We start from the raw sequence: 57,671 nt of genomic DNA, 5'->3' as shown, positions 1-57,671 counted from the left end.
GCATTAATAATGCCTCCGTAATTCTTATTGATTTTACTACTATGGAAGTGCTTGCAAGTATTGGCTCCGGAGAGTTTTTTAATAACGATATTTGCGGACAGATTAATGGCACCAAAAGTCGAAGATCTCCAGGCTCAGCTTTAAAAGCGTTTGTCTATGCACTTAGTTTTGATCAATCACTAATACATCCGTTAGCTTTACTAAAGGATACACCTACTTACTAATGATCATTATAAACCGGAAAATTTTGATAGCAGATTTACAGGCGGGTTAAGTGCTAGATAATCGTTAATAAAGAGCCGTAACGTACCTGTAATATTTCTAGCGTCTAAGTTAAAAAACCCGAATTTTTATGAGTTCTTACAACAAGCAAAAATTAGCGGCTTACGAAAACTTGAAAATTATGGCTTATCTATAGTACTCGGCACAGCAGAAATTACTCTTGAAGAGTTAACTACTCTTTATGCTATGCTTGCTAATTTCGGTACTTATAAACCGCTTAAGAAAAACTTGATGTCATACCGTGGCGGGACCACGGGATGACACGGACACCGTACTACTATCCCCCGAGGCAAGTTATCTAACACTTGATATTTAAAAGATACGACCCGTCCTATTACCTATAATAATACAAAGCATAACTTACCGATTTATTGGAAAACAGATACTTCCAGCTCATTTAGAGATGCACTTAGCGTCGGCATATTCGGGAAATACGTACTTGCCGTTTGGGTTGGGGATTTCAAAGGGCAAACTCACGGAACATTTACGGGTAATATCTCTGCAGCCCCTTTATTCTTTAATATTATCGAATCAATAGCCCATCCAAATAAAGATGAGGATTTAATCCTTTCAAAAATTAATGAACTAAATATTACTAAAGTAAAAGTTTGTGCAGATACGGGAGATATCGATAACGATATGTGTCCGGTTAAAGCAGAAGCCTTATTCATTAAAGGCAAATCACCGATAAAACAATCAGGCATTTATAGAAAAATGTTGATAGATTTAAAAACCAGTATGCCTGCTTGCAACTTTATTAAAGGACAAACAGAATATAAAACAGTAAATTTATGGCCGACAGATATGCTTTCGGTTTATCAAAAAGCTGGAATACATATATTACCGAAACCGATACCTACAAACCATTGCAATAGGTTGATAAATTGGCATCATCAAAAACCTAAAATTATATACCCGTTAAAAAATTCCGTACATTCAATTAAAAATAGTGATAATATTACTTTTAGTGCGATTAGCGATAATAAAACCAATAACATTTTTTGGTTTGTGGAGAATGAATTAATAGCAACCGCAAAACCAAACGAAGCAGTAATATGGCAAGCAAAAGCCGGTGAATTTATTATTAGAGCTATCAGTGATAGTGGCGAAAGCGACAGTATAAAAATTTATATTAAAGAATAAATTATTGGTTACATATGAAATTTAAAATTACTACAGAAGTTGATATTAACTCTTTAACAGACGAAGAAACCGCTCTTGATTCTTTAAAAGCAAATATTCTAAATGCATTGACTGAAGTTAATTATTCACTAATACAAGCAGTAAAAACACCAGAAAATACAGTAATAATAGGGTTGCCTCATAGCGGAAAAGCACATTTTTAAATGCTCTTGAAAACAACATTGAGATTATCGAAAACGGTAAAGAATTTACATTTGATAAATTATTTGATTTTGAAACAACGCCGGAAATTAAGCATACATATAAATCGGCTGTATATTACCCAAAAAAATTTGAAATTGCAGGAAAAGTATTTTGGGAATACTCTAACAGGGTACCTGATACAGTTCAAGAGTTAATCAATGTATTTTTCATTAAAAAGCTAGTTCAAATGACCGATAAATTAAAATTTATCATAGTAGCAAAAGAAGAGCCCATAAAATCCCCTAGTATCTTTAACAGGATTATAGAAGACTTTAAAAAGTTTTTCCCTTTAGAAGAATACAAAAAATTAAAAGGAAATGTTATATGCGTAATAACCCAACATAATGAAAATAATCATGAAAACATTATACCAATGTTACAAAATAGCATTGCTAGTAACAAGGATATATTAGAATCCTCTAATATAAAATTTTTCTGTAAACCTACTTCTCAAAATGAGGAAATAAAGCTCACTCTAGAGCTAAAAAACTTAGAAGAAAGAGCCGGTGTACAAAATCTAGGGATAAAGAATCTAAGTTCATTGCTAAAAGAACAAGACAGTCTTATAGAAAATTTATATATACAGATGCATGTAGAATGTATAATTAATACTATCCAATCAATTTTCAGAGATTTTAATATATCTACATCTCTTAACTGTGTAAAATTTTCAGATAATAATAACTATGATGATTATGTTAAACCATATTTACCAAGTTCTTCAATACAATATCCGGCTCTAAAAAAAATTCCTTCTTGTTTTGAAGGATTAGCACAATTATCGGAATTGCAAGCTATCATATCAAATAAACAAGCTAATAACCTTATAGAGGCAATATTTCAAATTTTAGACTCTATTGAGAAATTTACAGATAATAAGCCGGTTATTCAAGCTTACCGATATGTATTAAATCTACAAATTAAAGAATTATCATTATTTGAAGAAATGTTACCTACAACATGGTCTCAATCCAATGATTGCTATAGTTCCTTAATTGAAATATGTGATTTATTCATAAAAAATAACTATCTATCTTCTATAAAAAATATAGAACCTAAAAACGATCAACCGGTGCAATATTATGAAGAAGCATAGAGTGGTTAAATAAGTACCCTGACAAGGCGGAAGTAATTAAAACTATAGCTAGCTGCTACTCCAAAATAGGCGATATATTGAGCGAAGAAGAAGATTATAAGGGAGCTTTAGCTAATTATAATGCAACTCTAACATGTAATGAAGAACTTAAAGAAATGTACAATAAAATCGGTGATATGCTATTTATACTTAGGACGTCTATCATATTTTATAGAAAGAATAATAAATTAGACTCTATATTAAAATGTTATGACAGCCTCATAAATAAGGCTGAAAAGCCTATAAAATATGATTTATATTAGACCAAGGAAACGAACTTCGCTTTCAAAAACAACAGGAAGCAGATGCTGCGGAATCCTATTTTAAAGCAGCTGGTGTTGTACGTGATCCTCAAAAACAACAAAATGTAATGCTTATGGCATATAATACTTTCTTAGGAAACCCAAATAATAACGCAATTCAACAAACAGATATTTCAGCACAACAAAGAAAGGAGTATTTTAAGGATATAATCGGCGATATTATTGATCTACATTCTTAATAGATCATTTATGCTTACTTTAGCTCTAGTAGTTTTATCGACTTGTTTTACGATAACTACGCAATAAAGTCCAGGCTTGCCGGCTTCCTTAGCAGGTAATACTCCTGGAACTACAACGGAATAAGCCGGAATTCTGCCGTAAATAATTTCACCTGTATCTCTATATACTATTTTTGTAGAGCTACCGATAAACACCCCCATACTAATTACTGCTCCTTCCTCTACTATTACACCTTCTGCTATTTCCGATCTTGCACCGATAAAACAATTATCTTCAATAATAACGGGCTTTGCTTGCAGCGGTTCAAGTACCCCGCCTATTCCCGTGCCGCCTGAAATATGGCAATTCTTACCGATTTGAGCACATGAGCCAATAGTAGCCCATGTATCAATCATTGTTCCCTCATCTATATAAGCACCTATATTAATGAAAGAAGGCATAATTACAACATTTTTAGCTATATAAGTACCGGTTCTAACAACAGCTCCGGGAACTTTGCGTATAGCAGCTTCTTTGAATGTATTTTTATCGATATCTGCAGAAAATTTAGGGGCAACCTTATCATACCAACTATTATAATTGTTATTATAAAGCTGCGATTCCGTAGTGATAAAATATAGCAATATAGCTTTCTTTACCCATTCATTAACTTGCCAATTATTTTCTTGCTTTTCACAAACACGAATTGTACCTTGATTTAAGACTTCTATAATATCATTAAGAGTCTTCTTTAATGTTATAAGCTTTGAAGAATCTTGAAGAAGTTTGTCCTTAATGTGCCAAGCTTCTTCAATTTCTTTAATAAGATAGGACATATCTTTTAACTGTTTTATTGCCAAAAATAATAAATGAGATTATCATGAAGTCAAACATTATAATTATAATTAACTATGTATATTACTTGCCCAAATTGCCAAACAAGATTTATTGTTACAAGCAATCAAATAGGTATTAACGGACGACGAGTAAAATGTTCCAAATGTAGCCATTTGTGGTATCAAAAATTAGACTATAACACTAGTAAATTAAATGACTTTAAAGATAAAGTAAACACGGAAATTATTAAAACTCCTATTAAAAATCATTATAATGCTAATGTGCCGGTTATTTTACCGTATATTTCTCCTAAGAAAAAATATAATATATTTCCAATATTATGGACTAGCTTTATAATTTTTTGTTTAGTGATATTACTAATAGATAGTTTTAAATTCTTAGGTAAATATGATCAATTAAAGATAGAGGAAATTAATTTAGGAAAATCTCGTCATATAGGCGGTATGAAGATATTTTATAAATTATCTAATCAGTCTGATTATTTAATTTCTGATCCTATAATCAAAGTTAGAGTAATGGATACTAATGATCAAGCTTTAGATGAATATGTATCAATTACAAAACTACAAACAAAAATCCCTGCAAAACAAGCAATATATCTAGAAATGAATATTGAAGGGATCCCTGTTACGGCAAAATATATTGATATTGTTATAGGTAATAGATTAGGGCTTTTATTTAAGTGAAGACGGTTCGTGGATCGATTTATCCGTCATTGCGAGGAAATTACGTAAGTAATTGTACGTACGCAATCTCAGGAGTGTGTTATTATTTCATGAGATTGCCACGCAGCCTACGGCTGCTCGCAATGACGACTCAGTATCCACGCCCCCCCGTCTTTTCTCATGAATGATATACAAAAAAATAAAAATACCCATAAGCCGAAACTTATGGGTATTACTAAAGATATAATAATTTTTATTATCGTGTATTAGGAAACACCACAACTTGAGCTATTAGTATCACTTGATACCATATTAACAATATCTGGAGCTTTAAATAATATAATGATTGCAGTAACTACCACTAAAGCTATTTCCCACTGCAATTTTCCTCTTAATGTTTGAATTCCCAGAACAATTATACCGACAACAGCTATACCTTTTGCAGTATTGCCTCTGAATACTTTAATTAACTTACATAATGCATCACCCACAGGATCGTCGACATTATTACCTAAACTATCAAAAGCTACCATAATAATAGCCACACTTAGAATAGTAAATAATATGCGTAATGATAGATTATAATCGATTAATTCTTCGTTTAATTTACGAATAGGAAAGTTCATATGTTTTACCTCAATAAAATAATTAGCAAAAAAATAATGTATAATTTATTTATATATAAATCAACTCCTAAATATATGCAATTTTAATTAATATGCAAAAATATTTTAAAAACACTTATTTTAAGTAACATTATAATCACATATAGTATAATTTAACTTCCAAATATATAAACAAACGTAAATAAAAATAACCAAACCACGTCCACAAAATGCCAGTACCATGCAGCAAATTCAAACCCTAAATGTCCATTACCTTCTGTAGTAAAATCTCCTCTTTTTGCTCTAAAGTAGCAAACTATTAGAAATATAGTACCTATAATTACATGAGCTCCATGAAAACCCGTTGCTAAATAAAAATTAGAAGCATATATACCATCTGTAAATTTAAACGCCGCATGATAATATTCATATGCTTGCATAGTTGTAAAAAATATTCCAAGCAATATGGTAAGAGCAAGTGCAGTTACGCAATCTTTTTGATTTTTTTCTTCTAAGGCGTAGTGAGCCCAAGTAACGGTAGTGCCTGATAAGAGTAATATTAAAGTATTGATAAACGGAATATCAAACGGATCAAAAGTTTTAATTGTAGGTGGAGGCCAAATTCCCTGCTTTACAACCCATACACCGTCTAAAAGACCTACGGGGGATAGACTTGATTTAAAAAAAGAAGCAAAAAATACACCAAAAAATACTATTTCCGTTAAGATAAATAACGCCATACCTATTTGTAAACCTTTTCTAACAGGACTAGTATGCTGATGTTCGACTATTCCTTCTTTCACTACATCTTTCCACCAAGAATATAAACAGTAACCTACTGAAATAACTCCTGCAGATAAAATATATATATTAAATTTATAGCCATGCATGAACGAGACGCCGCCTATAACCAAAAGAAGTAAAGCAAAAGATGTTAGGACGGGCCAAGGGCTTGGATCTACTATATGGAATAAGTGCGATTTAGTAATAGGATGTGAATTTGAATTCATATTTTATCATTTTCTAATTATACTTCGAGTAGATATACGAAGATCAACTTGGAAAAGAGCAAGGAGTCTGTAAGCCAAGGAGCAGAACAGTAATATGTGAGCGTCCAAGGTCTTACAAAGACGAGATAGTCAATTTTTCAAGTTCTATCTTAGTATATAAATAAATATAAATTATTATTGATGTAAAAGCAAATTCTAGAAGCAGATTATATAGAAAATATACCTCATAACTCAGAATTACATTATTTATTATTAATGACAACTAAAATCTCTTGACTCTATATATTATTCAACTAATATATAGACCGCTAATAATGTTTAAGCTCCATTGTTGCAAGACCAATCTGTCAAAACTTAATATTAAGTTATGCCAGGGGTCTATTATTATAAGTGAGTAAAATCATGAAGTATAATGGAGGTTGTTGTCTTACAGCAACGGAGCTTACCCCTGGCACCTTTATTTATTAATTCTAGATTAAGTTTAGGCATAAATTAAATAAAGGAATTGCGAGTAGTATTAACTATGTTTGATAAAAATAAAGATTTATTAATTCTAAAAAATACAAATGCAAAAAATAAAGAAAAAATTAAAAAAATTTTTTCTTTTCATCACCGTTTCTAATAATATTATTAATGTTTTTTTATTATCTTCTTAATATCTTAAAAGTAAAATATTTCTAGATTTTTCAACTAATTAAGCTGTTAACTCTAAATTTTCTTACTTAAAATTATAGAGATACGACAAATTATCTTCACTATTTTACTAGTTATTTCTGCAAATATTGCCTCAGTACTATCATTCATTATAGCAATATTTTTATGTTCAATTTCATCAAGTCGAAATTTAATAATATTATTTAATAATTCCGGCTCAACATTTTTATTTTCTAAATAATTTATTTGCTGTTCATAATGTTTTTCTATTACTTCTTCTACACTCTCGGTAACAAGCATCGCCGTTTTTATTCCCATCAAGGAAGATAAAGCACCAAGTAAAAATCCGTAATGATGCCAAAAAAATAATAAAAACGTGGGTCTTACTTCTTTTTCTAGTAATTTTTTTTCAAAAAAATTTAAATGGACCTCTTCGTGATCAAGCATTTCTTTAATCAATATATGATCATTTTGAGATTTGATATATTTTAGCTGCCCTTGATAAATTCTTTTTGCACCATACTCTCCAGCATGATTAACTCTAATTATCTCGTGAATTTGTTTGTCAGGGGCAGAAAAATCAGGTCTAGGCATAATGTATACTCGTTTAATTTGAAAAATTGGCTACGTCGTCTTATAAGAGCTACAGTGCTCACGTATTTAAGTATACGCTCCTCGCCTTATAGTCTCCTTGCTCTTTTCCAAATTAAACTTCGTCTACTCTTCATTTACTTTGGAGTATACTTTGGAATAAATCGAAACTAGCAGGATTTAACTTATAATCCACTTCTGCCTGTTGTAGCAGTTTTAAAGTCTTTAGACATTCGGTTAGGCTAAGACTACCTGCTATTTTCGTAAAATCATTAATATACTGATAGAAAATCGGTGGGGATAATGATTTTATTGCGAGTTCCAAACGCTCACCGTTTTTTACTTTCGACAAAACTATATATAAATTTAAATAATGCCTTATTAAGGCTCTAATAATTAAAACTTCATTGATATTTTGTTTTTTTAATATTTCCAGCTCTTGCAGAAAATTACTATAATCTTTTTTTGAAAAATACATTGCTAAATCACTGCCGTTTGCCGTAATTTCGCTACTTATAACTTCTAGAACATCGTTTAAAGTAATTTCGCGTTCATCATGAACAAAATATATTAATTTATTTATTTCGCTACAAATTAAATCATGATCACCTTTTAAATGAGCTTTTAAATAAGTGATAGCTTCTTTACTTATAATTTTATTAGTTTTTTCTACTTTACCTAAAATAATTCGTTCAATTTTTGCTTCATCGTCATGATAACAAGCAACTGCCGCTAAATATTCTTCCGTTTCAAAAAACTTTTTAAAGCTCCCACTTGAAGTAATTTCCTCACCGATAAACACAGGAAAATTTATATAATCATTGCTTAGAATTGTTTTTAAATTCTTATCGATTGAATTCCCAACCGATCTAATTTTAATTAATTCTTTTTGACCAAAAAAATTAGACGAATTAAGTAATATTTCTAAAGATGAAATATTAAGATCTGCGTATTCTATAGAAGTTTGTAGCATATTTAAGCTTTTGACTAAATGCTTACAAATTTTTTCTATATAACCTTTATCAGGACCATATAGTAAAAGAGCTCTAATCTTTCCGGCTGTTATTAGTTCAAATAATCTACCTATTTGTGAAAAATAAAATTTCATAGCTTAACTATTCCCGTGTAAAATATAAAATTAATCTGCTACGAATTTCTTCTGCTGCTTGATATGCCAAGTCTATTCCTGTTTCATCTCTTTCAACATTTGTTGCATATGGTGTAAAAATAGCATTATATGACGTGTTTTGGTAAAACTTCTCTTCAATTAAAACCTTTTGGCTTTCTATATCAATTAATTTATACCTAACTAATTGATTAATATATTCCCTTAAAACATTGGAGTTTTTTTCAATAGTAGCAGGCATAGTTGTTGCGATAAGCTCTGCTTTAAGCAGGTATTTTGCTTTTGCTTTCTGAGGTAAAATACTAGTTAAACGATGATAAAACTCAGCTCCTTCAATTGTTCTAATCGGTTCAACTTCAATAGCTTCTAAATCATTATTTCTACTGTATTTTTCACTATATACCGGTTTTAAATTACAACTGCTCATTAGAAAGAATATAATTACTACAAATAAAGAACGCATATATAGATTAAGATTGGTTTTTTATATTAATAACAGTTTATTTCGATTTTGTGAAAGAAAATTATAACAATTAGTATTTAATACTTATAGTAATTATATGTTATTGACATTTATAAATAAGACTTATATACTTGCCGCTTCAAAATAATTTTAAGGTATTAGATGTTATTAGATAAACTTGTTCTAAGTGTTCCAACAGAAATAAAAACAGTATTGGTAAAAATAAAAGCATATTTTTCTGTTCCAACAGAAATAAAAATAGCATTGGTAAAAATAAAAGCATATTTTCCCTTCCCAAAAAAAGAAAAAGTAACTTTAACAAAATATGACTCAACAGAAAATATTGAAACACACAAAGTAAATACAAATGAAGCTAAAACTGTAAAGGTTACAAAAAAGGATTTAGAAAAATCTTTTAAGTTATATGAAGAAAAATTGACAATATTAGCACAAAAACTATCATCACAAACATCAATTAGTTATGATGATTATAACTCTCAAACAGAGTATTACCCATTGATAGGAGAAGATGGAAATATCAAGTATATCCCTACTACTGAATTATAATTTTTAATCTTTAAATTTGATCAGTAAGTTTTACATACTCACTGCTTTTAACTCTCTACATCTTCCTTGCAAATCTAATACTCTATGTTAAATTTACAAGGAAGATGCTTGTCCAATAATTTACAAATTTTGTATACAAGTTCCATTATTGTATGCTTATTTTTTCCGATTATAGACATATCATCTTCTAAATATTTGTGCATATCTTCTTCCAAATTATTACACGGTGTTATATTGTATTTTGATGATTCTATAGGAATTCGATCTTTAACATCTCGAGTGTAAGCTTGTAATATTTCTACTATCTCTACCCTACTTCCATAATATGTAGAATAATCTAATGGAGTAAGACCTGAAGCATCTTTATTGTGTTACTAAAGTAGGTTTTGCCTGTAATAGAATTTCAATAACGTCTTTATTATTAACCCCTGCAATTGCCGAATGTAATACCGATAGACCCTGAGGAGTCGTAGAATCTATAGAATCCCGATTTACTTTTAAGATTGCTACCACTAACTCTTTTTTACCATGTTCAGCCGCTTCGTGTAATAAGGCAGTGGGATTATTTTCAATACATACCTTTAATGCACTATTAAAAATTGCTATACCGTCTTTTGTCTTACCTTTAAACAATTCTCCTAACTCATCTATATCGCTCTTTACCGATGCAGATTTCATTTCTCTCTCTGAATCGGGGGAATCTAGGCTTGGAGTTTTATATTGACTTAAATCTGATGTAAGTAAAGTAACCCCGATTATGGATAAGGAATAGAGAGGAAGGAAGGTTGCAAGAGTTATTAAACCTTATAAATAGGGCACTGAAGGAGTAAAATAGGTTTAATAACATGTGTAAATATACTACAATATTTTGTATAGTAGATAAATTTTGTAAAATTTATGAGAAATGGGTAAAACATCAATTGCTGAAAAGTAATAAGCAAAGATTTAGAGAAGGTAAGCTTTCCTTAAGTGAAGAACTCTCAATAATGATTTTTACCATTTTAGTGCATATAAACATTTAAAAGCTTATTACCAAAACTTTATTATTAATGGTAATTTGTTCAGGAATCCACCTTGTTATGAGAGATTTGTTCAGCTTATTCCTTCATTATTTCTGCCATTGATTGTGATGTTACATTACTTAAGTGGGAAAAGAACGGGAATTTATTATGCAGATTCCACACATTTTGCAGTATGTAAAAATATCAGAATTAATTCTAACAGAACTTTTAATAATCTTGCAAAAATGGGACGTAGTTCTGTCGATTGGTTTTTTGGATTCAAGCTTCATATGATAATCAATGATAAGGGAGAAATTATTGCTGTTAAAATTACCAAAGGTAATGTTGATGACAGAATTGCATTTGAAGCAATGGTTATCAAAAAGGTCTAAAAGGTAAGTGTTATGATGATAAGGGGTTTATTTCAGAAAAAATGTTTACAAAACTTTATAAGCAAGGTTTAATAAAAATTACCGGAATAAGAAAGGATATGAAAAACTATTTATTACCTCTTTTGGATAAAATCCTTTTAAGGAAGAGATTCATTATCGAAACCATTTTTGGCTACATAAAAGAGAATTTTAATATTACTCCTTCCAGACATCGATCACCTATTAATTTTTTTACTTCTCTATTCTCTGCTCTTATTGCTTACCAACTTAAACCTAATAAACCATGTATTTCTTATCCATAATCGGGGTTAAATAAGAATAAACGCATATCCACTAACGGATCATCACTTTTAAGTTGGCGTAAGGTAAATATTATTAGTAACACAATGCCAATTAATAGCATTCCGCCGGATGCTAGATTCATAATACCGTATTTAGCCAACATCTTAATGCCTTGAACTAAAGCTGCCATCCCAAAAAACGATTGAAATACTTCTATCCAATCCCATGGTTCATTACTAGGATTAGATGATTCAGGAATCCAAACTATGCCAAAAGTAAGCAAATGCTTAAAATAATTAAATATGCCATCTAAATTTATAAGATGTAGATGCTGAGTTATCTTTAGCGATATATTCAGTTTGTGAGAATTGTGATACCATATGTGATAAGTTATTTAATAAGGGTTTAAATCTATCTTTTTTGGAAACTATGCGACGTTAACAAGTAATTTAATTAGCTTTAAAATTTATAATATAAGTCAATTTAACATTTAAGCATCACCTAGTATGGAAGTCAAGATTTAATCTTACAAGCACAATAACATAAATAAAATTTGATTTTTCTTTCTCAAGCTTATATTTTAATTGATTGATAAGTTTATAATATGGAAATTTATGTCAAATACAGATAAGGAAAGAGCCATTGCCGCAGCACTCGCACAAATCGAAAAAAGCTACGGTAAAGGTTCGGTAATGAAACTAGGGCAGCGTCCAAATGTTGATATAGAGGCCGTATCGACCGGCTCACTTGGGCTAGATATAGCTCTTGGGATTGGCGGTGTTCCTAAAGGCAGAATAATCGAGATTTTTGGTCCTGAAAGCTCAGGTAAAACTACTTTAACACTACATTTAATTGCCGAAGCACAGAAAAAAGGCGGCACATGTGCTTTTATTGATGCTGAGCATGCATTAGACCCTGCTTATGCTAAAAAATTAGGCGTAAATATTGATGAGCTTATTATTTCACAGCCCGATACAGGTGAACAAGCCCTAGAAATTGCCGATACGTTAATTCGTTCCGGCGGTATTGATATGATAATAATAGATAGTGTTGCGGCTTTAGTACCGAAATCAGAGATTGAGGGCGAAATGGGTGATGCTCAAATGGCTTCTCAGGCAAGATTAATGAGCCAGGCTTTGCGTAAACTTACCGCATCAATTAATCGTACCAATTGTATTACTGTTTTCATCAACCAAATCAGAATGAAAATAGGTGTGATGTTCGGTAGTCCTGAAACTACGACAGGCGGTAATGCCTTAAAATTCTATGCTTCTGTTAGAATCGATATAAGAAGAATCGGCTCCATTAAAGATAAAGAAGAAGTAATAGGCAGCCAAACCAAAGTAAAAGTAGTCAAGAACAAAGTATCTCCTCCGTTTAAAACTGCAGATTTTGATATAATGTACGGTTCAGGTATTTCAAAAGAAGGCGAGATAATCGACCTTGGAGTTAAGCTTGATATTGTTGAGAAATCCGGTTCTTGGTTTTCCTACAATAACGTACGCATAGGTCAAGGGCGTGAAAACGTCAAACAATATTTAAAAGAACATCCACAAATTTCCAACGAAATTGAGAAAATAATACGTGAAAAATCGTCAAAAATTACTAATATAAATCTTGATCAAACGGAGGAAGAAAATGATTGATTTAACAGGTAAAACTTCCTTAATTACGGGAGCTTCAGGAGGCATAGGCGGAGCTATAGCAAGGTTACTACACAAACTCGGAAACCATGTAATTATTAGCGGTAGTAATGAGGAAAAATTAAAATCCCTTGGAAAGGTTTTAAAAGATAATTATACGATAGAAATATGCAACCTTGCAAATAAGGAAGAATGCAGCAATTTAATATCTAAAGCATCAAAGCTAGATATTTTAGTATGTAATGCCGGTATTACTAGCGATACGCTAGCAATTAGAATGAAAGATGAAGATTTTGACAAAGTTATTGATATTAATTTAAAAGCAAATTTTATTTTAAATCGTGAAGCAATAAAAAAAATGATGCAAAACAGGTATGGACGCATTATTAACATATCTTCAATAGTAGGAATTTCAGGTAACCCTGGGCAGGCTAATTATTGTGCTTCTAAAGCAGGTTTAATAGGCATGACCAAATCGCTCTCTTATGAAGTTGCAACCAGAGGAATTACGGTTAATGCAGTAGCTCCAGGATTTATTAAATCAGATATGACCGATAAACTAAACGAAAAACAAAGAGAAGCCATAGTACAAAAAATTCCGCTAGGTACTTACGGTATGCCGGAAGACGTGGCAAATGCAGTCGCATTTTTAGCAAGCGATCAGGCATCATATATTACCGGTCAAACTATACATGTAAACGGCGGTATGTTAATGGTATAAAAATTAATAAGATTATTTTGTGCTAGCATAAAATAATTTTTTGTGCTAGAAGTTCTTTTAAAGATAAAATGCTATAAATATTTTAAATAAATATTCATACAGTTAAAATAAAGTCTAATAGCCGAATAACCGCTATTATACGGCATATAAAATTAAATGATTTATGGAGTTCAAAATTATGAGTACAACGGACAAGATCGAACAGAAAGTTATTGAAATGGTTGCTGAAAAGCTAAATAAAGATAAATCGATAATAACTACGGATTCAAGATTTATAGAAGATTTGAAAGCTGATAGCCTTGATACCGTAGAATTAATGATGGCAATAGAAGTTGAATATGGTATTGATATCCCTGATGATGAAGCTACTAAAATTAAAACCGTATCCGATGTTATAAAATATATCAAAGAACGCCAATCTTAATCTGCATAAATTAAATCCCTAATAGATAATTAAAAATGTCGAATCAAAGAGTAAATAAAAGAGTAGTTATTACCGGACTTGGACTTGTTACTCCTGTTGGGCTTAATGTTAGCTCATCTTGGAAAAATATTGTAACCGGAGTAAGCGGTATAAAAACTATTACGGAATTTGACACCTCTAAACTTGCGTGTAAAATTGCCGGACTTATAGATAACTCTGAGAAAGATGGATTTAAACTTGAAAATTTCACACAAGCAGATGACGTTAATAGACTAAGTAAAATGGATAAATTTATCCATTACGGAGTAGCAGCCGCAACCGAAGCAGTTGAAGATAGCGGCTGGTTACCCGAAGATGAAGAATCTCGTGATAGAACCGGCTTGATATTAGGTTCAGGAATCGGCGGGCTTAAAATGATCGAATATACCTCTATCAAACTTTATCAAGAAAATAACGGCAAAGTTAGCCCTTTCTTTATTCCCGCCTCATTAATTAACCTTTTATCCGGTCTTGTTTCTATAAAATACGGTTTTAGCGGTCCGAACCAAACGGCAGTAACAGCTTGCTCTACAGGGGCACATGCTATAGGCGATGCTATGCGTATGATAAAGCACGGCTATACCGATGTTATGATCGCAGGCGGTGCAGAAGCTCCAGTTACACCTGTTGGAGTTGCAGGTTTCGTTGCTGCTAGAGCATTATGTACTAAATATAACGATAATCCTGAAAAAGCCTCAAGACCTTGGGATAAAGACCGCAGCGGTTTTGTTATGGGTGAAGGAGCAGGCGTTGTAGTCTTGGAAGAATATGAGCACGCTGTAAATCGCGGTACTAAAATTTACGGTGAAGTTATAGGATACGGCTCTACAGGTGACGCATATCATATGACAGCCCCACATCCTGAAGGTAGAGGAGCTTATAGAGCGATGAGAGACGCAATGCTAGATGCAGCTATCACGCCCGATATGATTGATTATATTAATGCACACGGTACTTCTACTACACTTGGTGATGGAATAGAATTAGCAGCCGTACAAAAATTATTTTTAGAAGCGAATCCCAAAGTTTTAATGTCTTCTACTAAATCATCAATAGGACATTTGCTTGGTGCGGCAGGAAGTGTTGAGTTTATCTTTTCAGCTCTTGCAATTAGAGATCAGATTGCACCACCAACCTTAAACTTAGATAACCCTATGGATGAGGTTAAGATAGATTTAGTTGCACTTAAAGCTAAGAAAACTAAGATAGATTACGTGCTTTCCAACTCGTTCGGATTCGGTGGTACTAATGCCAGTTTAGTGATTAAGAAGGTTTAGTCTAAATCATTGTCATACCGTGGCTTGACCACGGTATCCAGCTTAAAAATGCTAAAAAATATATATCCTAAATTGTTTTCTGGATACCATGGTCAAGCCACGGTATGACACCATTATGACCCCAATTTATTACATCAAAAACGGTAATCTAAGCTTTGCGGATAAAGTAATTTTATCTGATTTAGAGCTTTATTTGTACAAAGGCGATAAGATTTGTCTTATAGGACGTAACGGCTGCGGAAAATCAAGCTTAATGAAAGTAATATCAGGTAATTATGAGCTAGATAACGGTGAGTTATTTCAAGATCCTTTAGTTACAACCGGTTATTTAAGACAAGATATTTCTATAAAAACTAATCTAACTGTTTATGATTTTGTCTTACAACAAACAGATAGTACAAAAGAAATAGATAAATACCAAATCGATATAATTCTAGAAAAATTACAAATCAACGGAACAGATAACTTATCAACCTATTCAGGGGGTCAGCTTAGAAGAGCAAGCCTTGCTAAAGCTTTAATATTAGAGCCGGAAATATTACTACTTGATGAACCGACTAACCATCTAGATATTGAAACAATCGAATGGTTAGAAGAATTTGTTAAATCTTATAACGGTGCTATTATTTGCGTTAGTCATGATAGAACATTCCTCTCAAATGTTACTAATAAAATTTGGTGGCTTGATAGAGGGATTTTACGTAAATCCGATAAAGGATTTAACTTTTTTGATGAATGGCAAACCATTATCATAGAACAAGAAGAAGCCGCTCTTCGGAAATTAAATAAAAAATTATCTCAAGAGAATGAATGGTTAAATGCCGGTGTTACTGCTAGACGTAAGCGGAATCAAAAGAGACTTGCGGAGTTGAAAGCTTTAAGAGCAATAACACAAGAACAGACTGAAAAACTAGCTAGTTCAAAACAAAGAGTTAGGGCAGAGCTTGCCGAAAATATAGCTAAAAGTAAATTCATTATTGAAGCAGATAATATTACTTTTAGTTATAAAAATACTAAAATTATTGATAATTTTAGCTTTCGTGTAAAAAAAGGCGAGAAAATCGGTATAATCGGTGCAAACGGCTCAGGCAAATCCACCTTTATCAAATTACTAACAAAGCAACTTACACCTGACTTGGGTAAAATTATATATGGCAGTAATTTAGATATTTCATATTTTGATCAACATAGAGAAAAACTAGAGCCTAATCATACATTACAACAAACTTTATGTCCTACAGGCGGTGATCAAGTATTTTTGCCAAACGGTAAAACCATGCATGTTGCCGGTTATTTAAAACAATTTATGTTTAATCCTAAAATACTTAATGCAAAAACTGCTATTTTATCAGGCGGTGAAGCTAATAGATTATTACTTGCAAAAATTCTAATTAACCCTGGAAATCTGTTAATTTTAGATGAACCGACTAATGACCTCGATATGGATAGTCTGGAAATTTTACTAGATATACTTGCAGATTATTCAGGTACTTTAATAGTCGTGAGCCATGATCGTGACTTTTTAGATAGGTTAGTTACTAGAACTTTAGTTTTCGCTCAAGGTAAAATTCATGATTTGACAGGAGGTTATGAAGATTATAAGCAGTATTTTACTACCTCTCCTATAACTAAAAAAGCTTCAAAACCACTACCATTAACTTCTCAAAAAGAACCTCTAAATAAAAAGCTATCTTATAAATACCAGCGTTTGCTTGAAACATTACCAAATGATATTGAGAAGCTAGAAATATCCATCAAACACTTAGACAAAGAACTTGAAGACGTTAATCTGTATTTAGATAATCCTCAAAAATACACTCAGATCACAAATCAATTAACTCATGATAAAAAGAAGCTAGATGAGTTATTAAATCAATGGCTAGAAATACAAAATTAATTTTTGTTAAAATTTTCTTGACTTAATTGTTAATTTTTGTTAACGTTTTATGGATAATGGGAACACACATAAAAGGTTATTGTGAGTAAAATTACGAATAAAGGATATCCACAAAAAGAAAAAACAACTGATCCTCAAGCACTTAATGATATCAAAGCTATTCTTGCTCAAATTACCGCTACTAATAACCCTGCAGAGTTAAGTAGATTAGTAAGTGCAGCTCGAAATATTAAATCCGATAGTTCTTTTATTAATGATACAGCAGAAAAAGTAGAGGCTATAGCATTAAAAAAGCAAGAACTAGCAGAAAGCCAGCTTAATTCTGAAATTACTCAAAAAGAGCTAGAACAGGAAGAAGCAATAATACAATATAAAATGGAAGCTGCAAGACAAATTCAAGAACTTAATGCTATCCATGATGGATTTAAGAGAAAATCAGAAGAATATAAAAAATTATCTTCTCCTATAGCAACAATGGTTAGAATAAATGAAAATGGAGAAGAGATAATCGATGAACAGGCGATTAATAAAAATATTTTAACTAAAGAAGAAATAGAAGAACGTAGACAAAAACTTGCAGAGTTTAAGGAGGAACAAGAAAAAGTAAATATAGTAGTTAAAAAAGCTAATGAAGAAAAAGAGATTATAGAAAAAGAAATTAATGATTTAACCGAGAAATTAAAAGATAAAAATTTATTACCTGAACAAATTAAGGAATTAGAAGAGAATTTAAAAGTAAAGAAAGAAAATCTAGCAGTTAAAAACACTGTAGTACAAGAAGCTAAAAAAGTTCAAAAACACGTTCAAGAAGAAATAGAAAGTGTTAATGTATTTCACCAAGAAAATCAAGAAAAAATAAATCAGCTTGGAGATGCTATAGAGAAATCAAAAAATACTCTAGGTCCTAACAAACATCAAGAATTAAAACAGAAGCATTTTTTACTCAATAACCAACAGGAAGCAATAGTCAATAATAAAAATTTAAGCAGTGAAGATCAAGATGTACGTAAAAATATATGTAGTAAAATTAATACTCAACGTGAAGCTAATAAAATAAAAGATTCTTTAAATAACCCAATAGCTACCCCAAAGAATCACCAAGTTGAGCAAAGTAATCAAGTTCAACAAAAAAAACAAAATAACGTGTGGATAAGATAAAATTTAACAAATAAATATAGGAGAAAATATGAGTAAACAAAGTAATGATATGGATACATTAGCGGAATTACAAAGAATTAAAGCTAAAACAACAACTTTATCAAACGAGATAAAATCTCAACCTATGAAAAATATGGTAAGCCCACCTAATAGTACCGGAACAACATATTTAACAGTTGATCAAAATTTTGATAAAATGCATAATAATGATTATGAAGCTCAGCAAACAAAACTTGCCGGCAAAGGTGCTAAAAAAGGCGTATGTGAAATAATATAACATTCTAAAAGCTGTAACTATATAGTTACAGCTTTTGTATCATTTTGAATTAAGCTCGAAAGACCTATTGCCTGTATTTTTTCTGACAATTTAAAGCTAATATCACCTGGAAATATTACATTAATTTGATCAAGTTTTAAATCTTCTAAAGATATTTGCATTGATTTTGTAATGCTCGGTGTATTTGTATATTTAATTTCAAACCCCAAACGTTTTCCATTTTTAAAAATTAAAAGATCTATTTCCGCTCCATTATGAGATGACCAAAAATAACATTCTTCGGGTTCTGCCTTATAATATCTAATAATTTGTTCTAAGGCAAATCCTTCCCATGATGCACCTATTTTAGGATGAGTGCTTAAAGCTTCATAATTAAGCCTAATAAAGCGTGATATATTCCACTATCTTTAAAAAAGATTTTTGGAGTTTTAACTTGTCTTTTTTTAAGGTTTTCATACCAAGGCTGCAAAATACGGATCATAAAAGTTCCCTCTAAAATATCTAAATAATGCTTTGCGGTATGATATGAGATAGATAAAGAATTCCCAAGTTCTGAGGCATTAAATATATTAGCGTGATAATGGCAAAGCATTAACCAAAACCTACGTAACTGCATAGACGGAATTGTAAAACCTAAATTTGGTATATCTCTTTCTAAAAATGTTTTAATGTAATTCTGACGCCATAAAGCACTTAACTCTTCATCATCTGCAAGATATGATAAAGGAAATCCGCCGCGTATCCATAATTGCTGAGTACCTGACACTTCAGATAAGGTAAACGGTGTCATTTCAATATAACCTATTCTACCTGCTAGTGTTTCAGAACCTTGTTTAATTAAGTCTCTTGATGCACTGCCTAGTACTAAAATTTAATATCAGTTGTATCAACAAGAACTCTTAAAATAGGGAATAGATTCGGTTTATACTAAATTTCATCAATAATAACAAATCCTTTTAGATCAGACAAAGCAAGCATCGGTTCATTTAATCTTGCTAAATCTAAGGGATTTTCAAGATCAAAAATATTGATTTTAGGAATATTATAAGCTTCTGCGAACTGTTTAGAAAGGGTAGTTTTTCCGCACTGCCTTGGTCCTAACAAGACACAAACTTTATGAGTTTTAAAATGTTTTATTATTGATAAAAGGAATTGTTTTCTAAGCATTTAAACTAGTACCATGAAAATTAGAAACATAACTTCTAATTTTCAGTATAGAAAGAAAAAACGATAAAGTCAAAACGCTTTTTCTCGTTCTGCAACTATAATCGCATGTATTTTTTTAAGTGTATGGTCGAAATCATCGTTAGTAATTACATAATCGTACTCATTAGCATGTGACATTTCGTTTTGTGCCGACTGCATACGTAATTTTATTGCTTCTTCATTATCGGTCGCTCTATTTCTTAAGCGTTGTTCCAGTATTTCAATACTAGGAGGTAATACAAATATAGCAACAACATTAGTAACATTTTTCTTAATACTCCTTGCTCCTTGCCAATCAATATCAAACAAAACGTCCAAGCCTTGATTTAATAACATTTCGACATATTCTTTAGGCGTACCGTAATAATTATCGTATATTTTAGCATATTCAAGAAATTTATTCTGCTTAACTAATTCTTCAAACTCTAGACCGGTCTTAAAGTAATAGTTTATACCCTCTACTTCTCCTAAACGTGGTTTTCTTGTAGTTGCCGAAATAGATAAACGCAAATTATTATCTATTTTCAATAATGCTTTAGCTAAACTTGACTTACCTGTACCTGAAGGGGAAGATAAAATTATAATCAGTCCTTTATTTTTTATTGTCATATTTTATGTTTTATTTCGTAGGTACAGCATATTTCAGAAAGATTCAGACAAGATGAATTTAAATGCGAGCCTGCGAAAGCAGTAGGTAAACTACGTGAGTACAGGCGAGTCATGCAAAATTCGCTTGTATCAAGCTTTATGAATTATTCTGTACTTTTCTTTTTATTACCTCATCCATAGTACAATTAAAATATTTTGCTATTTTTAAAATAGTATCTATTTCAGGATTAAATTCACGATTAACTTCTGCTCTCATAATTCTGCTAACGGTCGTGTAAGGGATATCAGTAACTTGAGCAAGATATTTACGATCTATCTTTTCTTGTTTTAATTTTTCTTCTAAAAATTCTTTTACTTTAGTAGCAAGTGCCATATCACATACTCCGAATAAATTAAATATTGATGTAGTATAATTCAGAAAGCTTCAGACAAGACGAATTTAAAGGCAAGACCTACAAAAGCTTTTTGAATTATACTACAATGCGTTTTTTATAATTATAGGTAATTTATACGATCTTAATAATTACAAATCAAACCTGATATTATAATTTCTATATTTAGAATTGCTACTTAAAAACATTTCAGCAGCCCTAGTAATTCTTCTTTGCTGATTGAAAGATACAAATCTATCATCAATTTTAGAGCTTCTTGCTTTGACTTCAATAAAAACAATTTCTTTATTACGTAACGCAATAATATCTATTTCACCGACATAATAACGTTTTCTATGATGTAGTATTTGATAAAATTTTAATTTATAGATATTATGCAAATATATTCGGCAATAATGCCGAAATAATCCTTTTTCATGCTCTTAATGTCATTCCTGCGGAAGCAGGAATCCAGAATAAATAACTTAATATCGGTACAAAAATTACATATTATTGATAAAATAAACAAGTTTTTTATAGGTTTTACTGGATTCCCGCCTATACGGGAATGACATAGAGTACAACATTAAAAAAACAGAAATTACTCTTTAGGCAATAATATTTGTACAAATTCCGTTTTAGATAGATCAGCTGCTACGTTTACCATAACATCATGTTCCGTAACTTTAGACACATAACCCACTAAAATACCTGCAGGATAAATATTACCGTGCCCAGAGGTTACTATCTCCTCATCTTTCTGTACTAAATGATTGTTAGGCAAGTATAAAATTTTACTATTATTATTATTACCTGCTAAAATACCTTGTTCTCTTGAAGAATTAGCTTTAATAGGTATTCTAGAATTAACATCGCTAATTAACATTACTTTAGCATAATTATTACTCACTTCTATTACTTTTCCTACTAATTTTCCTGAATTAACAACGATTTGATCAGGTTCAATGCCTTGCTTTTGACCTGCAGAAATCAAAGCTGTTCTAGAAAATGGGTTAAAGGAAACACTCAGTAATTTAGTAGTAATATATTCAAATTCTTCTTCCTCAGCAATCGTTAACAAATCTTTTAATGCAATGTTTTCGGCTCTTACCGATTCTACTTCACTTTGCAAATGTTGTAATCTTGCTATCTCAAGTTTAAGTTCTATATTTTTTCGTTCTAAATCTTGAAAATAAATAAATTTTTGTGTTATTGAATTTATATATTCAAATATATCTTCATAAACTGCTAAACCGGTTGATACTATACTACCGGTTACTTCAAGTGATATACTAGATATTTTTTTAGGCGTAGTAAAAAATAAATATACAGACAATCCAAGCCCAAATATAACAAAAAAACGCTTAAGAGTATTTGATATTATTCTTATTAATTCTAATGAATTTGAAGAATTTTTTACTCTATTTGCAAGTATTGCCATTTTTAATCCTGTTTAAATAGTACATGTTTTAGCTTTGTAAAATCTTCAAGTACTTTTCCTGTTCCAAGTGCTACACAAGAGAGGGCATCATCTGCAACTATCACCGGCAATTTAGTGGCTTCACTAAGAACAAAATCGAGGTTTCGTAATAATGAGCTGCCGCCTGTTAAAACAATTCCCTTATCGACTATATCTGAAGATAACTCAGGAGGTGTTGCTTCTAGTGCTACTTTTACCGCTTCAACAATTTGACTTACCGGTTCAATTAGACTATCAGCAATTTGTCTTTCGTTCAATATCATTTCTTTAGGAATACCGTAAATTAAATCACGTCCTTTAATTTCAATCTTTCTCGGCTCAGCATTTTCATCTACATAAGCCGTACCTATTTCTTGCTTTATCTTTTCGGCAGTAGCCTCACCTATCAATAGGTTATAGTGCCTTCTTATATATGAGATAATAGCTTCATCCATCTTATCACCGCCGACTCTTACCGACCTTGCATATACTATGCCCCCTAGTGATAAAACTGCAACTTCCGTAGTGCCTCCTCCAATATCAACAATCATCGAACCGGTCGCTTCCGTTACGGGTAGCCCTGCTCCGATCGCTGCCGCCATAGGTTCTTCAATTAAATAGACATCCCTACCCCCTGCACTTTCTGCTGCTTCTTGGATAGCACGACGCTCAACCGGCGTAGAACCGGAAGGCACACAAATAACAATTGTCGGACCAAAAAAAGAGCGACGATTATGCACCATTCTAATAAAATACTTTATCATTTCCTCTGCACCCTTAAAATCGGCAATAACACCGTCTTTTAAAGGTCTTTTTGCTTCAATATCCGTAGGAGTACGCCCAAGCATCATTTTTGCTTCATGACCATAAGCATAAGGCACAAAAGCACCGTCTTTTTTTATTAACGCAATAACAGAAGGTTCCCTTAGAACAATTCCACGACTTTTTTGATAGACAATAGTATTTGCCGTACCAAGATCTATAGCCATACCGGAAGAAAACCCTTCCAAAAATTTCATTATCATTTTATTTTTTCTCTCTAAATTCTAAAAACTTATTTTTTGATTCTTATTGTCATCCCGTGGCTTGACCACGGGATCTTGTATAACAGACTATGTCCTAAGATACCGCGATCAAGTCGCGGTATGACATTTAACTGGATCCCCGCTTCCGCTGAGATGACATAGCATCAATACTTTATTCAAATCTCCTTATAATGTAAAATAATAAAGTTACTAATAAAAAATATTAGCATACTAGGTAATAAAATAGCAGCAATTAAAGACAAATTATTATAAGTAAGTATTTTTAATAATATTTCTGATAACGAATATACTATAAAACCTGAAAATAAACCTAATATCAGTATTTTTTCTTGGGAATTATCACGATGTTTAAGACTAATAAAACAACTTGCTAAAATTATGGTTGCCATCATCATTATAGGCTTAAATAATTGCTTGTAATAATAAATTTGATAATTAATAGCCGGTAAACCTGAATTTAATAATTCATTAATTAATTTAGGTAAAGCCCAAATAGAAACCATTTCAGGACGAATAAATTTATTTACTAAACTATTAATTGATAAATTTGCCTGTATAGTTAAATTGTTGTAAGCCTTAGTTTCCTCTTTTGTGAAAACCTTAACCCTATTTAAATGTAACATTTTATTTTCAATAATACCGTATAATGCATCAATTCTCTTTAAAAAAGAATTATTACTATCAACAAATAAAATTGTAATATTATTTAATTTTTTCTCGGCAACATTAATAAATTGTGTTTGGATAATTTGATTTTCATCATTTAAAGATTCAAAAAATAATAAACCAGATTTAGATATTATACCCTCACTCAAGGCTTTTTTAGTTAGTTTTGCTTCTAATAACTCATATTTTTGTAAGCCTATAGTACCGATAGGATTCAATATAGTCGTAAAAACTATACCTAAAATTAAAGTTACAATACATGGAATAACAAGCACTTGCCAAATATGAATACCGCTAGATAACATAGCCGTTAATTCATTATTTTTTGTTAGATTTCTAAGAAAAAATAACATAGCGGTAAAACTAATTAACGAAGATACTTGACCTAGTAAATAAGGGATCTTATATAAAATAAGTCTCCAAAAAAAACTAAAAGGAACATAAATATTTTTGAATTTTTGTAAAAGATCAAAAATATTTGAGATAATTAATAGCCCGATTAAAAGAAATAATATAATAAAGAAACACTTAGAATATAATTTAGTAAGATACCAAGAAAGTGTTTTTAGATTAATCATTATAAATTCAGTGCTAATGCGAATTTAAATAAGAATTTGTGTGGTGGGGCTGGTAGGACTTGAACCTACGACCACACCGTTATGAGCGGCGTGCTCTAACCAACTGAGCTACAGCCCCTTTTCATTTGAAATTTATATAATAATTATGTAGTTAAGTCTAGTAAAATTTTTATATTTTTGAGGTATCGCCTAAAAAACAGGGCAATGTGGATCAGTTTTTTCGTCATTGCGAGGAAATTACAAAGTAATTGACGAAGCAATCTCAGAAGTTTGTTGTTATTTCATGAGATTGCCACGCAGCCTATGGCTGCTCGCAATGACGATTTGGTGTCCACTCATCAACGCTTTCGCAATAATAACATCAAGTTATAAATAAAAAAAGGCCGAGTAGTAAACTCGACCTTTTAGGATACTATAATTAGTAAATAATTTTAGTGATGTACAACTGTCACAGCTCTACGGTTATAAGCAAAAGCTTCTTCAGTATTACCCATCATAGCAGGTCTATCTTTACCATAAGAGATTGTATTTAATCTGTTATGATCGATTCCTTTATTAGCTAAGAATTTTTTCGCTGCTGCTGCTCTTCTTTCACCTAAGCCTAAGTTATATTCTCTGGTACCTCTTTCATCGCAATGTCCTTCAACAGTAGCTTTTACTTCAGGATGCTTTGATAACCAGCAAGCTTGTCTCTCTAACTCTTCTTTAGCCTTTGGTGATAAAGCAGAGCTATCAAAAGCAAACCATACCGCATTTCCTGCATGCTTCTCAAAATCTTTCATTAATGAGGTTTCTTCACCTTGGTTCATATTACCGTCAAATTGCGGTGCTCTTTTTGTTGTATTACACCCTGCAAGCACAAATAATGCAAGAAAAGCTAATGTAATTTTTGTTTTCATAATTAAACTCCTTGAGATTATAATTTATTAATATTGAATTCATTTTAGCTAGTTCATAAAACTAAACTAACCAAAAGCTATGTGAGTTAGTATATATCATTATTTTATTAGTTTAAAGGCTAAAATATTATAAAATGCAATTACTCATGTATAAATGTGGTAAAAATATCATTTTTATAATACGAGTAGATACTTTGGATAAATAGATAAATGAAGTTTAATGTAGAAAAGAGGAATCGATTTTGAAGCTTATAACCGCAGCGTATATATAATATGTGAGGATTATAAGCAAATTAAGTAACGCTGCCAATTTTCAAATTAAACGATTATATTCACCATCTTATTAATGCACTGCCCCAAGTAAGACCTGCACCGATAGCTGAAAATAGTAGAATATCACCTTTTTTTATTTTACCTGATGCTTTAAGAGTACTCAAAGCAAGCGGAATAGAAGCCGCTGAACAATTAGCGTGCTTCTCTACGGTTTTTATTACCTTATGTTCTGATAGGTTTAATGATTCGGCGAGTTTATTAATAATACGGATATTTGCTTGATGAGGTATAAAATAATCAATATCGCTTACACTGAATTGATTAGCATGCAGTAAATCTTTTATAGATTGTTGCATTTTTTCTATTGCATGACGAAATAATTTTTGCCCCTGCATAACTATTTTGCCACTAATACCGTTCATACTTACACCACCGTTTGTGTATAATATTTCATAATCAGCTCCGCTTGCAAAAATATTACTATCTATTAAACCGGAGTCATCACTACTACGCTGTAATATTACGCTACCTGCTCCATCGCCGAATAAGACGCAAGTAGTCCTATCATCCCAGTCTAATAATGACGTCATTTTCTCGGCCCCTATAAGCAAAATAGTTTTATATTTACCTGATGAGATAAGAGAATTCGCTACTTGTAAACCATAAACAAAGCCGGCACATACTGCTTGTAAATCAAAAGACGGTATATTAGTTAAACCAAGATAACCTTGAAGCTTAGAGGCGACCGAAGGGAAGCTATTATCCGGAGTAGTAGTACATGTAATAATTAAATCAATATCATTTGCTGATATCCCTGCATCTACTATAGCTTTTTCAGCCGATTTTAAAGCAAGATGGGAAGTATATTCTGTATCACCTGCTATATGACGCTGCGTAATACCTGTTCTTGTTCTAATCCATTCATCATTAGTATCTACAAATTTTGCAAGTTCGTCATTACTAACTATTTTTGAAGGAAGATACCCGCCGCAACCAATAATTTTGCAGGTCATAGCTTTAGGCTACTTCTTCTTCAGTTTCAATTTTTTTCGTTACTACTTGACGATTATTATAAGTCCCGTCAACTAAAGAAACGTGATGCGGAAGCTTATATTCGCCAGTTTGCGAGTCAACTATTACGTTAACTTTACCAAGTGCTAAATGTGAACGTCTCATATTACGTCTTGATTTTGATGTTTTTTTCTTTGGAACTGCCATTATTAGCCTCTCTAAATATAAATTAAAAAGTATTTGTCAAATTAGTGAAGCAGTTATATTATAATCTTGTAATAAAATCTAGATAAAATTAAACTTATGAAAATTTTTATAACATACATTTTTAGTATATTAGCCTTTTTTTCCTTAAGCGGCTGCAAAACTATCGAAAATAGAGGACAATCCATAGATGATTCGGCACTTGTAAAATTAGAGTCTAAAAAACTAAACAAAGCGGAAGTCGTAGAATTAATAGGTACGCCTACTATGGTACCGGAATATTCCCAAAATACCTGGTATTATGTTGAGAGAGTTATGTCTCAAAGAGCTTGGCTTAATCCAAAAATTGAAAAGCAAAAAATAGTAAAAATTACGTTTGATGCTAATAATTTTATGCAGGAAGTAGTAGTAATAGATGATTCTCATAGACAAGATATAGAAACAGTCCGTGAATATACTAGGACATATGGAACGGAACTTAACGGATTACAAAAATTTGTTAAAAATTTAGGTAGATTCAATAAAACCACCGACGGAAATAAAAACAAAAGCAAAAATAAGAAGAAGAGATAAGTACCTTAATCGTCATTGTAAGGGGGCTTATCTGCGTGGATCAATTCCACCACTGTCACCCCGTGGCTTGACCACGGGGTCCAGTCTTTTTTAATTTTTTCTGGATACCGTGGACAAGCCACGGTATGACACCGAAGCAGGCGTAACACCAACACCCATAAAACAAAAAACTATCTAATATGATTTCGATATTTAGTAAATTAAAACAAAGTTTGTCTAAAACTTCTAATAAAATATCGGAAGGTATCGACAAAATATTTTACAAGAAAAAATTAGATGCAGAAACTCTAGAAGAGCTAGAAGAGCTACTTATCTCAAGTGATATGAGTGTTTCGGTAGTAACTAATATTATTGAAGAGTTTAAAAAGGTAAAATTTGACAAAGAAATAGATAGTGATACAGTAAAAGATGCACTAGCTGAATTAGTAGAACAGCAGCTATCAAAATCAGAAATTCCTTTTACTTTAGATGCAAATAAATTAAACGTAATTTTAGTTTGCGGTGTTAATGGAGCAGGTAAAACCACGACTATAGGTAAGCTTGCTGCAATGTACTCAGCACAAGGGAAAAAAGTAGCAGTTGCGGCCTGCGATACTTTTAGAGCAGCTGCCGTAAATCAGCTAAGTACTTGGGTAGATAGAGCAAATGCACTACTTATTACCGGTGAAGAATCGGCTGACCCTGCGAGTGTTGCTTACCGTGCTATGGAAGAATCGATAAAACAAAATATCGATATACTTTTTATCGATACGGCAGGCAGACTTCATAATAAGAAAAATTTGATGGATGAACTGTCTAAAATTGTAAAAGTTATAAAAAAACTAGACGAGAATGCACCCACTCATAGCATTTTAGTAATTGATGCTATTACCGGACAAAATACTTATAACCAAGTAGAACATTTTAATGATGCTACTAATTTGACGGGGCTTATCGTGACTAAACTAGACGGCAGTGCTAAAGCCGGAGTACTTGTCGGAGTAGTACAAAAATTTAATTTACCCGTATACTTTATCGGTATAGGCGAGAAGATAGAGGACTTAAAAATATTCAACCGACATGATTTTGCTAAAAGTCTAGTGGGACTGTGAGGTTTTGCTACGTCATTTGCCCGCACGAATATTGAGTCGTCATTGTGAGCAGCCGTAGGCTGCGTGGCAATCTCATGAAGTAATAATAAACTCCTGAGATTGCTTCGTCAATTGCTATGCAATTTCCTCGCAATGACGATTTAATTAAAAATTAAATCATAAAATGACTCAAAAAAATACCTTATTACTCATAGACGGATACGGATTTGTTTTTAGAGCCTATTATGCACAACAGCCTTTAACTTCGCCGAAAGGCGAGCCTGTCGGTGCTCTTTACGGCTTCACTTCAATGCTACTAAAATTACTGAGTGACTTTAAGCCTAAACATGTCGCTGTAGTATTCGACAGCGGCGGGGAAAATTTCCGTCATCATATTTATCCTGAGTATAAAGCTAATCGTCCGCCTCCTCCTGAAGATTTAATTGTACAATTACCTTTAGTTCGTGATGTTGCAAGTAGTTTAAATTTTCCTATTCTAGAGAAGAACGGTTATGAAGCCGATGACATTATCGCAACCTTTGCTACTAAAACGGTCATGCTTGGAGAAGAGGTCATTATTATCTCTTCCGATAAAGATCTATTGCAGTTAATGAGTGAAAACATCAAAATATATGATCCGTTAAAAGGGAAATATATTACAGAGGAGGATGTTGTTAAAAAATTCGGTACTACTTCTGATAAATTACGTGAAGTGATGGCTTTAATCGGCGATAGATCGGATAATATTCCGGGTGTGCCATCTATCGGACCAAAAACGGCAAGTAGTCTTATAACACAATTTGGTTCTGTAGAAAATATATTTAACTCTTTAGACCAAGTCTCAAGCGTAAAACAACGTGAAACTTTACAAAATTCTAAAGAAACAGCGTTAATTTCATGGCAGTTAATAGGGCTTGATTCTAATGTTGATTTAGATTTCCAGCTGAATAATTTAGAATGGTCACCTCCAAATAGCGATAAATTAACAGGATTTTTACAAGAATACGGTTTTAAATCTTTATATAAAAGAGCAGAAAATTTATTCGATATTAAAATTAATGACCACAAAGAGATAGCAGATAATAAAGTAACCGAAGCAAAAGAAATTAGTAATGCTAGTGAGTTAGCAAATTTTGCTAAAGAAGCTGAGAAAATAGGAATATTTGGAATATACTTACTGCAGCATAAAGGAGATAATCTTGCTTTTATTTTATCACTGCAAAACCAAAGCTATATTATTAAAATTTCTAACACTTCTCATAATCTATTTTCTTATAATACTAAAACTAATAACAACTGGTTTTCGGATATAATCTTCAATTTACTAGTCGATAAATCTATAAAAAAAATTACTTACTCTCTTAAACCTTTAATGAAATTTTATGCAAACCAATCTCATGAAATTACGGCTATAGAGGATTTAGAACTAATGCAATATGCGTTATCTGCCGGTTTATCACAGAAAAATTTATTTGAAGAAGCTTTGAAAGAAACTTTGATAGAAAATATAATTATCGAATCAGCAAAAATAGTAATAAACTTTATCTCACTTTATAAGCAAACTATATTGGAGCTTAAAGACAACAAAGCCTTTAGACTTTATAGCGACATTGATTTACCTATTTGTTTTATTTTAGATAAAATGGAGAAAGTGGGTATTAAAGTAGATGTTAATTACCTAAAACAATTATCCGCTGAATTTGGAGCAGAAATTCTAAAACTTGAAGAAGAAATTTTTGTTCTTAGCGGAACTAAATTTAATATTGGTTCGCCAAAACAATTAGGTGAGATTTTATTTGAAAAAATGCAATTACCTTTCGGTAAAGTTTCGGCTAAAGCAAGCTCTTACTCAACAGGAGCGAAAATACTAGAAAAACTTAGTGAGCATGGATATAACATAGCTGATTTATTACTAAGGTGGCGACAGCTTACAAAATTAAAGAATACTTACACCGATAGTTTACCGAAACAGATATATAATATAACTAAGCGGGTACATACGACATTTCTACAAACTTCTACCACTACAGGAAGACTTAGCTCACAAGAACCTAATCTGCAAAACGTACCGATTCGCTCTAGTGAAGGGAATAAAATCAGACAAGCTTTTATCGCTGAAAAAGGTTATAAATTAATATCTGCCGATTATTCTCAAATTGAGCTTAGAATATTAAGCCATATCGCAAATATAGATGCATTAAAACAAGCATTTATCAATAAAGACGATATCCATACTCAAACCGCTTGTCAGATCTTTAACTTACAAAAACACGAACTAACTAGCGAACATAGACGTAAAGCAAAAGCTATAAATTTTGGTATTATTTACGGTATAAGTGCTTTTGGGCTTGCTAAGCAATTAAATGTTACTAACGGCAAAGCATCCGAATATATCAAGAAATATTTTGCCGAATATAAAGGAGTACAAGAATATATGGAGCAAACAAAAGCTTTTGCAAGTAGCAACGGCTATGTCACAAATTTCTTCGGCAGAAAATGTTTTGTACCTCTAATTCATGATAAAAAGCTTAAACAATTTGCAGAGCGTGCGGCTATTAACGCTCCGATTCAAGGAACTAATGCCGATATAATTAAAATTGCCATGATCAATCTAGATCAAGAAATAGAAAAACGTAAACTTAAAACAAGATTAGTACTGCAAATTCATGATGAATTACTATTTGAAGCACCGATCGAGGAAGTAGAAATTATAATACCCATTATTAAAAAAATCATGGAAAACTCTACTAATATGGATGTACCGATTATAACCGAAATTAGAGCAGGTAATAACTGGATGGAAATTCATTGAATAGTTGGTCATTCCTGCGAAGCTAAGTCGTCATTGCAAGCAGCCTTAGGTGTTGTTGCATGGATGATTTTGATAAACTATAAAGGTTATTTAGGATCAGTACATTTTAATGCTTCCGAAGAACTATTCGGTAAAGTAGAATTTATAAGAGATTTGATAAGTTATGAAGCATCTGACGCTAAAACTTTAATAAAGTCATTTCAAGAATTTTAAAAGGAGAGTAATTTATGAAAAATTTTATATTTACGTCTGAGTCAGTTTCTGAAGGGCATCCGAACAAAATTGCCGATCAAATTTCAGATACGGTACTTGATTAGATTCTAAAACAAGACCCTAACGGTCGTGTTGCCTGCGAAACTTTTGTAACAACCGGTCTAGTTCTAGTGGGAGGTGAAATTACTACTAGTACTTATGTGGATATTGAGCAAATAGTACGGAGTAAAGTACAAGAAATTGGCTATAATAATCCAAATTATGGATTTGACTGTAGCTGTTGTGCCGTAATTTCTTCTATAATTAAACAATCACCCGATATAACTATGGGTGTTGACAATGCAAATGACGATGAAATAGGTGCAGGAGATCAAGGTATGGTTTTCGGTTATGCTTGTAACGAGACGGATAGTTTAATGCCTGCACCGATTTACTACGCTCATCTTTTAATGAAAAGACAAGCATATTTGCGTAAACAAAATGTTTTATCTTGGCTTAGACCCGATGCAAAATAACAAGTCACGTTACGATATGAAAATAACAAACCGATTGCTATTGATGCGGTAGTTTTATCAACTCAGCATCATCCGGAAATACAACAAAAAGACCTTATTGAAGCAGTAATGGAAGAAATTATTAAACAGGCATTACCAAGCCATTTACTTCATAAAGACACTAAATATCTAATTAACCCGACAGGTAGGTTTGTTATGTCCTGTTGCAGATTGCGGTTTAACCGGTAGGAAAATTATCGTGGACAGCTATGGAGGAATGACAAGACACGGCGATGGTTGCTTTTCAGGAAAAGACCCAACCAAAATAGATAGGTCGGCTGCTTACATGACATGCTATATTGCTAAGAATATAGTAGGAGCAGGACTTGCCGATCGCTGTGAAATACAAATATCTTATGCAATAGGCGTTGCTGCTCCCGTATCTATTTACGCTGAAACTTTCGGTACTAGCAAATTAAGCAACGAACAAATTACTAAGCTCATAACACAGCATTTTGATATGCGTCCAGGCAGAATTATTAAACATCTTAAGCTTCGCACTCCATGTTATCAAAAAACGGCTGCTTACGGTCATTTCGGCCGTAAAGACGAAAATTTTACATGGGAACAATTAGATAAAGTAGATATATTGAGGTGAGTAATTATTGACATTTATTCATTCGTAATACATGATTATTTTTATCTTTTTTAATTAATTAGTTGAAAATATGGCTGAGAATGTAAATAATGATAGAAAGTTCGGTAACTTAGAAAATTATGATAATGAACTTACAAATACTGCTCTAAAAGAGAATAATCAAAATAAGCTGAGAGAGCATTATGAAAATATCACTCAAGCCTTAAATAACGTACGGGAATATGAGTATGAAGCGAAAGCAACTCAGTACCGCGAAATGCTTGACGATGCCCGTACCTATGATAAATCCACAAAAGATTATAATTTAGGCTCAGCTCATTTTATAACGACTAGCGGTTATAAAGCCTTACTTGGAGCTTATAAAGCTTTAAATCCTGACGAAAATACAGATAAAAATTAGACCATTTTATGGATGGCTTAGATGAGATTTATAAGCAATCCTTTTCAGTACGTAATTTAACTAACTCAAATAAATTACCGCCTGCAGAACAGTTAAAAAAATTTTTAGAAGAAACTACGGATAAAATATATAATAAACTGCAAAAAACCAGAGAGGCATATTTATCATATTCTAATGCTCCACTAATACAGGATTACATGCAAATGTTATAAAATATTCTAAAGAAAACGGAAAAAATTATCGTATTATATATAATGCCGGTGCTGGGGTAAGAGCAGATAATTCAAAGCTAAATCAAACACCAAAAGATCAATTATCTAAAATAAATGAAACAATAGAAGCAAGAAGTAAAGCAAAATTCAGCTCAATTAAATATGAACTCAAAAATCAAACAGATAAAGAAGTAAAAGATAGTATATTTTCTATATTATCTATAAATGAAATAGAAGCAATAAAAGCTCATATAACGAAATCAACAGATTCAAATCGGAACAACTTATTAACCCAACAGTTGATTCAAGAAGAACAGTTACTGGACAAACTTTAGGGAATTGTAGCAGCAGGTCAATAAGAGAAGCTTTAAGAGACAATGTACCGGATTCAGAATTTCGTGAAATACTTGATTTTATTACACAAAATCAAGTATTTCAAATAATATCAAACTTAGAAAGCGAACAAAAAAATTTAGCAAATATCTTAAATCTAACCCCGATTAAGGTTACAAGAGTTATTAAACCTTATATAAATAGGGCACTGAAGGAGTAAAATAAAGGTTTAATAACATGTGTAAATATACTACAATATTTTGTATAGTAGATAAATTTTGTAAAATTTATGAGAAATGGGTAAAACATCAATTGCTGAAAAGTAATAAGCAAAGATTTAGAGAAGGTAAGCTTTCCTTAAGTGAAGAACTCTCAATAATGATTTTTACCATTTTAGTGCATATAAACATTTAAAAGCTTATTACCAAAACTTTATTATTAATGGTAATTTGTTCAGGAATCCACCTTGTTATGAGAGATTTGTTCAGCTTATTCCTTCATTATTTCTGCCATTGATTGTGATGTTACATTACTTAAGTGGGAAAAGAACGGGAATTTATTATGCAGATTCCACACATTTTGCAGTATGTAAAAATATCAGAATTAATTCTAACAGAACTTTTAATAATCTTGCAAAAATGGGACGTAGTTCTGTCGATTGGTTTTTTGGATTCAAGCTTCATATGATAATCAATGATAAGGGAGAAATTATTGCTGTTAAAATTACCAAAGGTAATGTTGATGACAGAATTGCATTTGAAGCAATGGTTATCAAAAAGGTCTAAAAGGTAAGTGTTATGATGATAAGGGGTTTATTTCAGAAAAAATGTTTACAAAACTTTATAAGCAAGGTTTAATAAAAATTACCGGAATAAGAAAGGATATGAAAAACTATTTATTACCTCTTTTGGATAAAATCCTTTTAAGGAAGAGATTCATTATCGAAACCATTTTTGGCTACATAAAAGAGAATTTTAATATTACTCCTTCCAGACATCGATCACCTATTAATTTCTTTACTTCTCTATTCTCTGCTCTTATTGCTTACCAACTTAAACCTAATAAACCATGTATTTCTTATCCATAATCGGGGTTAACTATATTGTAGCAGGTATAGATGAAGCAGGTAGAGGATCGCTCGCAGGTCCGGTAGTAGTAAGTGCCGTTATAATAGATAACGCCAATATTATAACGGGTATTAAAGATTCTAAAAAGCTTTCTAAAAAGAAAAGAGAATTATTATATGAGCAAATAACTAGTAACTATGTTTGGTCAACCGCTATTATTTCTCATACCGAAATTGATGAAATTAATATATTAGAAGCAACTAAAAAAGCTTGTTCTATTGCTGCGGCAAATCTTACAACTAAGCCGGAGATAGTTTTAGTTGACGGTAATATGCAGTTTAATGATGAAAGATTTGTTAGTATAGTTAACGGTGATAATTTATCGTTATCGATTGCAGCGGCTTCCATTATTGCAAAAGTTACTAGAGATCGTTTGATGCTAGACTTAAGTGCTGAATTTCCACAATATTTATGGCACAAAAATTCCGGCTACGGTACCAAAGAACATATTGAAGCTATTAATACGCACGGCCTATCGCCGTATCATAGAAGGAGTTTTAGGTGTTGTTAATAGGTGTTGTTGCATGGATCGGTTTCACCACTGTCATACCGTGGACAAGCCACGGTATGACACATTAGGAATAACTCAACTCAAGTGCCGCCTCTTCTAGAGTTTTTAGTTGATCACGAAGTTTTGCGGCTTGTTCAAATTCAAGATTATTTGCAGCTTTAAGCATGTCTTTCTTTAATTTGTCAATATGGGCTTTTAGCTTAGCAGGGTTATCAAATAAAGTATGAGCTTGTTTTTTATCAAGCTTACTATCGATTTTCTCAAGTTCTGCTAAAGCGTGAATAGCACGGTTGATGGTTTTTGGAATTATGCCGTGTTTTTCATTATATTCCTGCTGAATTTGCCTTCTACGCAACGTTTCACTAACGGCTTTATCGATAGATTTAGTCATTTTATCGGCATAAAGTATAACTCTACCCTCGCTATTTCTTGCAGCTCTTCCTATTGTTTGTATTAACGATACTTCCGACCGCAAAAATCCCTCTTTGTCTGCATCAAGTATAGCAACTAAGCTGCATTCAGGGATGTCAAGCCCCTCTCTTAATAGATTAATACCGACTAAAATATCTATAGTACCTTGTCTTAAATCCCGTAAAATCTCGATACGCTCTAGAGTATGAACGTTAGAATGTAAATAAGAAGTTTTATATTTTAGCTCCTGCAAATAGGCGGTTAAATCTTCAGCCATTTTTTTTGTTAATGTAGTGACTAAGACACGAAAACCTTTAGAGATAGTGGTTTGAATTTCGCTAATTAAATCCTCAACTTGGTTAGTAGCGGGTTTGATAATACATTCAGGATCAAGCAGTCCCGTAGGTCTGATAATCAGTTCTACTACAGTACCGTCGGTTTCTTCTAACTCAAATGGTCCCGGAGTTGCGGATACAAAAACAGTTTGCGGTCTAAATTTTTCCCATTCTTCAAATTTTAAAGGTCTGTTATCAAGTGCAGACGGCAGACGAAACCCATGCTCTATCAATACTTCTTTCCTTGCTCGATCGCCGTTATACATCGCTCTAATTTGCGGTACGGATACGTGGCTTTCATCAACAAATAATAACGCATCTTCCGGTAAGTACTCGAATAAGGTAGGCGGCGGCTCACCGGCGTTACGCCCTGTGAAAAAGCGAGAGTAGTTTTCAACGCCTTTACAGCTGCCTGTTTCCGTTAACATCTCAAGATCATATTGAGTACGTTGATTTAGCCTTTGCGTTTCAAGTGGTTTATCTTGCGACTTTAAGAACTCTAAGCGTTTTTGTAACTCCTCCTCAATGCCTGATATGGCACTATTTACCGTTTCTTGAGGCATCACGAAATGTGAATTACCAAAGACCATAGCTTTATCGAGCTTAGCAAGTTTTTCGCCTGTTAGGGGATTAAATTCGTGTATATATTCAAGTTCATTACCGAAAAACGATAAACGCCAAGCTTTATCGCTGTAATGTGAGGGAAAAATATCGATATTATCCCCTTTAACTCGAAAACAGCCACGCTCAAACCCAATATCGTTACGCTCATATTGTAGATTTATCAAATCATTTAGTAGCTTATCACGAGGGTAGCTTTGACCTGGTTCTAGATTAACCGTCATTTGATAATACAAATCAGGAGAGCCAAGCCCGTAAATACAAGAAACGGAAGAAACTACTATAACGTCACGACGCTCTAATAACGATCTTGTAGCGGAATGACGCATTAAATCAATCTGCTCGTTAATTGATGAATCCTTTTCTATAAAAGTATCGGTGCGTGCTATATATGCTTCCGGCTGGTAATAATCATAATACGATACAAAATACTCAACGGCATTCTTCGGAAAAATCGACTTCATTTCTGAATAAATTTGGGCAGCTAAAGTTTTATTATGAGCCATAATAAGAGTAGGACGATTAGTTCTCTCTATAATATTCGCCATGGTAAAAGTTTTCCCTGATCCCGTAATACCAAGCAACATTTGTGAGCGTTTTTTACTATTTAACCCTGCTATAATTTCATCTATTGCTTTTGGTTGATCGCCTGTCGGTTTATATTCTGAGATAATAGAAAAATTATTCATGCATTTTTACTTGCTTTAAAAACTATAGTTTAAGATAATATATTAAAATCTAACAAAAAAATATAACATTATGAATAAAGCTATATTACACACAATTATTATTTATACTCTTGCTAGTTGTCCTTATTGTATAAAAGCTAAAGCATTGCTTGATAAGAAAAATGTTGCTTATGAGGAAATTGAAGTAAGTAATTTTACTCAGGAAGAGAAAGAAAATTTTATTAAGAAATCCGGTGGAAAAAAGACCGTCCCGCAGATATTTATAGATAATATGCATGTTGGCGGTTGTGATGCTCTGTTTGATCTTGAAAAAGAGGGAAGGCTAGATAAGTTGTTAGAAAATCAGCCAAAGAAGACTTCACCCGCTGCCGGGGCATAATTAATAAAAATGTCATTGCGAGCGAATGTAGACAATGCCATATGTCATTCCCGCGTAGGCGGGAATCCAGAAAAAATAAATAATAAAAATGTATTATATTATGTTCTGATCGCAATGGTACTTTGTATATTGGTATTACTAATAATATACTACGTCGTGCTTATGAACATAAACAAAAAATAATAAAGGGTTTTACGACAAAATATAATGTTATAAAGCTTGTTTATACAGAAGAATTTGCTGATATTAAGAAGCTCTTGTAGAGCTTTAAAGAAATGGAATCGTACTTGGAAAATAAAATTAATAGAAAAACTTAATCCTAATTGGGAAGATTTAGGCAAGTGTATTTCTGGATTCCCGCCTACGGCGGGGATGACATCGAGTTACACCTACAGTTTTCTTGGATAACAAAGCCATACAAATTCACAAAAACTCCAAAAATGTCCAAAAACAACAATCACAAAAATTCATTCTATCTACTTCTGCCGTATTTATGGTCGAAGGATTTTGATATACGCCTGCGTATTGTTACGTCTCTTATTTGTCTAGTTATAGCTAAAGTAATAAATATTTTCGTTCCGATTGTTTATAAATATATAATAGACGGATTAAATAAAAATTTTGCTCTTTCGGTTATTATCGGGATTATTGTTGCATATGGCGGTACTAAAATATTGGTACAAATATTTGGTGAGCTGCGAAATATTATTTTCTCAAAAGTAGGGCATCAAGCGACTCGCTTAGTTGCTCTAAATGTCTTTAAGCACATGCATAATTTAAGTATGCGTTTTCATATTACTAGAAAAACAGGGGGCTTAAGTAGGTCAATAGAGCGTGGTACTAAAGGTATTGAAGCGGTGCTGCGGTATTTATTATTTAATATTTTCCCGACAAGCGTAGAAATTATACTAGTAAGCGGGATGTTATGGTATGTGTATGGTATTTGGTTTGCCGTAACTATTTTAATAACAATGATAGTTTATGTTGGTTATACTTTCCTAATTAGTACTTGGCGTATTTCTTTTACAAGAGAAATGAACCAAAGCGATAACACCGCCAATAATAGGGCAATCGATAGTTTACTGAATTTTGAAACCGTTAAATATTTCGGTAATGAAGAATATGAGGCGATAAAGTTTAATGAGGCTTTACAAACTTATGAAAAATCAGCCACTAAAACTACTAACAGCCTATCGATTTTAAATATCGGGCAGGATGTTATAATATCCTTAGGGCTTGTTTCTTTGATGATACTTTCGGCAAATGCTATTAATCAGAATAAAATGACCGTCGGCGATTTAATAATGGTTAATACTTACTTGTTTCAGCTATCAATTCCGCTTTCAATACTTGGCTTTTCCTATAGAGAAATTAAAAACGCTCTAGTTAGTATGGAAGATATGTTTAATCTTTTAGATATACCGGCAGAAGTAGAGGATGCCGTGAACGCTAAGGAGCTAATTATCTCAAAAGGCGGGGTTAGTTTCGATAATGTTAGCTTTGCTTATAATCAGGAACGTCCGATTTTGCATAATATAAGCTTTACGATCAAGAGCGGTAAAACACTCGCAGTAGTAGGTAGCAGCGGAGCGGGGAAATCGACGATATCACGCTTGCTGTTTAGGTTTTACGATATTAATAGCGGCAATATTACTATAGATAATCAAGATATACGAGAAGTCACACAACAATCGCTTCGTAAGTCTATCGGAATTGTTCCGCAAGATACGGTACTGTTTAACGATACGATATATTACAACATAGCATATGGTAATAATGCAGCTAGTTACGATGAAGTTATAGCAGCCTCAAAAAATGCTCATATTCATGAGTTTATTAGCACGCTGCCCAAAGGGTATGAAACGCAGGTAGGGGAGAGAGGCTTGAAGCTTTCAGGCGGCGAAAAACAGCGTATTGCAATCGCAAGAACCATATTAAAAAATCCGGCAATATATGTTTTTGATGAAGCAACAAGTTCGCTTGATACTAAAACCGAAAAGCTAATTCAGGCAAGTCTTAAAGAGATCTCGGCACGCCATACTACCCTTATCATTGCCCATAGACTATCAACTATTATCGATGCAGACGAGATTATCGTTTTGGATAACGGCTATATAGTTGAGCGAGGCAACCATAAGAGCTTACTACAACATAAAGGCTATTACGCCGAACTTTGGTATAAACAGCAGGAAGAGAAAAGTAAATAAAATACGGCATTGCAAAATAAAAGTTGATGTCGTCATGAGCTAAGCGACTAAAAACCTTGTTGCGTAGACCGGTAAAATCCACTGTGTCACCCCGTGGCTTGACCACGGGGTCCAAAAAACAATTAAAAATACTAATAATTTTAGTATTTTTAACTGGATCCCGCGATCAAGTCGTGGGATGAACAATTAGGAAACCGGTCCACGCAACAATGCCTTGCGAGGAGCCGTAGGCGACGCGGCAATCCAGAAAATAATTAAAAAAATTCTGTAAATCAGAATTTTTAACTGGATTGTTTTGTCAATTGCTATGCAAATTCCTCGTAATGACGAAAAAACCGATCCATGCAGGAATGACATGGATAGCTAATTGACATTTTTAAAAAATTAAGTAAAATTTCCTGCAAGAGTAGCGGTAACGTTATTCCGGGGTTTCAAAGTCTCTCTCCTAAGCGGTATTATCAGCCGTATAAATGGTATAATCCTCGACTTCATTGCGGTCGGGGAGATAATAGCTATGTACAGAGCTTAAAGCATTGCTTTAAGCTTAAAGGCTATTGTAGCTGTCTTAGGCGGTTCTTTGAACTCCCCGACCACCAGGGGTTTATTTCTCTTCGGTGGTTGAAACTTGAGCAATTTAAGTTTAATCAATCGGGAGCAACTACATGTTCAACAAAAATAATAAATTATTATCTAAAATATTACCGATTTCTAAGAAAAATAAAGATTTAGAAAAACTAAGATCTAAGTTTAAACAAAGGCTAGAAGCACAAGTAACGGTAGATGAGATAAAAAGAATAGAGCAGAGTTCATTATATTTAGAAAGTATAAAATAATAGACAATAGAAGTTTGTTAACCGTCAAATTATAAATACAAGCAATCCTTGAAAGAAATTTATTATGTCTCTATTATTAAATATAATTCATTAAATTAAATTTAAGGCTAAGTAATCGTGACTGATAAATATTCTTCTAATTTAGTACCGGTAAATATCGAAGATGAGATGAAAGTATCTTATCTTGATTATGCTATGAGTGTTATAGTAAGTAGAGCTATACCGGATGTTCGGGATGGCTTAAAGCCGGTGCATCGCCGAATTATCTATTCCATGCATGAAGCCGGTAATCATGCTAGTAAACCTTATAGAAAATCCGCTAGAATAGTTGGTGACGTGATGGGTAAATACCATCCGCACGGTGATAGTGCTATTTACGATTCGTTAGTACGTATGGCACAAGATTTTTCGCTCCGTTTACCGCTTGTCGACGGGCAGGGTAATTTCGGCTCGATGGACGGTGATGCGGCGGCGGCAATGAGATATACCGAATCTCGAATGGCCAAAGTTTCGCATAAGCTCGTAGAGGATATCGATAAAGAGACCGTCAGCTTTAACCCTAATTATGACGGTTCTGAAGAAGAGCCTTCCGTACTTCCTGCAATGTTTCCTAATTTATTGGTTAACGGTAGCGGAGGTATTGCGGTCGGTATGGCAACTAATATCCCGCCTCATAATCTTGGTGAAGTTATCGATGCGTGCTGTTTATATATAGATAATAACGATATAGAAATTTTAGATTTGCTAGAAGTTGTTAAAGGACCGGATTTTCCTACGGGTTCAATGATTTTAGGTATTAGCGGTATTAGATCGGCATACCTTACCGGTAGAGGCAGTATCATTATGCGAGGTCGGGCGGAGATTGAGAATATCGGTAATAGCCGTCAAGCAATTATTATTACCGAAATACCGTATATGGTAAATAAAGCAAGGCTCGTTGAGAAAATTGCTGAAATGGTTAAAGAGAAACGTATTGAGGGTATAAGCGATTTACGTGACGAATCGAATAAAAACGGTGTAAGGATTTTTATTGAGTTAAAAAAAGACGTAGTTGCTGAAGTAGTCTTAAATCAAATATACGCATGTACGCAGCTACAAACTAGCTTCGGTGTTATTATGCTTGCTCTTAAAGACGGGCTACCGAAAGTGATGAATTTGAAAGAAGTAATCGCAGCTTTCGTTAGTTTTAGGGAAGTGGTAATTACTAACCGTACTATATATTTGCTAAATAAAGCAAGAGATAGAGCACATATTTTACTAGGACTAACTATTGCCGTTAGTAATATCGATGAAATAATACGTATTATTAAAGCTTCAAATGACCCGAATGCAGCTAAACAAGAATTAATGGCTCGCCAGTGGGAAGCATTAAATATACTACCTATTGTAAAGCTGGTTGATGATAAAGCAATGTTAAACGAGCAGGGCAAATGTAGCTTTACCGAAGTGCAAGCTAAGGCAATCTTAGAAATGAGATTGCAGCGCCTGACCGCTATGGAGAAAAACAAGCTTGAAGAGGATTTAAAGAACCTCGCTACGGAAATCACCGAATATCTTAATATACTCGGCTCTCGTACAAGGTTACTTGAGATTTTAAAGGAAGAGCTAATTAAAGTTAAAGAAGAATTTGCGACTCCTCGTCTTACTTTAATTGAATTTGGCGAATTTGATCAAGATATAGAAGATTTAATTCAGCGTGAAGAAATGGTTGTAACCGTAACGCTTGGCGGGTATATCAAGCGTGTACCTCTAAGTAACTATCGTTCACAAAAACGTGGTGGTAAAGGAAGATCAGGGCTTTCAATGCGTGATGAAGATATTACCACGCAAGTTTTTGTCGGTAGTACTCATACGCCAATGTTGTTCTTCTCAAATATCGGTCAGGTTTATAGTTTAAAACTGTATAAATTACCTTTAAGTAATCCGCAAGGTAAAGGAAGACCGATGGTTAATATATTACCGTTGAAAGAAAATGAGTATATTACAAATATCATGCCGCTACCGGAAAATCAGGATGAGTGGGATAATTTAAACATTATGTTCGCAACTGCCAAGGGGAATATCAGAAGAAGCGATTTATTAGATTTCAAAAAGATTCAGTCGAACGGTAAAATTGCTATTAGGCTTGATGAGGACGATAAATTAATAGACGTAAAACCATGTAAAGAAGACGAGCATATTTTACTTGCCACCAAAGTCGGTAAAGCTTTAAGATTCCCTGTTGAATCATTGCGTGTTATTAAGAGCCGTACTTCTGACGGTGTACGAGGTATGAAGCTTGCTAGAGAGGATTCCGTAATTTCTATGACTGTGCTTAAAGGCATTAGCAGTACAAAAGAGGATAGAGATGCTTATTTAACAGTGCCATGGGAAAAAAGGATTGAGATTGCTAGAGGTGAGGCGTTTAACCCCGAAGAGTTAGGCGTAGCTTTGACTGCAGATTCTATTTTAGAAATGGCAAATTTCGAAGAATTCATTTTAACCGTAACTGAGAACGGTTTTGGTAAGAAAAGCTCAGCTTATGGCTATAGAATTACTGACCGTGGCGGTAGCGGCATAATCAATATGGATATTAACGACAAAACCGGTTTAGTTGTCGGTGTTATGCCGGTTAAAATGGATGATGAGTTAATGCTGATTACCAATAGCGGTAAGTTAATTCGCTGTAAACTTGAGTCAGTACGTATTACGGGACGTAACACTAGCGGCGTAATCCTGTTTAAGCTAGATGAGGGGGAAAAAGTCGTATCTGTTTCTCTCATTGCTGAAAGTAGTGAGGGTGAAGAGGATAGTGCAGTGGAAGAAGAAGGTTTAAAGCAATCTGAAGAGGTGTAAGGGCTGTATTCCCGCATAGCTCTTAAAAAGCTCTCGATGTCATTCTTGCGGAAGCATTTTGTGTAGATACCTCTAAGTCGTCATTGCGAGGAGGTATTGTTGCGTGGACCGGTAAAACCCACTGTGTCACCCCGTGGCTTGACCACGGGGGCCATAAAAACCATAAAAAATACTAATAAGTTTAGTATTTTTAACTGGATCCCGTGGTCAAGCCACGGGGGATGACAGAGGTGAAATTGATCCACGCAACAATACCTTGCGAGCAGCCATAGGCTGCGTAGCAATCTCATGAAATAATAACAAACTTCTGAGATTGCGGACGTACAAATTACTTTGTAATTTTCCTTGCAATGACGTTAATTTATTAATTGATCTGCTTTTAGTTAGCAATACCCCCCAAAGAACTTCTAGAAAAGTATTGCAACACTAATTTTTCTCTCTATAAATAATAACTGTATGTTGAATTTATGAATATGCAAATATTAACTTTCCAGTCTTTTTTTACTACTACAACCGGTCCAAGCCGGTAACAATATCTCTATATCTTTCTTTTAATTATATCGATCTATTTAAATTAACTAATTAACCCCGATTATGGATAAGGAATAGAGAGGAAGGAAGGTTGCAAGAGTTCCTTATATAAATAGGGCACTGAAGGAGTAAAATAAAGGTTTAATAACATGTGTAAATATACTACAATATTTTGTATAAGGTAAATTTTATGTTTCGTAAAATGCCACTTATTTTAATGGCTATTATCATAGCTATCATATTGTTAAACCCACTAATGAGTTTAGAAGTAAAAAGGTTATTGTATTCAATAAGTCTATCTATTAAATCTATAATTGGATTATTTCTTCCTTTAATTATTTTTGGCTTACTTTTTAAATCTGTTGTAATGCTAGCCAAAGATGCAACACGTATAGTTTTCTTAATATTATTACTAGTATGTGGGTCTAATTTTTGTTCTACCTTCATAAGTCATTATGTAGGTATATACATATATCAATTCGATTTATCAATGATCTCTCCTATAGAAAGTGATAGCTTAAAGCCTTTATGGTTACTTAATTTTCCTAATATTATTTCTAATGATAAAATCGTATTTAGTAGTATTATCTTAGGCTTTATTTCCTCAAAATTTTGTGCTGAAGTTGCAATTGGATTGGCTTTCAAGATAGAAGTATTTGTTGCAAAAATATTGCGATTGTTTATCTATGTAATCCCCCTTATTTATAATGGGCTTTATCGTAAAACTACAGTTTGATGAAGTATTAGGTATAATTATTAAAGATTATATGTTTATTTTTGTGACAATCGCATTTGCTCAGTTTGGCTATATCTTTCTTGCTTATTTTATTTTAAGTAACTGTCGAGTTAAGGAATTCATAGCTAGCCTTAGTAATATGATGCCAGCGTCTATAAGTGGATTTAGTGCAATGTCTAGTGTTGTAAGTATGCCACTTAGTATAATAGGAGCGGAAAATAATACAAATAATAAAGCACTCGCTCGTACCGTTGTACCAATAACAGTAAATATTCATCTTGTTGGCGATTGTTTCGCCATACCGATTTTGGCTTATGCCATACTAAAGAGTTATGGATTAGCTGAACCTACTTTATTTAATTATCTTATTTTTACTTTTTATTTTGTATTGGCAAAATTTTCAGTAGCAGCCATACCAGGTGGCGGAATTATTGTAATGCTCCCTATACTTGAACAATATCTAGGTTTTAATACTAATATGATGTCGCTGATTACAGCTCTTTATATCTTGTTTGATCCTGTGATCACTTGTGCTAATGTTTTAGGAAATGGTGCTTTTGTTAAACTGATAGATAATATATTAGTGTAACTCAGAAAGCTTAATTTAAGCAAATTTGCATGGATTAAGTCATGTCCCCCCGTGAGCATTAATAAATATTTCAGCAATAGGATGAGGTTTCTTAAAATACTCTAGGTTCTTGCATGCGGGAAATTAAATTATTTGTATTTTTAGATATTTTTTTAATAAGAACGCAAGAACCTAATATCTCTCTTTCTTTTATAAGTAATTGTTGAATTATCTATGATTTAAAAGAGAAAAAGTATATAATCTTTGTGTGGAAAGTTATATATTGGTAATAAATTATGATGTGGTTATTAATTGCGATTGGTTTAACCGTTGCGGTTCTTATTATAGGGGTAGTGTCGATGGCTATCGGAGGAAAGTTTAATAAGAAATTTAGTTCAAAGCTAATGACTTTAAGAGTTTTTTTTCAGGCAGTCGCCATATTTTTATTGATTATAATATATTTTTATAAAGTTAATTTATAAAAAATGCCTGAAAATAACTCAAAAAGCTACTTAATCGATTTCTCTCATTTCTTCACGTAATTCTTCCCATTTGTCTAAAATTTCTTCTAATGTAACTTCTTCGACTTTTTTCTCTTCATCTTCAAAGTCCTTTAAATCTCTAATCAGTTTCTCTAGCTTTAATAATGAAATTTTTTTTTCATTATACTGATCGCTACAATGTTCTTCGAGTTGTTCGGCAATTTCTTCAATATCACCCCAATACATTACTATTCCTCTTTAATTTTATGCAAGCCTTATTTTTAACATGTTATCTGATATTTGTTATTATTTTTTACTAAATATTATTAATTCGACAAATTATTGCAAATAGGTGAGTTTATTATGCAACTATTGCCGGAATTAGGCAGGTTTGCTTTCTTTACATTTTGGTGATTTTATGGTATATTAAAATAAAATATTAAGATTTAATTATGTCAATATTACCGATAGTAACGGCACCTGATGAAAGATTAAAGCAGAAATCTCAGCCGGTTTTAGAGTTTACCGATCAAACACGAAAATTTATGGATGATATGCTTAAAACTATGTACCATGAAGACGGTGCAGGGCTTGCAGCAGTACAAGTAGGGGTATTGAAACGTATTTTAGTAATTGATATAAAAGATCATGATTCGGTAGAAAGACCAAAAGATTTGTATCCGCTTTTTATAGTGAATCCTGAAATAATAGAAAAATCAGAAGAGCTAGTTACGGCTAACGAAGGTTGTATCTCATTACCGGAGCAACGTATTGAGGTGGCAAGACCGGAATCTATAAAGATTAGGTATTTAGACTATCATAATAAGCAACAAGAGCTTGAGGCAAATGATTGGCTTGCAAGAGTTATCCAGCATGAGTATGATCATTTAGAAGGTAAGCTTATGATTGATTATTTAAGTAATTTGAAACGAGATGTAGTACTTCGTAAGCTTAAGAAACTCAAAAATAATATAGTGTGAAAGTAATCTTTATGGGAACGCCTGAATTTGCCGTTCCCGCTCTTAAAAAACTTATAACTCATCATGAAGTTAGAGCTGTTTTTACCCAGCAACCTAAAGCTAAGGGCAGAGGACTTAACTTAGCTAAATCTCCCATACATCAATTAGCATTTGAGCATCAAATTCCTGTTTATACTCCTTCTACTCTTCGTAATGATGAAATAATAAATCGAATTAATAAAGTTAATGCTGATATTATAGTTGTTATTGCATATGGTTTTATTGTGCCGAAAGCTATATTAGAAGCTAAAAAATACGGCTGTCTTAATATCCATCCATCCGATTTGCCTCGCCACAGAGGAGCGGCTCCTCTGCAGCGTACTATTATAGAGGGCGACCGGAAAAGTAGCGTATGTATTATGCGTATGGATGCAGGACTTGATACAGGTGATATATTGATGAAAGAAGATTTTAATTTAGAAGAAAGAACAACATTGGAAGAATTGTATGATAAATGTGCAAATCTCGGAGCGGAGTTATTAATTAAAACACTTGCAAATATCGATAATATAGTACCGATAAAACAGTCAAGCGACGGTATTACGTATGCTCATAAACTAACAAAGGAAGAAGGAAAGATTAATTGGCATGAATCCGCATATAAAATAGATTGTAAAATAAGGGGGATGAATCCTTGGCCCGGAGCATATTTTAGTTATAATGATAAAATAATTAAAATCCTTGAAGCAGAATATTTAAATACGGATCATCACTTTACTTCCGGTACCGTTATTAGCGATAAGCTGGAAATAGCTTGTGGAAGCGGTATATTACGAGTGAAAAAACTTCAGCAAGAGAGTAAAAAAGCTTTGAATACAGAAGAATTTTTACGTGGTACAAATATTTTAAAAGATACAGTATTAAAATAAGAGTATTATTATGGGTAAAGATAAAAAAGAAGTTAGGTTTAATGATAATTTAGACGTTAAGGAGTTTACCTCAAAGTTTGAAAAGAATAGTGATATTTATTCTGTAAAAAGAAAAGTAATTAATATAGTAGATGATGAAGTAGAGGATCAAACTAAGCTACTTATGGAAACTCAATTTCTTGTGAAAAAACTTTACACGGTAAAACATCTCAATATGAAATTAGCGGCTTTATTAACAAAGCCGGCGAACATATAAACGATCCAAAACAAATAAAAGAAATTTCAAAATTATATGCTCATGCCGGATTTGCTGATTTACAGAAAAATGTTTTAGGTAAATTTGATAAGAACGGTAATTTAAGTATAACTAAAGATTTTGAAATTGATGAAAATCTAGTCTTTAGAAAAGATGGTAAATTATTGTTTGTTAAAACTCAAAGCGGTTTGATAAACAGAGAAGGAGAAATGAAAGCAGTAAATCATGTTTTATAAAAAGGCAGGTTCTTTTTTGAAGATTTAGGCGGTAAGGTAGATACAAAATTAGGGACCACAAGTCTAAACAAAAAGCCGGCAAAGCCTACTTTAAAAAGAGGTTAAAATAACTTTAAGCTCCTTCATGAAAAATAAAATTAAAATTATTTGAAATTAGTGTTTGACAAGCTTTAGAAATATAGATATAAAATCTTCACACAAAGTTTGAAACGTAAAACTTTGGAGCTGTTTAAAAAGTTGATAAAGCTAAAAACTAAATACACCGCGATAATAAAAATTTATATCGTGAGTTAGATACTGAAAATAATTGTGAAATTAATTCTGTATGCATCGTGTAATTTCAAGTTAAAAGCGTAAGTAAATATAATAAGAGCATTTGGTGGATGCCTTGGCACTAGAAGGCGATGAAGGACGTAATACGCTGCGATAAGCTTCGGGGAGTTGCGAATAAACTTTGATCCGAAGATTTCCGAATGGGGAAACCCACCTAATTTATTAGGTATTGTATAGTGAATACATAGCTATATGAGGCAAACCCAGCGAACTGAAATATCTAAGTAGCTGGAGGAAAGGACATCAACCGAGACTCCGTTAGTAGTGACGAGCGAACGCGGACCAGGCCAGTGGCTTCAAAAAAATAACTAAAACAACATGGAAAGGTTGACCATAGAGGGTGATAGTCCCGTATAGGTAAAAAGTTTGAAGTCCTTGAGTAAGGCGGGACACGTGAAATCCTGTTTGAACATAGGGGGACCACCCTCTAAGCCTAAGTACTCTCTAGTGACCGATAGTGAACAAGTACCGTGAGGGAAAGGTGAAAAGTACCCCGACAAGGGGAGTGAAATAGTATCTGAAACCAAATGCTTACAAGCAGTCGGAGCAAGCGTATTTATATGTCTTGTGACGGCGTACCTTTTGTATAATGGGTCAGCGACTTAGTTTATCTAGCAAGCTTAAGCCGTTAGGTGTAGGCGTAGCGAAAGCGAGTCTGAATAGGGCGTTTAGTTAGATGAATTAGACCCGAAACCGGGTGATCTAGCCATGGCCAGGTTGAAAGCGGAGTAAAATCCGCTGAAGGACCGAACCCACTACTGTTGAAAAAGTAGGGGATGAGCTGTGGTTAGGGGTGAAAGGCCAATCAAACTCGGATATAGCTGGTTCTCCGCGAAATCTATTTAGGTAGAGCGTTATAGCGATTACCGTCGAAGGTAGAGCACTGAATGAGCTAGGGGGTCCCACAGACTTACCAAACTCAATCAAACTCCGAATGTCGACGAGTACAGCATAGCAGACAGACTATGGGTGCTAAGGTCCATAGTCGAGAGGGAAAAAGCCCAGACCGCCATCTAAGGTCCCTAAATCATGACTAAGTGTTAAAGGATGTGAGAAGACCAAAACAACTAGGATGTTGGCTTAGAAGCAGCCATCATTTAAAGAAAGCGTAATAGCTCACTAGTCTAAATAAGTTTTCTTGCGCTAACAATGTAACGGGGCTCAAGTCATGTACCGAAGATGCGGATTTATGCATTTGGCATAAATGGTAGCGGAGCGTTCCGTAAGCCTGCGAAGGTGAACTGTAAGGTTTGCTGGAGGTATCGGAAGTGAGAATGCTGACATAAGTAGCGATAAAGAATGTGAGAAACATTCTCGCCGAAAGTCCAAGGGTTCTTGCGTAAAGTTAATCTGCGCAAGGTTAGTCGGCCCCTAAGATGAGGCTGAAAGGCGTAATCGATGGGAATCAGGTTAATATTCCTGAACCTGAAGGATATGTGACGAAAATAGTAAATTGTACAGTCTTATTGGATTGATTGTGCAGTGAATATTTCCCAGGAAATAACACCTTCATTATAGACCGTACCCAAAACCGACACAGGTGGACAGGTAGAGTATACCAAGGCGCTTGAGAGAACGATGCTGAAGGAACTAGGCAAATTGCATCTGTAACTTCGGAAGAAAGATGACCTGTATATGGGCAACCATGTGCAGGTGGCACAAGCTAGGGGGTAGCGACTGTTTATTAAAAACACAGGGCTCTGCAAAGTCAATAGACGACGTATAGGGTCTGACGCCTGCCCAGTGCTGGAAGATTAAAAGGAGGGGTGCGAGCTCTGAATTGAAGTCCCAGTGAACGGCGGCCGTAACTATGACGGTCCTAAGGTAGCGAAATTCCTTGTCGGGTAAGTTCCGACCCGCACGAATGGCGTAACGATTTCCCCACTGTCTCCAGTATCGACTCAGCGAAATTGAATTCTCCGTGAAGATGCGGAGTTCCCGCGGTCAGACGGAAAGACCCCGTGAACCTTTACTATAGCTTTGCACTGGTGTTAGGAATCAGATGTGCAGGATAGGTGGGAGACTACGAAGCGAAGGTGTCAGCCTTTGTGGAGTCATCGTTGAGATACCACCCTTTTGGTTCTTGACATCTAACCGAGATCCTTGAATCAGGATCCGAGACAATGCATGGTGGGTAGTTTGACTGGGGCGGTCGCCTCCCAAAGAGTAACGGAGGCGCGCGATGGTTAGCTCAGGTTGGTCGGAAATCAACTTTTAGAGTGCAATGGCATAAGCTAGCCTGACTGCGAGTCTGACAAGACGAGCAGAGACGAAAGTCGGTCATAGTGATCCGGTGGTCCCGAGTGGAAGGGCCATCGCTCAACGAATAAAAGGTACTCCGGGGATAACAGGCTGATGATTTCCAAGCGTCCATAGCGACGAAATCGTTTGGCACCTCGATGTCGGCTCATCACATCCTGGGGCTGGAGAAGGTCCCAAGGGTTCGGCTGTTCGCCGATTAAAGTGGTACGTGAGCTGGGTTTAGAACGTCGTGAGACAGTTCGGTCCCTATCTGCCGTGGGTGTAGGAAGTTTGAGAGGATCTGCCTTTAGTACGAGAGGACCGAGGTGGACGTACCCCTGGTGGACCAGTTGTCATGCCAATGGCACAGCTGGGTAGCTAAGTACGGAAGGGATAACCGCTGAATGCATCTAAGCAGGAAACCCACCTCAAAACTAGACTTCCCCATTAGAGCCGTGGAAGACCACCACGTTGATAGGTCGGGTGTGGAAGCACAGTAATGTGTGTAGCTAACCGATACTAATAGCTCGATTGATTTACTTTGCTGTGAGATTACATATGCATATAGTGTTAATTCTATAAAAATGTAGTATCAACTCACAAAGTTATCAGGTTAAATTAGCTTTATCAATGAATAAAAATGTTGTTGCATGACCAATGTCATACCGTGGTCAAGCCACGGTATCCAGTAAAAATTATTTTGCTGAGTATCGTAGTAAAAGTTAAGATATGATGTTAAGACTTTTTTTGAGTCGTGCAATAACATTAACAGCAAACTATAATACAAGTCTATCTTTTTAAAAGTTTGTATTGCTAGCTTGGTGGTTATAGCATGAGTGAAACACACGATCCCATCCCGAACTCGAACGTGAAACCTCATAGCGCTAATGGTACTATGTCATAAGGCATGGGAGAGTAAGTCGCTGCCAAGCTTGCAATGCAAATTTTTAATTATCTTTCTTTCTCTTTATGTTAGATATTTTATATTCATAATTTTTACCTTTCTCTATATTAGTAATGCTTACGCATTAAAGAATAAACATCAAGAAATAAAAAGCTATTTAAAGAAAAAAATACTGAGCAATTTATTTTAGAGTTACCAAACGGCATAGTAATTAATGAATGTGGAATTTTAACTCAAGAAGGTTATATTCTACAAGATACTCAAACAAGCTTAGGTGATCAACATCGTTTATTAAATAAAAAACGAGATATTAATACAGAAAATCCTTTATATTTTAATGGAAAATTAGCAGTAATTTCATCTTCTGGTTCTGAAAATTGGTATCATTGGCTGCTACAAATTTTGCCTAGATTAATTATATTAAAAGAATCAGATCTTGAATATGACCGTATCTATATTAATAATTTAAAATATTCATGGAAAATTAAGTCATTAGAAATAGTATTAAATTATTTAGATATAGCTAGACCATAGTAAATAGGTACATAAGAATTTGAAGAATTAATTATCTAATAATCATGATAAAACAGCTAAAGAATTAAGTATTATACTAGGTAATAGATTACAAAGAACTAGAATAAATTACTATAGAAAACTACTAGGCTACACTTATAAAAAAAAGTCATCTTCATCCCAAAAGGGATATTGGTTTAAGGAATGAATTTATAGAAAAGATACAGCAAATTTCTAAAGAAACTCTAGTATTCATTGATGAGTCAGGAATAGAAGATAATGTTTGTAGAGAATATGGATGGAGTATAAAAGGTACTAGATGTTATGGAAACAAAGTGTATCAACATAAATCCAGGATCAGTATGATAGCGGGGCTTCGTAATAATCAAATTATAGCGCCAGTAATATTTGAAGGAAATTGTAATAAAGAAATATTTACAACCTATGTAGAGACTATATTAACTAAAGAATTACATCCTGGACAAACAGTAATTATGGATAATATCAACTTCCATAAGAATAATATAATAAGAGAATTAATCGAGTCGGTTGGGTGCAGAATTTTATTCTTACCTACATATAGCCCAGACTTAAATCCTATAGAACATTATTGGTTTAAGATTAAGAACGAAATAAGAAAAGTTACGGGGCAATTCAAAGATATCAGTATGGCTGTAGAACACGTACTAAAGTTTATTTAACTGTACCTATTTCCTATGGTCTAGCTATATATCGGAAGATAAGCTTTTTGTAGTAAATAGTGACTGTATAATTCAAGCTACTAGACTAATTGTTCCATCTATACCGTTTATTCCGGTAAAAGGGTACGCCTTTGCCTTTATGGTTAAAAAAAGATTTAAGAAATATTTTTATTAAAGATAATAGTAAAGCATACGATAAAATATATATTTCTCGTAAATACGCTTCTACCCGAAAAAGAGTTAATGAAGAGGAATTAATAGAAAAAATTGAGAGACTCGGTTTTAAGGTAATATATCTAGAGCTATCCTCCCCGTATGAACAGGCCCAGCTTTTTAATAAAGCAAAAATAATAGTTGGACAGCACGGATCAGGATTTGCTAACCTTATTTGTACAAGTTACGACTTAATCTGACAGAGTTGAGTAATCAGGCAGCTTGATGGGCAATCATCAAATTGTCTGATATTCTCTCTATATTACCAATATTTTTATCTATATTACCAATATTACCAATATTTTTATCTTTAGCAATATAAAGTGAATCTGTAAAAGATTGCATTGGTGTTTTACCAAAGCAATGTTTACCGGAATGAGGTCTTGCATTATTGTAACTCACAAGCCAGTTATCTATATCTGTTTGCAATTCATCAAGTGAATTATAAAATTTTTTGCGGAATAGAATGTGATAGCACTCTTCCTGCATAGTTTTATGGAAACGCTCACAGATACCGTTGGTTTGAGGACTATATGCTTTAGTTTTGGAATGATCGATATTCTCAATGCCAAGATATAGTTGGTAAGCATGGTTTTCTGGTTTTCCACAATATTCCGTACCTCTATCAGTTAATATTCTAAGCAGAGGGATATCATGGTTTGCAAAGAATGGAATAACCTTATCATTTAAGTGGTCTGCAGCTGTAATAGCCGTCTTTTCGGTATAGAGTTTACAAATAGCTACTCCTCAATAGGTATCGACAAAAGTTTGCTGATAAATACGGCCTATGCCTTTAATATTACCAACATAGTAAGTATCTTGTGAACCAAGGTAGCCAGGGTGCATAGTTTCTATTTCACCACTAGCTTCACGTTGGTTTTTAACTTTTTCAAGAACAGCAAGTTGATTATCACTTAAAACAATACCATCATTTGCTACTTTAGTCTCTAGAGCTTTTAGACGTTTTTTGAAACTTTCTAAATCATGACGTAACCACACAGATCTAACTCCGCCACCAGAAATGATTATCCCACTCTTGCGTAATTCATTAGCAGCACGTTCCTGACCAAATGCTGGAAATTCAACAGCTATATTAACTACAGCATCCTCTATATTTGCGGGCACACGATTCTTAATGCAAGCTTTACGTCTAGTCATCTCATATAGAGCTTCCCCCCTCCCCACCTTGATCATGGAGCTCTTTGTAACGATAAAATGTATCCCTGCTATAACCCATTACTTTGCAAGCTTGTGATACATTCCCTAATTGTTCAGCGAGTTTTAATAAACCGATTCTTGGCTTTATGATTTTTTCTTGATATGTTGTCATCTGACAGTCTCCTTTTTAGTAGGTTGTTAAAACTTGCCAGGTACTATCTTATCTTTTTTCTTCGTACCCAACAATCCTTAACTGTCAGATCAATTCTTTACTTTTACAATTAAACTTTGCTTATAAAGTTTTGTAAACATTTTTTCTGAAATAAACTCCTTATCATCATAACACTTACCTTTTAGACCTTTTTGATAACCATTGCTTCAAATGCAATTCTGTCATCAACATTACCTTTGGTAATTTTAACAGCAATAATTTCTCCCTTATCATTGATTATCATATGAAGCTTGAATCCAAAAAACCAATCGACAGAACTACGTCCCCTTTTTGCAAGATTATTAAAAGTTCTGTTAGAATTAATTCTGATATTTTTACATACTGCAAAATGTGTGGAATCTGCATAATAAATTCCCGTTCTTTTCCCACTTAAGTAATGTAACATCACAATCAATGGCAGAAATAATGAAGGAATAAGCTGAACAAATCTCTCATAACAAGGTGGATTCCTGAACAAATTACCATTAATAATAAAGTTTTGGTAATAAGCTTTTAAATGTTTATATGCACTAAAATGGTAAAAATCATTATTGAGAGTTCTTCACTTAAGGAAAGCTTACCTTCTCTAAATCTTTGCTTATTACTTTTCAGCAATTGATGTTTTACCCATTTCTCATAAATTTTACAAAATTTATCTACTATACAAAATATTGTAGTATATTTACACATGTTATTAAACCTTTATTTTACTCCTTCAGTGCCCTATTTATATAAGGTTTAATAACTCTTGCAACCTTCCTTCCTCTCTATTCCTTATCCATAATCGGGGTTAGCTATCTCTTTCTGATTATTAATGCAAACCTTAAAAGACTGGAGGCCTCATGCTTCAACGTAGATACTTTTGTATTTGGATCAATATTTAAAGCAGTTAACATACTATCAACTAAATCATAATCACCTTGACAAATTGCTTTAACTATAGCGGTGTCAGGAGATCTTGCTATTTTATCTACATTGCAGTATGCCATATTGTACACATTAGAAATATTTGTATTTGGATCTTCAATCAAAGCTTTGAATTCTTTGACAAAACTTTCTCTAAAAAATTCATATCTTTTTATTTTATCTATATTATTAAATCCCATATTTTGCTGTTCTTCTATATCTTTACTGCTTAATATCTCATAAAATTTATCTCTAATCAGGTTCTCGTTTATCATAGCATTTCCTTTCGTTATTCAATTAATAGTGTTTTGTATCGTACAGAAAAAATCATTTTATCAACAAATAGTTTATTTATTAGTAAGCAATCAATAAACTAAAATATTATATTAAATATTGTCATATGCTGTTATAATAACTTCTTTAGCTACTAATATTTAAACAATGAAACTATCTGATTTTGACTTTGATTTACCAAGCGAACTTATCTCACAATATCCATCTAATAAACGTGACCACTCGGATTTGCTAATTGCTACCACACCGCTTATTAAAACCAAATTCTATAACATAATAAATTACTTAAAAGAAGGTGATTTATTAGTCTTTAATAATAGCAAAGTGATTAAAGCAAAGTTACATTTAGGGAAGAATATTACAATAAATTTGAATCAAAAATTACCTGATAATTGTTGGTCGGCTTTTGCAAAGCCTGCTCGAAAACTTAATATAGGCGATGAATTTTATTTTGATAATCATAAGGTAATTATTACCGCAAAACTTGCGATGGGCGAGATTAAAGTAAAATTCGAGCTTGATAATATTTCTGTATTTGAATTCCTAGATAAATACGGCGAGATGCCGCTGCCGGTTTATATTAGGCGTTCACACTCATTATGTCATACCGTGGCTACGACCACGGGATCCAAAAAATTTTTAAATAATGACTGGATACCGTGGTCAAGCCACGGGATGACAAACACTCAAAACGACAACGAACGCTATCAAACAATCTATAGTCAAATAGAAGGTTCAGTTGCAGCACCGACGGCAGGCTTGCATTTTACAAAGGATATACTTGATAAGATTAAGGCAGAAGGTATACAAACTACATTTTTAACATTACATGTGGGAGCAGGAACTTTTTTACCTGTAAAAACCGAAAATATTCATGAGCATAAAATGCATACCGAATATTGCTCTATCACTCCTGAAACTGCTGAAATCATCAATAAAGCAAAGCAAGAAGGGAGACGTATTATCGCAGTCGGCACTACAACACTTAGAACACTTGAGAGTTCTTGCAATAAAGGCACTGTAAAAGCCGGTGATTTTGAAACCGATATTTTCATAACCCCAGGCTTTAAATTCCAAACGGCAGATATGCTACTTACTAATTTCCATTTTCCTAAATCTACTTTATTTATGCTTATATGTGCTTTTGCCGGATTTAAAGAGATGCATGAATTATATAAATATGCTATAAAAGAAAAAATGTGTTTTTTTAGCTACGGAGATGCAACCTTGTTGTACAGGAAGATATGAATAGCATAATAGAATATTCCTTTTTAACAAATCTTACTAAACTACCCTTTATAGAAGAAGTTTGGCTTTTTGGGTCCCCCCACGCCGGGGCGCGGTGATAATCGTGAACGTTCTGATATTGATATCGCCATCCTCTGCCCTAATGCAAATGAAGATGATTGGCAGCAAGTTTTAGAAATAATATATGATGCAGATACACTTTTAAAAATAGATTGTGTACGATTTGATACATTAAATGATGATGATAAATTTAAACAAAATATCATTAATTTTAAAAAAATT

At 33.2% G+C, this 57,671-nt stretch carries 58 protein-coding genes, 1 tRNA gene, 2 rRNA genes and 14 pseudogenes (2 of these 75 cut by a window edge); 50 read left to right on the top strand and 25 right to left on the bottom strand.

All coding sequences use genetic code 11. The features are described from left to right. The 6 genes and pseudogenes from RMONA_RS09945 to RMONA_RS10725 form a co-directional block, all read left to right on the top strand. A pseudogene (locus tag RMONA_RS09945) lies at positions 1-1,425 on the top strand (penicillin-binding transpeptidase domain-containing protein) (its annotated part extends 229 nt beyond the left edge of the window); the annotation flags it as partial. Between the two features lie 14 nt (positions 1,426-1,439). Then, positions 1,440-1,628 (top strand): hypothetical protein, encoded by a 189-nt coding sequence (locus tag RMONA_RS00590; RefSeq protein WP_023507164.1) that lies wholly within the window; start codon positions 1,440-1,442, stop codon positions 1,626-1,628. A 227-nt stretch (positions 1,629-1,855) separates the two neighbouring features. Next, positions 1,856-2,081: pseudogene (locus tag RMONA_RS11095) on the top strand (hypothetical protein). Positions 2,082-2,209: 128 nt separating this feature from the next. Further along, positions 2,210-2,764, top strand: coding sequence for a hypothetical protein (locus tag RMONA_RS11090; RefSeq protein WP_339325419.1), 555 nt, complete (start codon positions 2,210-2,212; stop codon positions 2,762-2,764). Positions 2,765-2,841: 77 nt separating this feature from the next. Next, entirely contained in the window at positions 2,842-3,066 is a 225-nt protein-coding gene (locus tag RMONA_RS00575; protein WP_023507162.1) for a hypothetical protein, read from the top strand. A gap of 113 nt (positions 3,067-3,179) precedes the next feature. After that, on the top strand, positions 3,180-3,305 hold the full coding sequence (locus RMONA_RS10725) for a hypothetical protein (protein ID WP_256377109.1): 126 nt from the start codon (positions 3,180-3,182) through the stop codon (positions 3,303-3,305). On the opposite strand, the gene dapD is transcribed toward RMONA_RS10725, so the two are convergent. Further along, complete coding sequence (dapD, locus tag RMONA_RS00570) at positions 3,294-4,121, bottom strand: 2,3,4,5-tetrahydropyridine-2,6-dicarboxylate N-succinyltransferase (protein WP_023507161.1); 828 nt, start codon at positions 4,119-4,121, stop codon at positions 3,294-3,296. The two genes, RMONA_RS10725 and dapD, sit on opposite strands and share 12 nt — an antisense overlap. A gap of 75 nt (positions 4,122-4,196) precedes the next feature. Here dapD and RMONA_RS00565 point away from each other — a divergent pair, with 75 nt between their 5' ends. Then, positions 4,197-4,829, top strand: coding sequence for an MJ0042-type zinc finger domain-containing protein (locus RMONA_RS00565; protein ID WP_023507160.1), 633 nt, complete (start codon positions 4,197-4,199; stop codon positions 4,827-4,829). Positions 4,830-5,074: 245 nt separating this feature from the next. Here the strand turns inward: RMONA_RS00565 and RMONA_RS00560 are convergent, their stop codons facing one another. The 5 genes from RMONA_RS00560 to RMONA_RS00540 form a co-directional block, all read right to left on the bottom strand. After that, complete coding sequence (locus RMONA_RS00560) at positions 5,075-5,434, bottom strand: TrbC/VirB2 family type IV secretion system protein (protein WP_008580702.1); 360 nt, start codon at positions 5,432-5,434, stop codon at positions 5,075-5,077. A gap of 152 nt (positions 5,435-5,586) precedes the next feature. After that, positions 5,587-6,423 carry a cytochrome c oxidase subunit 3 gene (locus tag RMONA_RS00555; protein WP_023507159.1) on the bottom strand — a complete coding sequence of 279 codons (837 nt, stop codon included), beginning with the start codon at positions 6,421-6,423 and terminating at the stop codon, positions 5,587-5,589. A 708-nt stretch (positions 6,424-7,131) separates the two neighbouring features. Further along, positions 7,132-7,671: a demethoxyubiquinone hydroxylase family protein gene (locus RMONA_RS00550; protein WP_023507158.1), complete on the bottom strand. Its 540-nt coding sequence runs from the start codon at positions 7,669-7,671 to the stop codon at positions 7,132-7,134. 130 nt (positions 7,672-7,801) lie between these two features. Further along, on the bottom strand, positions 7,802-8,776 hold the full coding sequence (gene holA / locus RMONA_RS00545) for a DNA polymerase III subunit delta (protein WP_023507157.1): 975 nt from the start codon (positions 8,774-8,776) through the stop codon (positions 7,802-7,804). Positions 8,777-8,783: 7 nt separating this feature from the next. Beyond that, on the bottom strand, positions 8,784-9,257 hold the full coding sequence (locus RMONA_RS00540) for a hypothetical protein (RefSeq protein WP_008580713.1): 474 nt from the start codon (positions 9,255-9,257) through the stop codon (positions 8,784-8,786). Positions 9,258-9,419: 162 nt separating this feature from the next. Here RMONA_RS00540 and RMONA_RS00535 point away from each other — a divergent pair, with 162 nt between their 5' ends. After that, positions 9,420-9,824: a hypothetical protein gene (locus RMONA_RS00535; RefSeq protein ID WP_023507156.1), complete on the top strand. Its 405-nt coding sequence runs from the start codon at positions 9,420-9,422 to the stop codon at positions 9,822-9,824. 363 nt (positions 9,825-10,187) lie between these two features. On the opposite strand, the gene RMONA_RS09930 is transcribed toward RMONA_RS00535, so the two are convergent. Next, positions 10,188-10,502, bottom strand: coding sequence for an ankyrin repeat domain-containing protein (locus RMONA_RS09930; protein WP_023507155.1), 315 nt, complete (start codon positions 10,500-10,502; stop codon positions 10,188-10,190). A gap of 451 nt (positions 10,503-10,953) precedes the next feature. On the opposite strand from RMONA_RS09930, the gene RMONA_RS10720 reads away from it, so the two are divergent. Continuing rightward, on the top strand, positions 10,954-11,217 hold the full coding sequence (locus RMONA_RS10720; RefSeq protein WP_023507103.1) for a transposase: 264 nt from the start codon (positions 10,954-10,956) through the stop codon (positions 11,215-11,217). Positions 11,218-11,258: 41 nt separating this feature from the next. Then, positions 11,259-11,519 carry a transposase gene (locus RMONA_RS10715; RefSeq protein ID WP_023507102.1) on the top strand — a complete coding sequence of 87 codons (261 nt, stop codon included), beginning with the start codon at positions 11,259-11,261 and terminating at the stop codon, positions 11,517-11,519. On the opposite strand, the gene RMONA_RS09520 is transcribed toward RMONA_RS10715, so the two are convergent. Then, positions 11,510-11,782, bottom strand: a complete 273-nt coding sequence (locus tag RMONA_RS09520; protein ID WP_023507153.1) for a hypothetical protein — start codon at positions 11,780-11,782, stop codon at positions 11,510-11,512. The genes RMONA_RS10715 and RMONA_RS09520 overlap by 10 nt on opposite strands. Positions 11,783-12,113: 331 nt before the next feature. Here RMONA_RS09520 and recA point away from each other — a divergent pair, with 331 nt between their 5' ends. The 7 genes from recA (at position 12,114) to RMONA_RS00480 (ending at position 18,935) form a co-directional block, all read left to right on the top strand. Continuing rightward, the gene (gene recA, locus RMONA_RS00510; protein WP_023507152.1) at positions 12,114-13,145 is read left to right on the top strand and encodes a recombinase RecA; all 1,032 of its coding nucleotides are present in this window, start codon (positions 12,114-12,116) and stop codon (positions 13,143-13,145) included. After that, positions 13,138-13,863, top strand: a complete 726-nt coding sequence (gene fabG / locus RMONA_RS00505; RefSeq protein WP_023507151.1) for a 3-oxoacyl-ACP reductase FabG — start codon at positions 13,138-13,140, stop codon at positions 13,861-13,863. Before recA ends, fabG begins: the two co-directional genes overlap by 8 nt. A gap of 163 nt (positions 13,864-14,026) precedes the next feature. Next, entirely contained in the window at positions 14,027-14,287 is a 261-nt protein-coding gene (gene acpP / locus RMONA_RS00500; RefSeq protein ID WP_008579292.1) for an acyl carrier protein, read from the top strand. A 35-nt stretch (positions 14,288-14,322) separates the two neighbouring features. Next, positions 14,323-15,603: a beta-ketoacyl-ACP synthase II gene (fabF, locus tag RMONA_RS00495; RefSeq protein WP_023507150.1), complete on the top strand. Its 1,281-nt coding sequence runs from the start codon at positions 14,323-14,325 to the stop codon at positions 15,601-15,603. A 115-nt stretch (positions 15,604-15,718) separates the two neighbouring features. Continuing rightward, positions 15,719-17,500: an ABC-F family ATP-binding cassette domain-containing protein gene (locus tag RMONA_RS00490; RefSeq protein ID WP_037230857.1), complete on the top strand. Its 1,782-nt coding sequence runs from the start codon at positions 15,719-15,721 to the stop codon at positions 17,498-17,500. An 81-nt stretch (positions 17,501-17,581) separates the two neighbouring features. Beyond that, positions 17,582-18,658 carry a coiled-coil domain-containing protein gene (locus tag RMONA_RS00485; protein WP_023507148.1) on the top strand — a complete coding sequence of 359 codons (1,077 nt, stop codon included), beginning with the start codon at positions 17,582-17,584 and terminating at the stop codon, positions 18,656-18,658. A 28-nt stretch (positions 18,659-18,686) separates the two neighbouring features. Continuing rightward, complete coding sequence (locus RMONA_RS00480) at positions 18,687-18,935, top strand: hypothetical protein (RefSeq protein ID WP_023507147.1); 249 nt, start codon at positions 18,687-18,689, stop codon at positions 18,933-18,935. A gap of 17 nt (positions 18,936-18,952) precedes the next feature. Here RMONA_RS00480 and RMONA_RS00475 read toward each other — a convergent pair. Both RMONA_RS00475 and gmk read right to left on the bottom strand, forming a co-directional pair. Further along, positions 18,953-20,102: pseudogene (locus RMONA_RS00475) on the bottom strand (ATP-binding protein). Positions 20,103-20,171: 69 nt separating this feature from the next. After that, positions 20,172-20,750 carry a guanylate kinase gene (gmk, locus tag RMONA_RS00470; RefSeq protein WP_023507143.1) on the bottom strand — a complete coding sequence of 193 codons (579 nt, stop codon included), beginning with the start codon at positions 20,748-20,750 and terminating at the stop codon, positions 20,172-20,174. Positions 20,751-20,780: 30 nt separating this feature from the next. On the opposite strand from gmk, the pseudogene RMONA_RS11085 reads away from it, so the two are divergent. Further along, positions 20,781-20,903 (top strand): annotated as a pseudogene (locus RMONA_RS11085) (palindromic element RPE3 domain-containing protein); the annotation flags it as partial. Here RMONA_RS11085 and RMONA_RS00465 read toward each other — a convergent pair. From RMONA_RS00465 to RMONA_RS00450, 4 genes are all read right to left on the bottom strand, one after another. Then, positions 20,887-21,123: a helix-turn-helix transcriptional regulator gene (locus RMONA_RS00465; RefSeq protein ID WP_008579283.1), complete on the bottom strand. Its 237-nt coding sequence runs from the start codon at positions 21,121-21,123 to the stop codon at positions 20,887-20,889. The pseudogene RMONA_RS11085 and the gene RMONA_RS00465 overlap by 17 nt on opposite strands. Before the next feature lie 150 nt (positions 21,124-21,273). Beyond that, positions 21,274-21,522, bottom strand: a complete 249-nt coding sequence (locus RMONA_RS00460; RefSeq protein ID WP_023507142.1) for a YraN family protein — start codon at positions 21,520-21,522, stop codon at positions 21,274-21,276. A 200-nt stretch (positions 21,523-21,722) separates the two neighbouring features. Beyond that, positions 21,723-22,562 (bottom strand): rod shape-determining protein MreC, encoded by an 840-nt coding sequence (gene mreC, locus RMONA_RS00455; RefSeq protein WP_023507141.1) that lies wholly within the window; start codon positions 22,560-22,562, stop codon positions 21,723-21,725. 2 nt (positions 22,563-22,564) lie between these two features. Further along, positions 22,565-23,605 carry a rod shape-determining protein gene (locus RMONA_RS00450; protein WP_023507140.1) on the bottom strand — a complete coding sequence of 347 codons (1,041 nt, stop codon included), beginning with the start codon at positions 23,603-23,605 and terminating at the stop codon, positions 22,565-22,567. Positions 23,606-23,641: 36 nt separating this feature from the next. On the opposite strand from RMONA_RS00450, the gene RMONA_RS10710 reads away from it, so the two are divergent. Further along, positions 23,642-23,767, top strand: a complete 126-nt coding sequence (locus RMONA_RS10710) for a hypothetical protein (RefSeq protein ID WP_277914369.1) — start codon at positions 23,642-23,644, stop codon at positions 23,765-23,767. 14 nt (positions 23,768-23,781) lie between these two features. Here the strand turns inward: RMONA_RS10710 and RMONA_RS00445 are convergent, their stop codons facing one another. The 3 genes from RMONA_RS00445 to pal all read right to left on the bottom strand — a co-directional run bounded on the left by RMONA_RS00445 (position 23,782) and on the right by pal (position 25,769). Beyond that, positions 23,782-24,870, bottom strand: coding sequence for an LptF/LptG family permease (locus tag RMONA_RS00445; RefSeq protein ID WP_023507139.1), 1,089 nt, complete (start codon positions 24,868-24,870; stop codon positions 23,782-23,784). Between the two features lie 41 nt (positions 24,871-24,911). Then, a tRNA-Ile gene (locus RMONA_RS00440) sits at positions 24,912-24,988 on the bottom strand. 313 nt (positions 24,989-25,301) lie between these two features. Continuing rightward, positions 25,302-25,769 (bottom strand): peptidoglycan-associated lipoprotein Pal, encoded by a 468-nt coding sequence (gene pal / locus RMONA_RS00435; protein WP_023507138.1) that lies wholly within the window; start codon positions 25,767-25,769, stop codon positions 25,302-25,304. Between the two features lie 235 nt (positions 25,770-26,004). On the opposite strand from pal, the pseudogene RMONA_RS11600 reads away from it, so the two are divergent. Then, positions 26,005-26,113, top strand: a pseudogene (locus tag RMONA_RS11600) (palindromic element RPE1 domain-containing protein); the annotation flags it as partial. On the opposite strand, the gene RMONA_RS00430 reads toward RMONA_RS11600, so the two are convergent. Further along, complete coding sequence (locus RMONA_RS00430) at positions 26,102-27,055, bottom strand: beta-ketoacyl-ACP synthase III (protein ID WP_023507137.1); 954 nt, start codon at positions 27,053-27,055, stop codon at positions 26,102-26,104. The pseudogene RMONA_RS11600 and the gene RMONA_RS00430 overlap by 12 nt on opposite strands. A 4-nt stretch (positions 27,056-27,059) precedes the next feature. Next, positions 27,060-27,260, bottom strand: a complete 201-nt coding sequence (rpmF, locus tag RMONA_RS00425) for a 50S ribosomal protein L32 (RefSeq protein ID WP_008579275.1) — start codon at positions 27,258-27,260, stop codon at positions 27,060-27,062. A 96-nt stretch (positions 27,261-27,356) separates the two neighbouring features. On the opposite strand from rpmF, the gene RMONA_RS00420 reads away from it, so the two are divergent. The 10 genes and pseudogenes from RMONA_RS00420 (at position 27,357) to RMONA_RS00375 (ending at position 35,660) form a co-directional block, all read left to right on the top strand. Further along, on the top strand, positions 27,357-27,830 hold the full coding sequence (locus tag RMONA_RS00420; protein WP_023507136.1) for an outer membrane protein assembly factor BamE: 474 nt from the start codon (positions 27,357-27,359) through the stop codon (positions 27,828-27,830). 179 nt (positions 27,831-28,009) lie between these two features. Continuing rightward, positions 28,010-28,921: a signal recognition particle-docking protein FtsY gene (gene ftsY / locus RMONA_RS00415; RefSeq protein WP_023507135.1), complete on the top strand. Its 912-nt coding sequence runs from the start codon at positions 28,010-28,012 to the stop codon at positions 28,919-28,921. Between the two features lie 163 nt (positions 28,922-29,084). Beyond that, complete coding sequence (gene polA, locus RMONA_RS00410; protein WP_023507134.1) at positions 29,085-31,712, top strand: DNA polymerase I; 2,628 nt, start codon at positions 29,085-29,087, stop codon at positions 31,710-31,712. A gap of 33 nt (positions 31,713-31,745) precedes the next feature. Continuing rightward, a complete protein-coding gene (locus tag RMONA_RS00405; RefSeq protein ID WP_242402819.1) occupies positions 31,746-31,925 on the top strand; it encodes a hypothetical protein in 180 nt (59 codons plus the stop codon). A 14-nt stretch (positions 31,926-31,939) separates the two neighbouring features. After that, positions 31,940-33,077 (top strand): annotated as a pseudogene (metK, locus tag RMONA_RS00400) (methionine adenosyltransferase). Positions 33,078-33,147: 70 nt separating this feature from the next. Next, positions 33,148-33,477, top strand: a complete 330-nt coding sequence (locus RMONA_RS09515) for a hypothetical protein (RefSeq protein ID WP_023507133.1) — start codon at positions 33,148-33,150, stop codon at positions 33,475-33,477. Positions 33,478-33,485: 8 nt separating this feature from the next. Next, a pseudogene (locus RMONA_RS09510) lies at positions 33,486-33,749 on the top strand (hypothetical protein). A 794-nt stretch (positions 33,750-34,543) separates the two neighbouring features. Continuing rightward, the gene (locus RMONA_RS10705; RefSeq protein WP_023507103.1) at positions 34,544-34,807 is read left to right on the top strand and encodes a transposase; all 264 of its coding nucleotides are present in this window, start codon (positions 34,544-34,546) and stop codon (positions 34,805-34,807) included. Positions 34,808-34,848: 41 nt separating this feature from the next. Further along, positions 34,849-35,109 carry a transposase gene (locus tag RMONA_RS10700; RefSeq protein ID WP_023507102.1) on the top strand — a complete coding sequence of 87 codons (261 nt, stop codon included), beginning with the start codon at positions 34,849-34,851 and terminating at the stop codon, positions 35,107-35,109. Further along, entirely contained in the window at positions 35,091-35,660 is a 570-nt protein-coding gene (locus RMONA_RS00375; RefSeq protein WP_023507131.1) for a ribonuclease HII, read from the top strand. Before RMONA_RS10700 ends, RMONA_RS00375 begins: the two co-directional genes overlap by 19 nt. A gap of 64 nt (positions 35,661-35,724) precedes the next feature. Here RMONA_RS00375 and uvrB read toward each other — a convergent pair whose 3' ends face one another. Further along, positions 35,725-37,716 carry an excinuclease ABC subunit UvrB gene (gene uvrB / locus RMONA_RS00370; protein WP_023507130.1) on the bottom strand — a complete coding sequence of 664 codons (1,992 nt, stop codon included), beginning with the start codon at positions 37,714-37,716 and terminating at the stop codon, positions 35,725-35,727. Between the two features lie 70 nt (positions 37,717-37,786). Here uvrB and grxC point away from each other — a divergent pair, with 70 nt between their 5' ends. The 6 genes and pseudogenes from grxC to RMONA_RS08975 form a co-directional block, all read left to right on the top strand. After that, on the top strand, positions 37,787-38,095 hold the full coding sequence (grxC, locus tag RMONA_RS00365; protein ID WP_023507129.1) for a glutaredoxin 3: 309 nt from the start codon (positions 37,787-37,789) through the stop codon (positions 38,093-38,095). A 92-nt stretch (positions 38,096-38,187) separates the two neighbouring features. Continuing rightward, positions 38,188-38,503: pseudogene (locus tag RMONA_RS11080) on the top strand (GIY-YIG nuclease family protein). Between the two features lie 32 nt (positions 38,504-38,535). Continuing rightward, positions 38,536-40,302: an ABCB family ABC transporter ATP-binding protein/permease gene (locus RMONA_RS00355; RefSeq protein ID WP_023507128.1), complete on the top strand. Its 1,767-nt coding sequence runs from the start codon at positions 38,536-38,538 to the stop codon at positions 40,300-40,302. Positions 40,303-40,964: 662 nt separating this feature from the next. Beyond that, the gene (locus RMONA_RS09500) at positions 40,965-41,135 is read left to right on the top strand and encodes a hypothetical protein (protein ID WP_023507127.1); all 171 of its coding nucleotides are present in this window, start codon (positions 40,965-40,967) and stop codon (positions 41,133-41,135) included. A 117-nt stretch (positions 41,136-41,252) separates the two neighbouring features. Continuing rightward, entirely contained in the window at positions 41,253-43,970 is a 2,718-nt protein-coding gene (gene gyrA, locus RMONA_RS00350; RefSeq protein WP_023507126.1) for a DNA topoisomerase (ATP-hydrolyzing) subunit A, read from the top strand. 87 nt (positions 43,971-44,057) lie between these two features. After that, positions 44,058-44,233, top strand: a pseudogene (locus tag RMONA_RS08975) (tRNA lysidine(34) synthetase TilS); the annotation flags it as partial. Positions 44,234-44,663: 430 nt separating this feature from the next. Here RMONA_RS08975 and RMONA_RS09745 read toward each other — a convergent pair. Then, the gene (locus RMONA_RS09745) at positions 44,664-44,948 is read right to left on the bottom strand and encodes a hypothetical protein (RefSeq protein WP_096000993.1); all 285 of its coding nucleotides are present in this window, start codon (positions 44,946-44,948) and stop codon (positions 44,664-44,666) included. A 43-nt stretch (positions 44,949-44,991) separates the two neighbouring features. Here RMONA_RS09745 and RMONA_RS09740 point away from each other — a divergent pair, with 43 nt between their 5' ends. From RMONA_RS09740 to RMONA_RS00325, 3 genes are all read left to right on the top strand, one after another. Then, a complete protein-coding gene (locus tag RMONA_RS09740; protein WP_037230851.1) occupies positions 44,992-45,237 on the top strand; it encodes a hypothetical protein in 246 nt (81 codons plus the stop codon). Continuing rightward, positions 45,209-45,826 carry a cation:dicarboxylate symporter family transporter gene (locus RMONA_RS09735; RefSeq protein WP_023507124.1) on the top strand — a complete coding sequence of 206 codons (618 nt, stop codon included), beginning with the start codon at positions 45,209-45,211 and terminating at the stop codon, positions 45,824-45,826. The genes RMONA_RS09740 and RMONA_RS09735 overlap by 29 nt, the downstream gene beginning before the upstream one ends. Before the next feature lie 275 nt (positions 45,827-46,101). After that, positions 46,102-46,287, top strand: coding sequence for a twin transmembrane helix small protein (locus RMONA_RS00325; protein ID WP_008580611.1), 186 nt, complete (start codon positions 46,102-46,104; stop codon positions 46,285-46,287). Between the two features lie 30 nt (positions 46,288-46,317). On the opposite strand, the gene iscX is transcribed toward RMONA_RS00325, so the two are convergent. Further along, a complete protein-coding gene (gene iscX / locus RMONA_RS00320) occupies positions 46,318-46,533 on the bottom strand; it encodes a Fe-S cluster assembly protein IscX (protein ID WP_023507123.1) in 216 nt (71 codons plus the stop codon). Positions 46,534-46,739: 206 nt separating this feature from the next. On the opposite strand from iscX, the gene def reads away from it, so the two are divergent. From def to RMONA_RS00280, 9 genes and pseudogenes are all read left to right on the top strand, one after another. After that, positions 46,740-47,267: a peptide deformylase gene (gene def / locus RMONA_RS00315; protein WP_023507122.1), complete on the top strand. Its 528-nt coding sequence runs from the start codon at positions 46,740-46,742 to the stop codon at positions 47,265-47,267. Next, a complete protein-coding gene (fmt, locus tag RMONA_RS00310; RefSeq protein WP_037230843.1) occupies positions 47,264-48,175 on the top strand; it encodes a methionyl-tRNA formyltransferase in 912 nt (303 codons plus the stop codon). Before def ends, fmt begins: the two co-directional genes overlap by 4 nt. A 10-nt stretch (positions 48,176-48,185) precedes the next feature. After that, positions 48,186-48,431 carry a hypothetical protein gene (locus RMONA_RS00305; protein WP_023507120.1) on the top strand — a complete coding sequence of 82 codons (246 nt, stop codon included), beginning with the start codon at positions 48,186-48,188 and terminating at the stop codon, positions 48,429-48,431. Beyond that, positions 48,350-48,772, top strand: a pseudogene (locus RMONA_RS07590) (hypothetical protein). The gene RMONA_RS00305 and the pseudogene RMONA_RS07590 overlap by 82 nt, the downstream one beginning before the upstream one ends. Positions 48,773-49,022: 250 nt before the next feature. Beyond that, a 23S ribosomal RNA gene (locus RMONA_RS00300) occupies positions 49,023-51,785 on the top strand. A 273-nt stretch (positions 51,786-52,058) separates the two neighbouring features. Further along, positions 52,059-52,173, top strand: a 5S ribosomal RNA gene (rrf, locus tag RMONA_RS00295). Positions 52,174-52,547: 374 nt separating this feature from the next. Next, positions 52,548-52,667 (top strand): annotated as a pseudogene (locus RMONA_RS07585) (glycosyltransferase family 61 protein); the annotation flags it as partial. Positions 52,668-52,694: 27 nt separating this feature from the next. Further along, positions 52,695-53,359 (top strand): annotated as a pseudogene (locus RMONA_RS00285) (IS630 family transposase); the annotation flags it as partial. A 28-nt stretch (positions 53,360-53,387) separates the two neighbouring features. Further along, positions 53,388-53,748, top strand: a pseudogene (locus RMONA_RS00280) (glycosyltransferase family 61 protein); the annotation flags it as partial. 37 nt (positions 53,749-53,785) lie between these two features. On the opposite strand, the pseudogene RMONA_RS00275 reads toward RMONA_RS00280, so the two are convergent. The 3 genes and pseudogenes from RMONA_RS00275 to RMONA_RS00265 all read right to left on the bottom strand — a co-directional run bounded on the left by RMONA_RS00275 (position 53,786) and on the right by RMONA_RS00265 (position 56,122). Further along, positions 53,786-54,902: pseudogene (locus tag RMONA_RS00275) on the bottom strand (IS481 family transposase). Positions 54,903-55,083: 181 nt separating this feature from the next. Continuing rightward, the gene (locus tag RMONA_RS00270; protein WP_046058374.1) at positions 55,084-55,347 is read right to left on the bottom strand and encodes a transposase; all 264 of its coding nucleotides are present in this window, start codon (positions 55,345-55,347) and stop codon (positions 55,084-55,086) included. Positions 55,348-55,735: 388 nt separating this feature from the next. Then, positions 55,736-56,122, bottom strand: coding sequence for a hypothetical protein (locus RMONA_RS00265; protein ID WP_023507118.1), 387 nt, complete (start codon positions 56,120-56,122; stop codon positions 55,736-55,738). A gap of 166 nt (positions 56,123-56,288) precedes the next feature. On the opposite strand from RMONA_RS00265, the gene queA reads away from it, so the two are divergent. Then, positions 56,289-57,389: a tRNA preQ1(34) S-adenosylmethionine ribosyltransferase-isomerase QueA gene (gene queA, locus RMONA_RS00260; protein WP_023507117.1), complete on the top strand. Its 1,101-nt coding sequence runs from the start codon at positions 56,289-56,291 to the stop codon at positions 57,387-57,389. Between the two features lie 69 nt (positions 57,390-57,458). Further along, a protein-coding gene (locus RMONA_RS00255; RefSeq protein WP_023507116.1) for a nucleotidyltransferase domain-containing protein crosses the window boundary here: on the top strand, positions 57,459-57,671 show its 5' portion. It continues 99 nt past the right edge of the window; only the first 213 of its 312 coding nucleotides appear in the window; it begins with the start codon at positions 57,459-57,461; its stop codon lies off the right edge, out of view.

Source organism: Rickettsia monacensis (assembly GCF_000499665.2).
Lineage (GTDB): Bacteria > Pseudomonadota > Alphaproteobacteria > Rickettsiales > Rickettsiaceae > Rickettsia > Rickettsia tamurae.
This window is presented reverse-complemented; position numbering and strand designations above follow the sequence as displayed.

Excerpts from the sequence above, each read along its gene's own strand:
- RMONA_RS00590 (WP_023507164.1), top strand. The coding sequence starts at position 1,440 with ATGAAATTTAAAATTACTACAGAAGTTGATATTAACTCTTTAACAGAC.
- RMONA_RS10725 (WP_256377109.1), top strand. The coding sequence starts at position 3,180 with ATGGCATATAATACTTTCTTAGGAAACCCAAATAATAACGCAATTCAA.
- dapD (WP_023507161.1), bottom strand. The coding sequence starts at position 4,121 with ATGTCCTATCTTATTAAAGAAATTGAAGAAGCTTGGCACATTAAGGAC.
- RMONA_RS00565 (WP_023507160.1), top strand. The coding sequence starts at position 4,197 with ATGTATATTACTTGCCCAAATTGCCAAACAAGATTTATTGTTACAAGC.
- RMONA_RS00560 (WP_008580702.1), bottom strand. The coding sequence starts at position 5,434 with ATGAACTTTCCTATTCGTAAATTAAACGAAGAATTAATCGATTATAAT.
- RMONA_RS00555 (WP_023507159.1), bottom strand. The coding sequence starts at position 6,423 with ATGAATTCAAATTCACATCCTATTACTAAATCGCACTTATTCCATATA.
- RMONA_RS00550 (WP_023507158.1), bottom strand. The coding sequence starts at position 7,671 with ATGCCTAGACCTGATTTTTCTGCCCCTGACAAACAAATTCACGAGATA.
- holA (WP_023507157.1), bottom strand. The coding sequence starts at position 8,776 with ATGAAATTTTATTTTTCACAAATAGGTAGATTATTTGAACTAATAACA.
- RMONA_RS00540 (WP_008580713.1), bottom strand. The coding sequence starts at position 9,257 with ATGCGTTCTTTATTTGTAGTAATTATATTCTTTCTAATGAGCAGTTGT.
- RMONA_RS00535 (WP_023507156.1), top strand. The coding sequence starts at position 9,420 with ATGTTATTAGATAAACTTGTTCTAAGTGTTCCAACAGAAATAAAAACA.
- RMONA_RS09930 (WP_023507155.1), bottom strand. The coding sequence starts at position 10,502 with ATGAAATCTGCATCGGTAAAGAGCGATATAGATGAGTTAGGAGAATTG.
- RMONA_RS10720 (WP_023507103.1), top strand. The coding sequence starts at position 10,954 with ATGTTACATTACTTAAGTGGGAAAAGAACGGGAATTTATTATGCAGAT.
- RMONA_RS10715 (WP_023507102.1), top strand. The coding sequence starts at position 11,259 with ATGTTTACAAAACTTTATAAGCAAGGTTTAATAAAAATTACCGGAATA.
- recA (WP_023507152.1), top strand. The coding sequence starts at position 12,114 with ATGTCAAATACAGATAAGGAAAGAGCCATTGCCGCAGCACTCGCACAA.
- fabG (WP_023507151.1), top strand. The coding sequence starts at position 13,138 with ATGATTGATTTAACAGGTAAAACTTCCTTAATTACGGGAGCTTCAGGA.
- acpP (WP_008579292.1), top strand. The coding sequence starts at position 14,027 with ATGGAGTTCAAAATTATGAGTACAACGGACAAGATCGAACAGAAAGTT.
- fabF (WP_023507150.1), top strand. The coding sequence starts at position 14,323 with ATGTCGAATCAAAGAGTAAATAAAAGAGTAGTTATTACCGGACTTGGA.
- RMONA_RS00490 (WP_037230857.1), top strand. The coding sequence starts at position 15,719 with ATGACCCCAATTTATTACATCAAAAACGGTAATCTAAGCTTTGCGGAT.
- RMONA_RS00480 (WP_023507147.1), top strand. The coding sequence starts at position 18,687 with ATGAGTAAACAAAGTAATGATATGGATACATTAGCGGAATTACAAAGA.
- gmk (WP_023507143.1), bottom strand. The coding sequence starts at position 20,750 with ATGACAATAAAAAATAAAGGACTGATTATAATTTTATCTTCCCCTTCA.
- RMONA_RS00465 (WP_008579283.1), bottom strand. The coding sequence starts at position 21,123 with ATGGCACTTGCTACTAAAGTAAAAGAATTTTTAGAAGAAAAATTAAAA.
- mreC (WP_023507141.1), bottom strand. The coding sequence starts at position 22,562 with ATGGCAATACTTGCAAATAGAGTAAAAAATTCTTCAAATTCATTAGAA.
- RMONA_RS00450 (WP_023507140.1), bottom strand. The coding sequence starts at position 23,605 with ATGATAATGAAATTTTTGGAAGGGTTTTCTTCCGGTATGGCTATAGAT.
- RMONA_RS00445 (WP_023507139.1), bottom strand. The coding sequence starts at position 24,870 with ATGATTAATCTAAAAACACTTTCTTGGTATCTTACTAAATTATATTCT.
- pal (WP_023507138.1), bottom strand. The coding sequence starts at position 25,769 with ATGAAAACAAAAATTACATTAGCTTTTCTTGCATTATTTGTGCTTGCA.
- RMONA_RS00430 (WP_023507137.1), bottom strand. The coding sequence starts at position 27,055 with ATGACCTGCAAAATTATTGGTTGCGGCGGGTATCTTCCTTCAAAAATA.
- rpmF (WP_008579275.1), bottom strand. The coding sequence starts at position 27,260 with ATGGCAGTTCCAAAGAAAAAAACATCAAAATCAAGACGTAATATGAGA.
- RMONA_RS00420 (WP_023507136.1), top strand. The coding sequence starts at position 27,357 with ATGAAAATTTTTATAACATACATTTTTAGTATATTAGCCTTTTTTTCC.
- ftsY (WP_023507135.1), top strand. The coding sequence starts at position 28,010 with ATGATTTCGATATTTAGTAAATTAAAACAAAGTTTGTCTAAAACTTCT.
- polA (WP_023507134.1), top strand. The coding sequence starts at position 29,085 with ATGACTCAAAAAAATACCTTATTACTCATAGACGGATACGGATTTGTT.
- RMONA_RS09515 (WP_023507133.1), top strand. The coding sequence starts at position 33,148 with ATGGCTGAGAATGTAAATAATGATAGAAAGTTCGGTAACTTAGAAAAT.
- RMONA_RS10705 (WP_023507103.1), top strand. The coding sequence starts at position 34,544 with ATGTTACATTACTTAAGTGGGAAAAGAACGGGAATTTATTATGCAGAT.
- RMONA_RS10700 (WP_023507102.1), top strand. The coding sequence starts at position 34,849 with ATGTTTACAAAACTTTATAAGCAAGGTTTAATAAAAATTACCGGAATA.
- RMONA_RS00375 (WP_023507131.1), top strand. The coding sequence starts at position 35,091 with ATGTATTTCTTATCCATAATCGGGGTTAACTATATTGTAGCAGGTATA.
- uvrB (WP_023507130.1), bottom strand. The coding sequence starts at position 37,716 with ATGAATAATTTTTCTATTATCTCAGAATATAAACCGACAGGCGATCAA.
- grxC (WP_023507129.1), top strand. The coding sequence starts at position 37,787 with ATGAATAAAGCTATATTACACACAATTATTATTTATACTCTTGCTAGT.
- RMONA_RS00355 (WP_023507128.1), top strand. The coding sequence starts at position 38,536 with ATGTCCAAAAACAACAATCACAAAAATTCATTCTATCTACTTCTGCCG.
- RMONA_RS09500 (WP_023507127.1), top strand. The coding sequence starts at position 40,965 with ATGTTCAACAAAAATAATAAATTATTATCTAAAATATTACCGATTTCT.
- RMONA_RS09745 (WP_096000993.1), bottom strand. The coding sequence starts at position 44,948 with ATGAAGGTAGAACAAAAATTAGACCCACATACTAGTAATAATATTAAG.
- RMONA_RS09740 (WP_037230851.1), top strand. The coding sequence starts at position 44,992 with ATGATCTCTCCTATAGAAAGTGATAGCTTAAAGCCTTTATGGTTACTT.
- RMONA_RS09735 (WP_023507124.1), top strand. The coding sequence starts at position 45,209 with ATGGGCTTTATCGTAAAACTACAGTTTGATGAAGTATTAGGTATAATT.
- RMONA_RS00325 (WP_008580611.1), top strand. The coding sequence starts at position 46,102 with ATGATGTGGTTATTAATTGCGATTGGTTTAACCGTTGCGGTTCTTATT.
- iscX (WP_023507123.1), bottom strand. The coding sequence starts at position 46,533 with ATGTATTGGGGTGATATTGAAGAAATTGCCGAACAACTCGAAGAACAT.
- def (WP_023507122.1), top strand. The coding sequence starts at position 46,740 with ATGTCAATATTACCGATAGTAACGGCACCTGATGAAAGATTAAAGCAG.
- RMONA_RS00305 (WP_023507120.1), top strand. The coding sequence starts at position 48,186 with ATGGGTAAAGATAAAAAAGAAGTTAGGTTTAATGATAATTTAGACGTT.
- RMONA_RS00270 (WP_046058374.1), bottom strand. The coding sequence starts at position 55,347 with ATGTTACATTACTTAAGTGGGAAAAGAACGGGAATTTATTATGCAGAT.
- RMONA_RS00265 (WP_023507118.1), bottom strand. The coding sequence starts at position 56,122 with ATGATAAACGAGAACCTGATTAGAGATAAATTTTATGAGATATTAAGC.
- queA (WP_023507117.1), top strand. The coding sequence starts at position 56,289 with ATGAAACTATCTGATTTTGACTTTGATTTACCAAGCGAACTTATCTCA.